At 66.4% G+C, this 53,662-nt stretch carries 64 protein-coding genes, 1 tRNA gene, 1 pseudogene and 1 riboswitch (1 of these 67 cut by a window edge); of the genes and pseudogenes, 32 read left to right on the forward strand and 34 right to left on the reverse strand.

The window, feature by feature from the left end:
• The 4 genes from QM624_RS11565 to nrdH all read right to left on the reverse strand — a co-directional run.
• On the reverse strand, positions 1-640 hold a 640-nt coding region (locus QM624_RS11565), incomplete at its 3' end, for a ribonucleotide-diphosphate reductase subunit beta (RefSeq protein WP_415091924.1).
• Between the two features lie 79 nt (positions 641-719).
• On the reverse strand, positions 720-2,876 hold the full coding sequence (nrdE, locus tag QM624_RS11570; RefSeq protein ID WP_415091926.1) for a class 1b ribonucleoside-diphosphate reductase subunit alpha: 2,157 nt from the start codon (positions 2,874-2,876) through the stop codon (positions 720-722).
• Positions 2,843-3,262, reverse strand: coding sequence for a class Ib ribonucleoside-diphosphate reductase assembly flavoprotein NrdI (gene nrdI / locus QM624_RS11575; RefSeq protein WP_298131027.1), 420 nt, complete (start codon positions 3,260-3,262; stop codon positions 2,843-2,845). Before nrdI ends, nrdE begins: the two co-directional genes overlap by 34 nt.
• Positions 3,263-3,408: 146 nt before the next feature.
• A complete protein-coding gene (nrdH, locus tag QM624_RS11580; protein WP_298131025.1) occupies positions 3,409-3,648 on the reverse strand; it encodes a glutaredoxin-like protein NrdH in 240 nt (79 codons plus the stop codon).
• 460 nt (positions 3,649-4,108) lie between these two features.
• Positions 4,109-4,288, reverse strand: a riboswitch (cobalamin riboswitch).
• A gap of 244 nt (positions 4,289-4,532) precedes the next feature.
• Between nrdH and QM624_RS11585 the strand changes: the two genes are divergently transcribed.
• Both QM624_RS11585 and QM624_RS11590 read left to right on the forward strand, forming a co-directional pair.
• The gene (locus tag QM624_RS11585; RefSeq protein ID WP_415091929.1) at positions 4,533-4,874 is read left to right on the forward strand and encodes a PadR family transcriptional regulator; all 342 of its coding nucleotides are present in this window, start codon (positions 4,533-4,535) and stop codon (positions 4,872-4,874) included.
• Positions 4,871-5,725, forward strand: a complete 855-nt coding sequence (locus QM624_RS11590) for a DUF1648 domain-containing protein (RefSeq protein ID WP_415091931.1) — start codon at positions 4,871-4,873, stop codon at positions 5,723-5,725. Before QM624_RS11585 ends, QM624_RS11590 begins: the two co-directional genes overlap by 4 nt.
• 61 nt (positions 5,726-5,786) lie before the next feature.
• Here the strand turns inward: QM624_RS11590 and QM624_RS11595 are convergent, their stop codons facing one another.
• On the reverse strand, positions 5,787-6,158 hold the full coding sequence (locus tag QM624_RS11595; protein WP_415091933.1) for a DUF488 domain-containing protein: 372 nt from the start codon (positions 6,156-6,158) through the stop codon (positions 5,787-5,789).
• Positions 6,159-6,226: 68 nt separating this feature from the next.
• Entirely contained in the window at positions 6,227-7,336 is a 1,110-nt protein-coding gene (locus QM624_RS11600; protein WP_415091935.1) for a ThiF family adenylyltransferase, read from the reverse strand.
• 113 nt (positions 7,337-7,449) lie between these two features.
• On the opposite strand from QM624_RS11600, the gene QM624_RS11605 reads away from it, so the two are divergent.
• The 4 genes from QM624_RS11605 (at position 7,450) to QM624_RS11620 (ending at position 10,272) form a co-directional block, all read left to right on the forward strand.
• Positions 7,450-7,725, forward strand: coding sequence for a hypothetical protein (locus QM624_RS11605; protein ID WP_415091937.1), 276 nt, complete (start codon positions 7,450-7,452; stop codon positions 7,723-7,725).
• Between the two features lie 65 nt (positions 7,726-7,790).
• Positions 7,791-8,504 (forward strand): GntR family transcriptional regulator, encoded by a 714-nt coding sequence (locus tag QM624_RS11610; protein ID WP_415091939.1) that lies wholly within the window; start codon positions 7,791-7,793, stop codon positions 8,502-8,504.
• A 77-nt stretch (positions 8,505-8,581) separates the two neighbouring features.
• Complete coding sequence (locus QM624_RS11615; protein ID WP_415091941.1) at positions 8,582-9,268, forward strand: response regulator transcription factor; 687 nt, start codon at positions 8,582-8,584, stop codon at positions 9,266-9,268.
• The gene (locus QM624_RS11620; RefSeq protein WP_415091943.1) at positions 9,265-10,272 is read left to right on the forward strand and encodes a sensor histidine kinase; all 1,008 of its coding nucleotides are present in this window, start codon (positions 9,265-9,267) and stop codon (positions 10,270-10,272) included. The genes QM624_RS11615 and QM624_RS11620 overlap by 4 nt, the downstream gene beginning before the upstream one ends.
• 84 nt (positions 10,273-10,356) lie before the next feature.
• On the opposite strand, the gene QM624_RS11625 is transcribed toward QM624_RS11620, so the two are convergent.
• From QM624_RS11625 to QM624_RS11640, 4 genes are all read right to left on the reverse strand, one after another.
• On the reverse strand, positions 10,357-11,538 hold the full coding sequence (locus QM624_RS11625) for a lactonase family protein (protein WP_415091945.1): 1,182 nt from the start codon (positions 11,536-11,538) through the stop codon (positions 10,357-10,359).
• Between the two features lie 173 nt (positions 11,539-11,711).
• Positions 11,712-12,164, reverse strand: a complete 453-nt coding sequence (locus tag QM624_RS11630; protein ID WP_415091947.1) for a hypothetical protein — start codon at positions 12,162-12,164, stop codon at positions 11,712-11,714.
• Positions 12,165-12,211: 47 nt separating this feature from the next.
• Positions 12,212-12,634, reverse strand: coding sequence for a TrmH family RNA methyltransferase (locus QM624_RS11635; protein WP_415091949.1), 423 nt, complete (start codon positions 12,632-12,634; stop codon positions 12,212-12,214).
• A gap of 303 nt (positions 12,635-12,937) precedes the next feature.
• Complete coding sequence (locus QM624_RS11640; RefSeq protein ID WP_415091951.1) at positions 12,938-13,753, reverse strand: hypothetical protein; 816 nt, start codon at positions 13,751-13,753, stop codon at positions 12,938-12,940.
• A 124-nt stretch (positions 13,754-13,877) separates the two neighbouring features.
• Between QM624_RS11640 and QM624_RS11645 the strand changes: the two genes are divergently transcribed.
• A complete protein-coding gene (locus QM624_RS11645; RefSeq protein ID WP_415091953.1) occupies positions 13,878-14,120 on the forward strand; it encodes a type II toxin-antitoxin system Phd/YefM family antitoxin in 243 nt (80 codons plus the stop codon).
• Positions 14,117-14,383 carry a Txe/YoeB family addiction module toxin gene (locus QM624_RS11650; RefSeq protein WP_415091955.1) on the forward strand — a complete coding sequence of 89 codons (267 nt, stop codon included), beginning with the start codon at positions 14,117-14,119 and terminating at the stop codon, positions 14,381-14,383. Before QM624_RS11645 ends, QM624_RS11650 begins: the two co-directional genes overlap by 4 nt.
• Before the next feature lie 54 nt (positions 14,384-14,437).
• Here the strand turns inward: QM624_RS11650 and arr are convergent, their stop codons facing one another.
• Together arr and QM624_RS11660 are read right to left on the reverse strand one after the other, a co-directional pair.
• Entirely contained in the window at positions 14,438-14,860 is a 423-nt protein-coding gene (gene arr, locus QM624_RS11655; protein WP_415091957.1) for an NAD(+)--rifampin ADP-ribosyltransferase, read from the reverse strand.
• Between the two features lie 89 nt (positions 14,861-14,949).
• Positions 14,950-15,552, reverse strand: coding sequence for a TetR/AcrR family transcriptional regulator (locus QM624_RS11660; RefSeq protein WP_415091959.1), 603 nt, complete (start codon positions 15,550-15,552; stop codon positions 14,950-14,952).
• A gap of 72 nt (positions 15,553-15,624) precedes the next feature.
• Between QM624_RS11660 and QM624_RS11665 the strand changes: the two genes are divergently transcribed.
• Positions 15,625-16,176: a DUF1992 domain-containing protein gene (locus tag QM624_RS11665; protein ID WP_415091961.1), complete on the forward strand. Its 552-nt coding sequence runs from the start codon at positions 15,625-15,627 to the stop codon at positions 16,174-16,176.
• A gap of 675 nt (positions 16,177-16,851) precedes the next feature.
• Here QM624_RS11665 and QM624_RS11670 read toward each other — a convergent pair.
• Positions 16,852-18,468: a hypothetical protein gene (locus tag QM624_RS11670; protein WP_415091963.1), complete on the reverse strand. Its 1,617-nt coding sequence runs from the start codon at positions 18,466-18,468 to the stop codon at positions 16,852-16,854.
• A 299-nt stretch (positions 18,469-18,767) separates the two neighbouring features.
• Here QM624_RS11670 and QM624_RS11675 point away from each other — a divergent pair, with 299 nt between their 5' ends.
• Positions 18,768-20,291: a gamma-glutamyltransferase gene (locus QM624_RS11675; RefSeq protein WP_415091965.1), complete on the forward strand. Its 1,524-nt coding sequence runs from the start codon at positions 18,768-18,770 to the stop codon at positions 20,289-20,291.
• A 300-nt stretch (positions 20,292-20,591) separates the two neighbouring features.
• Here QM624_RS11675 and QM624_RS11680 read toward each other — a convergent pair whose 3' ends face one another.
• Positions 20,592-20,810: a hypothetical protein gene (locus QM624_RS11680; protein WP_415091967.1), complete on the reverse strand. Its 219-nt coding sequence runs from the start codon at positions 20,808-20,810 to the stop codon at positions 20,592-20,594.
• A gap of 136 nt (positions 20,811-20,946) precedes the next feature.
• Between QM624_RS11680 and QM624_RS11685 the strand changes: the two genes are divergently transcribed.
• Positions 20,947-21,318 (forward strand): hypothetical protein, encoded by a 372-nt coding sequence (locus QM624_RS11685; protein ID WP_415091969.1) that lies wholly within the window; start codon positions 20,947-20,949, stop codon positions 21,316-21,318.
• A gap of 184 nt (positions 21,319-21,502) precedes the next feature.
• Here QM624_RS11685 and QM624_RS11690 read toward each other — a convergent pair whose 3' ends face one another.
• Positions 21,503-21,979: a phosphoribosyltransferase family protein gene (locus QM624_RS11690; RefSeq protein ID WP_415091971.1), complete on the reverse strand. Its 477-nt coding sequence runs from the start codon at positions 21,977-21,979 to the stop codon at positions 21,503-21,505.
• A gap of 323 nt (positions 21,980-22,302) precedes the next feature.
• Here QM624_RS11690 and QM624_RS11695 point away from each other — a divergent pair, with 323 nt between their 5' ends.
• The 5 genes and pseudogenes from QM624_RS11695 to QM624_RS11715 form a co-directional block, all read left to right on the forward strand.
• A complete protein-coding gene (locus QM624_RS11695; RefSeq protein ID WP_415091973.1) occupies positions 22,303-22,533 on the forward strand; it encodes a hypothetical protein in 231 nt (76 codons plus the stop codon).
• A complete protein-coding gene (locus QM624_RS11700; RefSeq protein WP_415091975.1) occupies positions 22,530-22,940 on the forward strand; it encodes a type II toxin-antitoxin system VapC family toxin in 411 nt (136 codons plus the stop codon). The genes QM624_RS11695 and QM624_RS11700 overlap by 4 nt, the downstream gene beginning before the upstream one ends.
• Positions 22,941-23,250: 310 nt before the next feature.
• Complete coding sequence (locus tag QM624_RS11705) at positions 23,251-23,466, forward strand: helix-turn-helix transcriptional regulator (RefSeq protein ID WP_415091977.1); 216 nt, start codon at positions 23,251-23,253, stop codon at positions 23,464-23,466.
• A gap of 64 nt (positions 23,467-23,530) precedes the next feature.
• Positions 23,531-23,809 carry a helix-turn-helix domain-containing protein gene (locus QM624_RS11710; RefSeq protein WP_415091979.1) on the forward strand — a complete coding sequence of 93 codons (279 nt, stop codon included), beginning with the start codon at positions 23,531-23,533 and terminating at the stop codon, positions 23,807-23,809.
• 14 nt (positions 23,810-23,823) lie between these two features.
• A pseudogene (locus tag QM624_RS11715) lies at positions 23,824-24,060 on the forward strand (Bro-N domain-containing protein); the annotation flags it as partial.
• A gap of 27 nt (positions 24,061-24,087) precedes the next feature.
• Here QM624_RS11715 and QM624_RS11720 read toward each other — a convergent pair.
• Positions 24,088-24,276, reverse strand: coding sequence for a helix-turn-helix transcriptional regulator (locus QM624_RS11720; RefSeq protein ID WP_415092091.1), 189 nt, complete (start codon positions 24,274-24,276; stop codon positions 24,088-24,090).
• 146 nt (positions 24,277-24,422) lie between these two features.
• Here QM624_RS11720 and QM624_RS11725 point away from each other — a divergent pair, with 146 nt between their 5' ends.
• From QM624_RS11725 to QM624_RS11745, 5 genes are all read left to right on the forward strand, one after another.
• Entirely contained in the window at positions 24,423-24,689 is a 267-nt protein-coding gene (locus QM624_RS11725; RefSeq protein ID WP_415091981.1) for a hypothetical protein, read from the forward strand.
• Positions 24,686-25,144: a hypothetical protein gene (locus QM624_RS11730; RefSeq protein WP_415091983.1), complete on the forward strand. Its 459-nt coding sequence runs from the start codon at positions 24,686-24,688 to the stop codon at positions 25,142-25,144. The genes QM624_RS11725 and QM624_RS11730 overlap by 4 nt, the downstream gene beginning before the upstream one ends.
• A complete protein-coding gene (locus QM624_RS11735; RefSeq protein WP_415091985.1) occupies positions 25,141-25,653 on the forward strand; it encodes a hypothetical protein in 513 nt (170 codons plus the stop codon). The genes QM624_RS11730 and QM624_RS11735 overlap by 4 nt, the downstream gene beginning before the upstream one ends.
• Positions 25,650-26,072, forward strand: coding sequence for a DUF6907 domain-containing protein (locus QM624_RS11740; RefSeq protein WP_415091987.1), 423 nt, complete (start codon positions 25,650-25,652; stop codon positions 26,070-26,072). Before QM624_RS11735 ends, QM624_RS11740 begins: the two co-directional genes overlap by 4 nt.
• 139 nt (positions 26,073-26,211) lie before the next feature.
• Positions 26,212-26,391 carry a hypothetical protein gene (locus QM624_RS11745; protein WP_415091989.1) on the forward strand — a complete coding sequence of 60 codons (180 nt, stop codon included), beginning with the start codon at positions 26,212-26,214 and terminating at the stop codon, positions 26,389-26,391.
• A 46-nt stretch (positions 26,392-26,437) separates the two neighbouring features.
• On the opposite strand, the gene QM624_RS11750 is transcribed toward QM624_RS11745, so the two are convergent.
• The 14 genes from QM624_RS11750 to QM624_RS11815 form a co-directional block, all read right to left on the reverse strand.
• A complete protein-coding gene (locus tag QM624_RS11750) occupies positions 26,438-26,812 on the reverse strand; it encodes a hypothetical protein (protein WP_415091991.1) in 375 nt (124 codons plus the stop codon).
• 87 nt (positions 26,813-26,899) lie between these two features.
• On the reverse strand, positions 26,900-27,262 hold the full coding sequence (locus tag QM624_RS11755; protein ID WP_415091993.1) for a type II toxin-antitoxin system death-on-curing family toxin: 363 nt from the start codon (positions 27,260-27,262) through the stop codon (positions 26,900-26,902).
• Between the two features lie 32 nt (positions 27,263-27,294).
• Positions 27,295-27,825 (reverse strand): Panacea domain-containing protein, encoded by a 531-nt coding sequence (locus QM624_RS11760; protein WP_415091995.1) that lies wholly within the window; start codon positions 27,823-27,825, stop codon positions 27,295-27,297.
• 419 nt (positions 27,826-28,244) lie between these two features.
• Entirely contained in the window at positions 28,245-28,640 is a 396-nt protein-coding gene (locus QM624_RS11765; RefSeq protein WP_415091996.1) for a DUF2190 family protein, read from the reverse strand.
• Between the two features lie 69 nt (positions 28,641-28,709).
• Positions 28,710-29,624 (reverse strand): hypothetical protein, encoded by a 915-nt coding sequence (locus tag QM624_RS11770; RefSeq protein ID WP_415091998.1) that lies wholly within the window; start codon positions 29,622-29,624, stop codon positions 28,710-28,712.
• Between the two features lie 37 nt (positions 29,625-29,661).
• Entirely contained in the window at positions 29,662-30,096 is a 435-nt protein-coding gene (locus QM624_RS11775) for a hypothetical protein (RefSeq protein WP_415092000.1), read from the reverse strand.
• A 95-nt stretch (positions 30,097-30,191) separates the two neighbouring features.
• Positions 30,192-33,401, reverse strand: a complete 3,210-nt coding sequence (locus QM624_RS11780) for a phage tail tape measure protein (protein ID WP_415092002.1) — start codon at positions 33,399-33,401, stop codon at positions 30,192-30,194.
• Positions 33,402-34,026: 625 nt separating this feature from the next.
• A complete protein-coding gene (locus tag QM624_RS11785; protein ID WP_415092004.1) occupies positions 34,027-35,367 on the reverse strand; it encodes an AAA family ATPase in 1,341 nt (446 codons plus the stop codon).
• Positions 35,367-35,717, reverse strand: coding sequence for a hypothetical protein (locus QM624_RS11790; RefSeq protein WP_415092006.1), 351 nt, complete (start codon positions 35,715-35,717; stop codon positions 35,367-35,369). The genes QM624_RS11785 and QM624_RS11790 overlap by 1 nt, the downstream gene beginning before the upstream one ends.
• Complete coding sequence (locus QM624_RS11795) at positions 35,714-36,043, reverse strand: hypothetical protein (RefSeq protein ID WP_415092008.1); 330 nt, start codon at positions 36,041-36,043, stop codon at positions 35,714-35,716. The genes QM624_RS11790 and QM624_RS11795 overlap by 4 nt, the downstream gene beginning before the upstream one ends.
• Positions 36,040-36,843, reverse strand: a complete 804-nt coding sequence (locus QM624_RS11800) for a hypothetical protein (RefSeq protein WP_415092010.1) — start codon at positions 36,841-36,843, stop codon at positions 36,040-36,042. Before QM624_RS11800 ends, QM624_RS11795 begins: the two co-directional genes overlap by 4 nt.
• Positions 36,840-37,166, reverse strand: a complete 327-nt coding sequence (locus tag QM624_RS11805; protein WP_415092012.1) for a hypothetical protein — start codon at positions 37,164-37,166, stop codon at positions 36,840-36,842. Before QM624_RS11805 ends, QM624_RS11800 begins: the two co-directional genes overlap by 4 nt.
• A 32-nt stretch (positions 37,167-37,198) precedes the next feature.
• Complete coding sequence (locus QM624_RS11810) at positions 37,199-37,447, reverse strand: hypothetical protein (RefSeq protein WP_415092013.1); 249 nt, start codon at positions 37,445-37,447, stop codon at positions 37,199-37,201.
• Complete coding sequence (locus QM624_RS11815; protein WP_415092015.1) at positions 37,444-37,719, reverse strand: helix-turn-helix domain-containing protein; 276 nt, start codon at positions 37,717-37,719, stop codon at positions 37,444-37,446. The genes QM624_RS11810 and QM624_RS11815 overlap by 4 nt, the downstream gene beginning before the upstream one ends.
• A 129-nt stretch (positions 37,720-37,848) precedes the next feature.
• Here QM624_RS11815 and QM624_RS11820 point away from each other — a divergent pair, with 129 nt between their 5' ends.
• The gene (locus QM624_RS11820) at positions 37,849-38,616 is read left to right on the forward strand and encodes a hypothetical protein (protein ID WP_415092017.1); all 768 of its coding nucleotides are present in this window, start codon (positions 37,849-37,851) and stop codon (positions 38,614-38,616) included.
• On the forward strand, positions 38,613-39,815 hold the full coding sequence (locus QM624_RS11825; protein WP_415092019.1) for a tyrosine-type recombinase/integrase: 1,203 nt from the start codon (positions 38,613-38,615) through the stop codon (positions 39,813-39,815). The genes QM624_RS11820 and QM624_RS11825 overlap by 4 nt, the downstream gene beginning before the upstream one ends.
• A 92-nt stretch (positions 39,816-39,907) precedes the next feature.
• On the opposite strand, the gene QM624_RS11830 is transcribed toward QM624_RS11825, so the two are convergent.
• Positions 39,908-39,993, reverse strand: a tRNA-Leu gene (locus QM624_RS11830).
• Between the two features lie 149 nt (positions 39,994-40,142).
• On the opposite strand from QM624_RS11830, the gene QM624_RS11835 reads away from it, so the two are divergent.
• Together QM624_RS11835 and QM624_RS11840 are read left to right on the forward strand one after the other, a co-directional pair.
• Positions 40,143-41,459 carry a M20/M25/M40 family metallo-hydrolase gene (locus QM624_RS11835; RefSeq protein WP_298134360.1) on the forward strand — a complete coding sequence of 439 codons (1,317 nt, stop codon included), beginning with the start codon at positions 40,143-40,145 and terminating at the stop codon, positions 41,457-41,459.
• A 108-nt stretch (positions 41,460-41,567) separates the two neighbouring features.
• Complete coding sequence (locus QM624_RS11840; RefSeq protein ID WP_415092021.1) at positions 41,568-42,533, forward strand: aldo/keto reductase; 966 nt, start codon at positions 41,568-41,570, stop codon at positions 42,531-42,533.
• A gap of 95 nt (positions 42,534-42,628) precedes the next feature.
• Here QM624_RS11840 and pepE read toward each other — a convergent pair whose 3' ends face one another.
• Entirely contained in the window at positions 42,629-43,330 is a 702-nt protein-coding gene (gene pepE, locus QM624_RS11845) for a dipeptidase PepE (RefSeq protein ID WP_415092023.1), read from the reverse strand.
• Positions 43,331-43,392: 62 nt separating this feature from the next.
• Between pepE and QM624_RS11850 the strand changes: the two genes are divergently transcribed.
• From QM624_RS11850 to QM624_RS11875, 6 genes are all read left to right on the forward strand, one after another.
• Positions 43,393-44,352 (forward strand): DUF1177 domain-containing protein, encoded by a 960-nt coding sequence (locus tag QM624_RS11850; RefSeq protein ID WP_415092025.1) that lies wholly within the window; start codon positions 43,393-43,395, stop codon positions 44,350-44,352.
• Positions 44,353-44,520: 168 nt separating this feature from the next.
• Positions 44,521-45,324 (forward strand): IclR family transcriptional regulator, encoded by an 804-nt coding sequence (locus tag QM624_RS11855; protein WP_415092027.1) that lies wholly within the window; start codon positions 44,521-44,523, stop codon positions 45,322-45,324.
• The gene (locus QM624_RS11860) at positions 45,321-47,033 is read left to right on the forward strand and encodes an OPT/YSL family transporter (RefSeq protein WP_415092029.1); all 1,713 of its coding nucleotides are present in this window, start codon (positions 45,321-45,323) and stop codon (positions 47,031-47,033) included. Before QM624_RS11855 ends, QM624_RS11860 begins: the two co-directional genes overlap by 4 nt.
• Positions 47,034-47,099: 66 nt before the next feature.
• Positions 47,100-48,167, forward strand: coding sequence for a hypothetical protein (locus QM624_RS11865; protein ID WP_415092031.1), 1,068 nt, complete (start codon positions 47,100-47,102; stop codon positions 48,165-48,167).
• The gene (locus QM624_RS11870) at positions 48,167-49,456 is read left to right on the forward strand and encodes an alpha/beta fold hydrolase (protein ID WP_415092033.1); all 1,290 of its coding nucleotides are present in this window, start codon (positions 48,167-48,169) and stop codon (positions 49,454-49,456) included. The genes QM624_RS11865 and QM624_RS11870 overlap by 1 nt, the downstream gene beginning before the upstream one ends.
• Positions 49,453-50,151: an AroM family protein gene (locus tag QM624_RS11875; RefSeq protein ID WP_415092035.1), complete on the forward strand. Its 699-nt coding sequence runs from the start codon at positions 49,453-49,455 to the stop codon at positions 50,149-50,151. The genes QM624_RS11870 and QM624_RS11875 overlap by 4 nt, the downstream gene beginning before the upstream one ends.
• 6 nt (positions 50,152-50,157) lie before the next feature.
• Here the strand turns inward: QM624_RS11875 and QM624_RS11880 are convergent, their stop codons facing one another.
• On the reverse strand, positions 50,158-50,991 hold the full coding sequence (locus QM624_RS11880; RefSeq protein ID WP_415092081.1) for an undecaprenyl-diphosphate phosphatase: 834 nt from the start codon (positions 50,989-50,991) through the stop codon (positions 50,158-50,160).
• 246 nt (positions 50,992-51,237) lie between these two features.
• Here QM624_RS11880 and mshC point away from each other — a divergent pair, with 246 nt between their 5' ends.
• The gene (gene mshC / locus QM624_RS11885) at positions 51,238-52,464 is read left to right on the forward strand and encodes a cysteine--1-D-myo-inosityl 2-amino-2-deoxy-alpha-D-glucopyranoside ligase (protein WP_415092037.1); all 1,227 of its coding nucleotides are present in this window, start codon (positions 51,238-51,240) and stop codon (positions 52,462-52,464) included.
• 181 nt (positions 52,465-52,645) lie between these two features.
• On the opposite strand, the gene menC is transcribed toward mshC, so the two are convergent.
• Positions 52,646-53,662, reverse strand: partial view of an o-succinylbenzoate synthase gene (menC, locus tag QM624_RS11890; protein WP_415092039.1) — the 3' portion only. The gene runs 105 nt beyond the window's last position; only the last 1,017 of its 1,122 coding nucleotides appear in the window; its start codon lies off the right edge, out of view — the gene reads right to left on this strand; the stop codon is at positions 52,646-52,648.

The raw sequence follows: 53,662 nt of genomic DNA on the forward strand, positions 1-53,662 counted from the left end.
CTTTGAGGGCCTGCTGGTACTTGTAGCCGATGTAGTAGCCGTGCACCGCCTCGTCACGGATGATCAGCCGGATCAGGTCGGCGGTGTTGGTCAGCTTGGCGTGGCTCGACCAGTACATCGGGGCGTAGAAGCCGGAGTAGAACAGGAACGACTCCAGCATGGTCGAGGCGACCTTGCGCTTCTCGGGGTCGTCGCCGTAATAGAAGTCGAGCACGATCTGCGCCTTGCGCTGCAGGTGTTCGTTCTCTTCGCTCCAGCGGAACGCGTCGTCGATCTCGGCGGTGGAGATCAGCGTGGAGAAGATGGACGAGTAGCTCTTGGCGTGCACCGACTCCATGAACGCGATGTTGGTGTAGACGGCCTCTTCGTGCGGCGTCCGGGCGTCCGGGATCAGCGAGACAGCGCCGACCGTGCCCTGAATGGTGTCCAGCATGGTCAGCCCGGTGAACACCCGGGTGGTCATCAGCTGCTCATGCGGCTTCAGCGTGCGCCACGAGGGGATGTCGTTGCTCAGCGGCACCTTCTCGGGCAGCCAGAAGTTGCCGGTCAGCCGGTCCCAGACCTCAAGGTCCTTGTCGTCCTCGATGCGGTTCCAGTTGATCGCCTGGACGCCGCGCAGCAGGGTCAGTTTCTGAGTCATCGGTGATTTCCTCGGTGTCCTTGAACTACTCAGTTGGTGCGGTGGTGAGATCCAGGATCTCTGATGGGCTGATCGGTGGTCACAGCGCGCAGCTGACGCAGCCCTCGACCTCGGTGCCCTCCAGGGCGAGCTGCCGCAGCCGGATGTAGTACAGCGTCTTGATGCCCTTCTTCCAGGCGTAGATCTGGGCCCGGTTGAGGTCACGGGTGGTGACGTTGTCGGGGAAGAACAGGGTCAGCGACAGCCCCTGATCGACATGCTTGGTCGCCTCGGCGTAGGTGTCGATGATCGCCTCGGGGCCGATCTCGTAGGCGTCCCGGTAGTACTCCAGGTTGTCGTTGGTCAGGTACGGCGCGGGGTAGTAGACGCGTCCGATCTTGCCCTCTTTGCGGATCTCGACCTTGGCCACGATCGGGTGGATCGACGACGTCGAGTGGTTGATGTAGCTGATCGAACCGGTCGGCGGAATGGCCTGCAGGTTCTGGTTGTACATGCCGTATTCGGCGACCTCGGCGGCCAGCGCACGCCAGTCGTCCGGGGTGGGCAGGGCGATTCCAGCATCGGCGAACAGCCCGGCCACCTTCTCGGTGCGCGGCGTCCAGTCGCCCTCGATGTAGCGGACGAAGTACTCACCCGAGGCGTACTTCGAACGCTCGAAGCCGTCGAAGGTCTCGCCACGCTCCCGGGCGATCCGGCAGGACGCGGCGATCGCGTGGAAGGTCACCGTGTAGAAGTACATGTTGGTGAAGTCCAGGCCCTCGTCCGAGCCGTAGTGGATGGACTCACGGGCCAGGTAGCCGTGCAGGTTCATCGCACCCAGGCCGATGGCGTGGCTCATCGCGTTGCCCCGCTCGATGCTCGGCGCGCAGGCGATGTTGGACTGGTCCGACACCGCGGTCAGCGCCCGGATCGCGGTCTCCACCGTGACGCCGAAGTGCGGCGAGTCCATCGCCTTGGCGATGTTCAGTGAACCCAGGTTGCAGGAGATGTCCTTGCCGACGTCTGCGAACGACAGATCTTCGTTGTAGGTGGATTCGGTCGACACCTGCAGGATCTCTGAGCACAGATTGCTCATGGTGATCCGGCCGTCGATCGGGTTCGCCCGGTTCACCGTGTCCTCGAAAACGATGTACGGGTAGCCCGACTCGAACTGGATCTCGGCCAGGGTCTGGAAGAACTTCCGGGCGTTCATCTTCGACTTGGTGATCCGCCGGTCGTTGACCAGTTCGTGATACCGATCGGTGATCGAGATCTCGGTGAACGGCACCCCGTAGACCCGTTCGATGTCGTACGGGCTGAACAGATACATGTCCTCGTTGTCGCGGGCCAGTTGGAAGGTGATGTCGGGAATCACCACACCCAGCGACAGCGTCTTGATCCGGATCTTCTCGTCGGCGTTCTCACGCTTGGTGTCGAGGAACCGCATGATGTCGGGGTGGTGCGCGTGCAGATACACCGCGCCCGCACCCTGCCGAGCACCCAACTGGTTCGCGTACGAGAACGAATCCTCGAGTAGCTTCATCACCGGGATCACCCCGGACGACTGGTTCTTGATCTTCTTGATCGGCGCCCCGGCCTCACGAATGTTGGTCAGCGACAGCGCCACCCCGCCGCCCCGCTTGGAAAGCTGCAGCGAGGAGTTGATGGCCCGGGCGATCGACTCCATGTTGTCCTCGACCCGCAGCAGGAAGCAGGAGACCAGCTCGCCGCGCTGCGCCTTGCCGGCGTTCAGGAAGGTCGGGGTGGCCGGCTGGAAACGTCCGGCCATGATCTCGTCGGTCAGGCTCTCGGCCATCCGGTGGTCGCCGGCGGCCAGGGTGAGCGCCACCATGCAGACCCGGTCCTCGAAGCGCTCCAGGTAGCGCGAACCGTCGAACGTCTTCAGCGTGTACGAGGTGTAGTACTTGAACGCGCCCATGAAGGTCGGAAAGCGGAACTTCACCGCGTAGGCACGCTTGAACAGCGTCTTGATGAATTCGAAGTCGTAGAGGTCGAGCACCTGCTGCTCGTAATAGCCCTGCTCGACCAGGTAATCGAGCTTCTCCTTCAGCGAATGGAAGAACACCGTATTGGTGTTGACGTGCTGCAAGAAGTACTGGTGCGCAGCCTGACGATCCGCCTCGAACTGGATCCTGCCGTCCGCGTCGTACAGATTCAGCAGAGCGTTCAGCGCGTGGTAATCGACCTCGGACGAAACGGCCTCTAGGCCGGTGTCGGTGAGCACAGTGGTTGCCATAGTGAAATGAGTCCTTCGCGGACGGCCTCGACGTCGTCGGGCGTCCCCATGAGTTCGAACTGGTACAGGTGGGGCACCGCGCATTTGCGGGCGATGATGTGGCCGGCCAGGCAATACGCCGAGCCGAAGTTGGTGTTGCCGGCCGAGATGACGCCGAGCAGCTGGGCCCGGTTGCCCGGGTCGTTGAGGAAGTGGATGACCTGCTTCGGGACGGCCCCTTGGCCGTTGCCGCCGCCGTAGGTGGGGGTGATCAGGACGAACGGGCGGTCGAGGCTCAGGTGCGGGTCGCTCGCCCGCAGTCCGATCCGCTCGGCTTCGAAGCCGAGCTTGGCGACGAAGCGGTGGGTGTTCTCCGAGATCGAGGAGAAGTACACGATGTGCACCATGTGGCTCTCCTCGCTGTGAGGTGTTGGTCAGCTTGTCGCTGGCCCGGATTCGTCGGGAGCTTTCGTCGGCCGAACTTGTCGAGACCCGGAATGCGGTCTCGACAAGCTCGACCAGCGGTGCTCGTCAGCCTAGCCAGTGGCCGCGGTCAGGCCGCCTGGACGCGGGCCGCGGTGGCCTTGATGCGGTCGGGGCGGAAGCCGGCCCAGTGCTCATCGTCGGCGAACACGACCGGCGCCTGCTGGTAGCCGAGTTCCATCACCTGGGCAAGGGCCCGTTCGTCGGCGGACAGGTCGACCACGTCGTAGGAAAGACCGGCCCGATCGAGTGCACGGTAGGTGGCGGTGCACTGCACGCAGGAGGGCTTGCTGTAGACGGTGATCGTCATTGCTCCGGGTCCTTTCCCTGGGGACGGGGTTACATCGGTGTAGTTCCATCGGTGTCAGTCACGGACACTACACATATGGGCGCCGGCTCGCAAGGACCACTAGATGTTGTGTCTCGTGTCGTCGAGCGGGTAGCTGGGGGCAGGCCGAAGTGCACCCGGTCCGATGGGGTTCAGCGAGCGTTTGTGCTTCTCAGTGCGGTGCTGAAGCTCACCGGTGGGTGGCGGCGAAGTGGGGAAGGATCTGCCGCGGGAGGGCTAGGTCGAGGACGAAGCCTCCGCGGCATGTGTCACCGTCGAACGCCCGAGGCGGCCCGACTGGCGGAAGTTGGTCACGCAACTCTCCTTCGCGAGTTGTGCTCGTCCGCCGGTGACGGCTTGCCCTGAGGCCTGGTCGATCCCGAGCCAGGAGAGGCCGTGCCGGCGGTCTGTCTGCCGGCCCGTGGGGTTCCCGGGCCGGGCGCTGGCAGGTCTTCGGACTCTCGGGCTCGGATCGCTCGATCCACCTACTGTCCGTCGCTTCCCAGGCCGTGGCCCAGTGCTTGATGACGAAGGTCGTTCCCGAATACCGCTGCGGGGCAGTCCCGGATTCTCACCGGGTTCCCTCTTGCCTCTCCTCCGTCCGGGGCCGGCGGAGAACCAGTCGCGGGCCCGACTCTACGACAGCCGGCGGGCTGAACCCATCTTGTCGGCGTGTCGTGTCGTTGACCCGGTGTGGTCCCGCGGTGGAGGGGTGGGGCGTGGCTCCAGTCGTCGTGGGATGGCTTTCGCGGGTCGCGAATCTGGAACGAAAAGAACCGTCCCTTCGTGCCAGAAGCGGAACGAAAAGAACCGTCCCTTCGTACCGGTAGCTTGTTAAGCAAGCTACATGGTTATACCGTTAACTCATGTCTGAGGGGTCGGGTTCCTGGGGGTCGCAGCTGCGCAAGGGGGTGCTCGAACTCGCGGTGCTCGGCCTGCTCGCCGGGGAGCCCCGGTACGGCTCGAGCCTGGTCGACGACCTGGCCGGACGCCCGGGGCTGGCGATCACCGCGGGCACCGTCTATCCGCTGCTGGCGCGGCTCGCCAAGGCGGGGTCGGTGACCACGACCTGGCGGGAGTCGCCGGTGGGCCCGCCGCGCAAGTACTACGCGCTCACCGACAGCGGTCGTCGCCGGCTGGACGTGATGAGCCAGGAGTTCGACACCGTCGCCGCCGCGCTGGCCGGCATTCTGAAAGGGGAGTCATGATCGCCTCGATTGATGAATTACGACCGGACGCCAGGGCTGCGGCGCAGCGGTTCCTCGATGCCTCCGTCGCCGACGTCGAGCGTGGCTTGCGCGACGACGTCCGCGCCGAACTGACCGCCGACCTGTGCGAGCGGCTGGCGGCGACGGCCACGCCTGCCGATGTGGCCGCGATCGCGGACGGGCTGGCCCCCGAAAGTGGGCCCGGGTGTCGCCGTCCGGGTGATCGGTGGGTCGCGGGTCTGCGTCTGCGCGGCATGCTCACCCGCATCGCGCAGACCTGGTGGCAGCCCGCCGATCAGCGGCTCTTCCTGCCACGCGCCGTCGGTCTCGGCTGGGACGTCAACCTCGGCGCGGTGGCCGTCCGGCTGAACCTGATCGAACCGGACGCCGAGGCTGTCCCGTTCACCTCGACCCCGGATGCGGCTTTCCGCGCGGCTGTCGCACTCCCGGCGCTACTGGTTGGCGCGACCGCCTTGCACTACCTGGTGCGCGGCCGGACGTTGCCGCAGCGGCTGCCTTCACATTGGGGGCTAGCTGGACGGCCGGATCGGTGGGTGTCCAAGGAGCGTGCCGCGGCCACCGACATCGCACTCACCGCAGGTGCGGTGGCGCTGGCCGCCTGGAGCGCGGGTAGCGATCGTCCCGGACCGACGCGTGCCGGAGCCACGGCAGCGGCGACCGCCGCGGCCACGCTCGGCACCTGCATGACGGTGATCCGGCCGACCCGCGGCGGCGCCTGGGTGCCGGTGGCACTACTCGGTGCGCTCGGCGCCGGAGTGGGTGGCGTGCTGCTCGGCCTGGCCCGAGCGGGTCGGCAGGCCGAGATCGATCGCGACCTCGGCGATCGCTGATGACCGGGTTCGCGGCTGATCGGGAATCGCTGGGACGGCGAGGGTTCGCGGACCGTTCCGGTCACCCGGCCAGGTAACTCTGCAGCACCACGGCCTGATTGAGCCGCGGATCGCGCGCGCCGTAGAGCAGGGTGACCGGTGCATGCTCGCGTCCGATCTCACGCAACTCATCCACGGCGGGGTTCGCGTCCAGTTCGGCACGATAGCGGGTGGTGAATTCATCGAGCCGGTCAGGGTCGTGATTCCACCACTTCCGCAACGCGGCGGACGGCGCCACGTCCGGCAGCCACTGATCGAGTGCGGCGGCGTCCTTGGAGAGGCCGCGTGGCCAGAGTCGGTCGATCAGGACGCGGTACCCGTCGGTGGGCTCGGCCGCCTCGTAGACCCGCTTGATGCGGAAAACCTCTGCGGTGGCGTCGGAACTCGTGCTCATCACCCCTCCTCCGGCTGTGGCTGGGGGTCACGATTCTACAAACACGTCGTGATAAAAGAGCGGAGGGATCAGGACAGATCCGCCAGGGCCAGCAGTCCGCCGGCCAGCACGCGGACGTCGCGGTAGCCGCGCGCCTCCAGGCTGGCGGCGGCGACCTCGGCTCGCTGGCCGCTGCGGCAGATGACCAGGATCGGCTCCCCGTTCGGGACGCCGTCCAGCGCACCTTCCAAGAGGGCCGGGAGGGGAATGTTCACCGAACCGGGCACCCGTTGCGCGGCGAACTCGTCCGGACCGCGGACATCCAGCAGGAACATCGTGCCGGCCTCGGGCAGGTCGAACTCCTCGGTGGCGCTCGAGGTCGGCCCGCAGGCCGGGGCGGCCGTGGCCGGAGCGGAGGTTGTCGGGCGGCTGCTCGACCTGCGGACCTCCGCCTGGTCCCAGCGCCCGGCCAGGGCGTCGATCACCAGTACCCGGCCCAGCAGAGGCCGGCCGATTCCGGTGATCAGCTTGATCGCCTCCATCGCCATCACCGATCCGGCTTGTGCACACAATGCGCCGACCACCCCCGCCTCGGCGCACGAGGGAACGGTGCCGGCAGCCGGGGGCTCGGGAAACACGTCGCGCAACTGGACGCCCTCGCCGCCCGGCGCGGCGTCCCAGAAGACCGCCACCTGTGCCGCGAAGCCCAGCACCGATCCCCACACCAGCGGCTTTCCGGCGCTGACGCAGGCGTCGTTGACCAGGTAGCGGGTGGGAAAGTTGTCCGCGCCGTCGAGCACCAGGTCGTAGTCGGCCAGCAGTTCATCGATGGTGTCCGAGGTCAGCCGGAGGTCATGCCGGCGAACGGTGACCGTCGGGTTGAGCGCGGCGACGGCGTCCGCCGCCGAATCGACCTTGGGCCGTCCGACGTCGCCGTCGGAATGGATCACCTGCCGATGCAGATTGGACTTCTCCACCCGGTCGAAATCGACGACGCCGATCGTGCCCACGCCGGCAGCGGCCAGGTAGAGCAGCACCGGCGAGCCAAGGCCGCCCGCACCGATCACCAACACCCGGGCTGCTGCCAGGCTGCGCTGCCCGGTGACGCCGACCTCACCCAGGATCAACTGGCGCGAGTAGCGCGCCAGGCCATCGGCGTCCAACTCGCCCACGGGCGGTACCAGCGGTGGCAACGTCATGGCACAACCCTAAAACGTGAACTTCGAGAACATCATGTATTGATGTTGTATCCAACGCGACTAGAGTTGATCAGATCAGCTGATCGCTCTGCGACCGAGGAAAGGGGACTGCGATGCAGACTCACGATGGTCCGTCGACGGCGGAACGGAAGGCGCGCTACGCAATTCTGATCAGGTGGTGGAACGGCGGTGCGCTGGTCATGCTGGTGGTGCTCGCCTTCGCACTGTTCGGCCTGATCTCGGGTCAGGGCCTAGGAGCCCTCAGACCGATCTACTGCGGGTTCCTGGCCGCGATGATGGCGCTGGGCGGCATGGTGCTCGCCTTGTGGCGCGGCTTCATCGTGTCCAACCAGCAGGTGCTCGATGACGAAACCGGAAGCCGTCGCTAAGACGCGACCGGTGACCAGTGGCATGATGCCGGGCGTGAACGATGGACGCCCGGCGCGGAGGCCCGATGTCGACGGCTGACTACGGGCTCCCCGGGGCCAGCGCCGCCGATCGGGTCTACCAGGCGCTTCGCGATGCGATCGTGGAGGGCCGGTACAGAGCCGGCACGATGCTCGGCGAAGCAGCGCTGGCGGCCCAGTTCACCGTCAGCCGGACGCCGGTCCGGTCGGCGCTGCTCCGGCTGCAGAGCGAGGGGTGGATCATCATCTACCCCAAGCGCGGTGCGCTGGTGCAGGGCATCAGCGAGCGGGCCAGAGCCGATCTGGCCGATGCCCGGCTGGTCCTCGAGTCGAGTTCGATAGGGCAGGCGTCCGCGGATGTGCTCGACCGGCTGGTCGTGGAGTTGGAGCGGTCGATCGAGCAGCAACGGGACGCACTCGCCGCGGGTGACGTCCGGCGCTACATCGACCTGACCATCGCCTTCCATCGGCACTTCGTCGAGGCCGGCCACAACGACGTCCTGCTCGAACTCAACGATCGCCTCGCCGACCGTCAGCGGTCCGTGCTGTTCGCCGCCGGCGAGCGGCTCCTTGCCGAACGCGAGCAGATGCTCGCCGAACATCAACAACTCATCGACCTGATCCGGATCGGCGACATTCCCGGATTCACCGCGGCCCTGCACGACCACATCGCGCATACCTATGCGGCCTCGGTGCCGCCGGTGATGTTCTCCCGCCCGGTGGGCGAGGGTGCTTACCGGAGTATTTCGGTCGGCCGCTGAGCGTGGCGGACGGCCGTCGTCCGGACTAGCGTCAAGTCGGGCGGCTGTGGCCGCAGCCCGGGCAAGGAGCGTGCACCGTGACGAGCGTGCTGGTCATCGAGGACGACCCGACCACGCGTGAGGTGCTGCGCCGCTACCTCACCCGTGCCACCCTCGAGGTCACCGAAGCCGGAACCGGCACCGAGGGCCTGGCGGCCTTCCTCAGCGCCCCACCCGATCTCGTCATCCTCGACCTGATGCTGCCCGGCATCGACGGCCTGGACGTGTGCGAACGGATCCGCCGCAGCAGCGAGGTGCCGATCATGATCCTGACCGCACTCGGCAGCGAGTCCGACCGCGTCGTCGGGCTGGAGCAGGGCGCCGACGACTACGTGGTCAAACCCTTCTCACCGCGCGAAGTGACCCTGCGAGCGCAACGGCTGCTGCGGCGCACCGCGCCCGAGCGGGCTCCCTCCACGGTGTCCGACGGCGACCTGGAGCTTGACCTGTCCGCGCGCCGGGCAACTCGTGCGGGGGTTGAACTGGCCATGACGGCCCGCGAGTTCGATCTGCTCGCCTTCCTGATCTCCCACCCCGACCAGGCGTTCCGACGCTCGGAGCTGCTGCGGCAGGTGTGGGACTGGGATTTCGGTGACGACTCCACCGTGACCGTCCACGTCCGGCGACTCCGCGAGAAGGTGGAGGCCGACCCTTCGCGGCCGCGGCGCCTGCAGACCGTCTGGGGCGTCGGTTACCGCTACCAGCCGCTGGGAGCCGACGGGTGAGCGAGCCGCTGCTGCACATCGCGCCGTGGGCGGTGCTCACCTGCGTCGTCACGATTGTGCTGTTGTGGTTGGTGCTGCGCAGGCTCGGTACCCGGCCCAGCACGTCGCTGGCCGTGGTGGTGTCGGTCCCGCTGGTCGTGGCGCTGCTCTTCGTGGTCGCGATCAGCGGTTTCATGTTCACCGAGCAGCTCGGTTGGACGGTGGCCACCTGCCTGCTGGTGGGTGTGATGCTCGTGCCCGGATCGGTGATCCTGGGCCAGCAGTTCACCCGCCGCGCCCTCGCGCTGGAGGCGCGGCGGGCTCAGGAGCGGGCCGGCGAGGCCGCCCGCCGCGATCTGATCGCCTGGATCAGTCACGATCTGCGCACCCCGCTGGCAGGCATCAAGGCGATGGCCGAGGCGCTCGAGGACCAGGTCGTCGACGAGCCCGACGACGTCCGCGGCTACGGCGCCCGGATCGGACGCGAAGCGTCCCGGCTGGGTTCGATGGTCGAGGACCTGTTCGAACTGTCCCGGATCAGCAGTGGCGCCGTCGACCTGCGGCTGGAGCCGATCGGTCTGGACATGCTGGTGGGCGAGTTGGCCAACGGGCTGCGCCCGATCGCCTCGTCGATGGGTGTGGGGATGGATGTCGAGCTGCCGGCGCTGACTGCAACCGGGGCGGGGCGGGAGCTGGAACGAGTGGTCGCCAACCTGCTGGTGAACGCCGTCCGGCACACCCGTCCGGGCGCCTCGGTGCAGGTACGCGGCGGGGGAGAGGCGTCGCGGGTGTGGCTCAGTGTTGCCGACGGCTGCGGTGGGATCCCCGAGGGTGATCTCGGGCAGGTCTTCGACCTGGGTTTCCGCGGGACGGCGGCGCGCTCGCCCGAGGCGTCCGAACTGAGCCCGGGTGCCGGCCTGGGACTCGCCATCGTGAAGGACCTGGTCGAAGCCCAGGGCGGCGAGGTGGCCGTCCGGAATATCGCCGGCGGCTGCCGGTTCACCGTGACACTTCCCGCCGGATAGACCCCTGCCGCACGCAGCGGAACGGCGTCCGGGGATTTCCCCGGACGCCGTTTCTCCCGTTCGGTCGAGCCTGTCGAGCTCGCGTCAGCTGGCCGCGATGCCCTCCAGTGGACGACCGTTGGTGGCCCCCAGGCCGGTCTGTGTGGTGTCGATGCGGGTCAGCGCGCCGTGGCGTCCGACCCGGAACGTGTCGACGCTGCCGTCGGCACCGTTCAGCTGATACAGGTACTGACCGCCCCGCGAAGCGGCCAGGTCGACCGGGCCGCCGCCGGAGGTGCTGGCTGCGGTCGCGTCGGTCAGGGCGACCTTGCCGGCACGGACGCGGAACGACGAGATGCTGTTCGAGCCGGCGTTCGCCGCGTACAGGGTGCCGTGCACGACCACGCTCCAGCAGGCCGCCTGCTGCCCGGTCGGACCGGCCTGCGACAGCTGGGTCAGTCGGCCCTTGGTGCCGACCCGGTAGGAGCTCGCGAGTCCGGTGGCGTCGATGACGAGCAGGCGTCCGGCACGATCGAACGACAGGGCGAACGGAACCATGCCGGACGTGGTCGTCGTCGGGGACGCCGACGGCATGCCGTGCCGCAGCGGGTAGGTGAGCAGGGTGCCGTGCGTCTTGGTGGAGACCACGACCGTGCTGCGATCCGGCGTGATCGCCACCTGCGCGGGCGACTGCAGGAACTCGGGGTTGGCGTTCGGCATCAGGTGGAGCTGCCGGGTGCTGCCGGCCAGCGGTCGCACCGTGCGGCCGTCGATCCGGTAGCCGCTGATCGAGCCGCCGTCGCGGGCGTTGAGCACGTAGACCAGGTCGCCGGTGACGCTGACCGAAACCGGAAGATCGCCGTGGCTGGGCAGGATCTGCCGCCGAACGAGCCGGCTGCCGTCCACACCGAAGACGGTGATGGTGTCGCTACCGCCGTTGACGGCGAACAGCAACCGGTGTCGCCGGTCCAGGGTGAGCGAGCCCTGCGAGGCCAGCGGGTCGACCACCGCATCGGTGACCACCGCGCCCTTGCCGCCGGTGTAGTAGCTGGCGGTGCGGCGCAGCCGTCCGTCGGCACCGCGGTCGAAAGCGATCACCGAGTTGGCGGTCAGGTCATTGCTCTGGACGAAGACCGCTCCGGCCGGTTGCGATCGGTGATGCGTGGGCTGCGCGTGCGCCGGTTGAGCAGCGGGAGCCGGCGCGGCCTGTGCTGCGGGCGCCGGGAGCGCTCCCAGCGTGAGTGCTGCGGCGGTCGCCACAAGGATGGAAATGCGTCGATGGGTCACGATGCCCTCCTGTTGGTTGGGTGCTTCTGGCATCGAAGTCAACGCCGGACGCACCCGGCACTCCATGACCGTCGGGTTACCGGACCTTACGAGAATCTGACGGGGGTGTGCGCCTTCCGGTGCGAGGACGACCCGTTGCTTGTGGTCGGGTGCGGGTCAGTGCCGGTGGTCGTTCAATGCGTGGCAGGTGCGCGGCGCGTGCGACTGCGCATCGGTCGATGCCGAAGAGTGACGCCCGTGGTGAATCCGGTTGCTGCGCACGCGATGAGCGTGGTCAGCCGGATCCAATAGTCGGTGGTGGAGGCGGGTGCGGCCGGGCCGTGCCAGATTGCCGCGAGCAATAGCACGTGTGTGGCGAACGCTGCCCAGCCCAGTGGCGGCAGGGTCTGTCGGCGTGCGATGAGGGGGACCGCGGTGATCAGCACCAGCAGCGAGGTGAGCAACAGGCCGAGTGCCAGCGGCATGGAAGCGAACGCCATGGTGCCGCTGTCGTACTCGCCCTGCCAATCCGCGTCCGGCGCGCCGAGCAGGTCGTGGACCGCGTGCAACTCGAGCAGGGTCGTGGCCGCGAGTACGCAATTGCCGAAGACCAGCGCGATGCCGAACGGGTTCGGTTCCTGGCGCACGTGCGCACTGTAGTCAGGCAGCCAAAGTTGTCATGCCGGGAGTGGGGTCAACTCATTCCCGCGAGCCGATAGAGCACCAGGCTGCCTGCAACGGCGACGTTCAAACTGGAGCCGACGCCGCACATCGGAATCTCGACGCACTGGTCGGCGAGGTCCACGATGTCGGCCGGCACGCCGTTGTGTTCGTGCCCGAGCAGAACCACGGTGGGCTGCCGAGCCGGCTGCAATCGTGGTAAGGAGATTGCGCCCTCGGCCAACTCGATGGCCACCACTTGCCACCCCTGATTCCGCATCCGCTCGACCCAGGCGTTCTTCCCTCCACGGACGCGGTGAACGCAGGGCTGGTGACGTCCCAGCGTGTTTCCGGTCGCGAGCGCGCTCCGGTAGTGCGGAGTGTCCGGCACCGCGAGGCATGCGCCCACCGCGTCACAGGTGCGTTGCAGCGTGCCGAGGTTGGCCTGATAGGCCACCCACAAAGGAGCGACGATCAACTGGCCCCAACAACCGTGCTGGGTGCGCCTGCGTCGGCGGCGGATGTCGGACGGCGTCGAGGCGCGCCGAGTCATAGCTTCGTGCAGGGTCCGATCGGCTGGTTCGCGTAATCGCTCATCTGTGGACGCCATTCAGCGGCGGCGCCGGTCCATCGACGGGAAAGTGAGGATGCCCATCGTACGGCCAGACAGGGCGATGGCCAGCGCTGAAGGTGACTGCTCTGCCCACCATTGGTGTTTCCCCGACGGCCCTCGAGTCGGCGGAGTCGGTGGAGATCATCTCTACGGTCGACGTCCTTCGGTTGGTCGCCAAATGGTCCGAGTCGGAATCCAGGCGAGCGTGTCCGCTTGGGCTGGATCGGGGAGTGCTACCACGGACTCGTCGTAGAGATGCCACTCATCGCGCGAGTAGGCCTCGGCCGCGATGAGCAGGGTCGAGGCGGTGTCGCCATGAAGCAGCACCTCGGTCACGAGACCAGGAGCGAGGCAACCCTCGACCGTGATGTCGTAGACGACTTCGACCTGATTGATTCGCCCTCGGGTGAGGGGGACATCACGGCGTGACCGCAGCGATCCAGTGTCGGACGGCGGTAGCAGCGGACACCAATCTGAGTTCGTGAACGAGAGGCCGAAGACGGCGTCGTCCTGGTACACGGTGATCAGGGAATCCCGGTCGGCCTGTCGTGCTCGCAGCCAGGCGAAAGGGATGCGCGGCTCATCGTTCGTGGCCCACGCAGCGGCTTGGTCGTCGGAACTCGACTCAAGGGCCCACTCCTCGCCTTCCCACGACTCGACCTCGATAGAGGCAAGCAGCAGTGCCGCCGTGATGTTCGAGGTAATCCAGCCAACGGGATCCTCAAGGCCGACACCGGCGAGGAGATCGGACGTCGCCGTAGATGTCATCTCTTCGAGTTGCCCCCGGGCGGGCAAAGTGCCCGGGCCGCGAGCGGCGGACAGCACTGGAAAGGCTCCGCCGTCCTCACGAAACACAGCCCAGACGCCTTCCCCTTCGGCATCGGTGAACTCCCAGCCGAGGCCGTCGCGCGCGCTCACGTCGGACGCCACGACGACCGCATATTGACTTGTCCAGTCGGTCACGGGGTGCTGTCCATGCTTCGTCACGCTACTCATATTGCACGCCGTGTCCGGACGCTCGGATACTGGCAGGCCGCCGCTTGGGTTTGCGTACGTTATGGCGTACGTTGGTTGCGGAGGTGCCACTATGACTTCGGTAAGCGCAACGTCGGCGAGAGCGAATCTGTACCGTCTGATCGATCAGGTCAACGAAGAGTCCGAGCCGTTGACGATCACCGGGCAGCGGGGCAATGCGGTCCTAGTCGGCGAGGATGACTGGCGCTCGATCCAGGAGACTCTGTACCTCGAGTCCGTCCCGGGCTACACGGAGTCGATTCGGCAGGCTCGTGCTGAGGGTGCGGGGGCCGGCTCCGAAGAGCTCGACTGGTGACGACCTGGCGGCTGGTGTATTCGCGACAGGCCCAGAAGGACGCAAAGAAGTTGTCGTCCTCGGGGCTGAAGCGCAAAGCGCAAGAGTTGCTGGCTCTGATTGCTGAGGATCCCTTCGCGTCGCCGCCACGGTACGAAAAGCTCGTCGGCGACTTGGCTGGCTGCTATTCCCGGCGGATCAATATTCAACATCGCCTCGTTTACGAGGTCCTCGGCGAGGAGCGCGTGGTGCATGTTCTGCGGATGTGGACGCGCTACGAGTGATCCGTCGAAAGGCAACTGGCGGCGCGGTCACTTTGTTGTACGAGTTGCTCGCCGCTAGTTGAGGATCTCGCCCCGTTCCTCTGGTGCCTTGGAGATCAGCCGGTCGCGCCAGACCTGCAGGGCCTCGGGTGTGAGCCTCGTCCAGTCGGTGACCTCGCGCACCACGCGGAGTGGCTCGGTGGCCCGGAAGGACCGCGTCGGATTGCCCGGGAACTTTTTGTCGGTGACGTTCGGGTCGTTCTCGAAGGCACCGGTGGGTGTGACCTCATAGACATGGGGACCGCCGCTGCCGCCGAGCAGCTCGACAGCGAGTTCGGCCGCCATTCCGGCTCCGTCGCGAAGCGCAGTGAAGTACACATGGTTCATCAACACGTCCGGCCGGTAGTTCGAACGGAAGCCGGGGGTGAGCAGGTCACCAGGTCGCAGAGTTGCGGCGGTGCCGTGGAAGAACGGTCCGTCGTCGAGGGCGTCACTCACGCCGCAATGCTAATTCGGGACGTCGGCGCGCGGGTTCCTTGTTGTGTTCAGGCTCGGTCCGCTGTGTCTGCTCGTCCCGCGGCGCGGCTTCATGACGCAGGTTCGAAGAGTCGATCCAGATGCTTGTCGATGGCCGCGAGGGCCGCGCGGGGTTCGATGACGTCGAGCTCGAGAAGTGGGGCGAGGCCGGTCAGGGCAAGGATGAGGTCCGTTTCGATGATCGGATCGCAGTCCGGACGGATCTGCCCGCTGCTCATCGCCTGCCTGATGAGAAGTTCGACCTGCGCGCGCCCCTCGCGGAGTCCAACGCCAACCCGCTCCCGCAGCGAGGGGTCGTGCATGGCTTCGAGGACGTAAGCCGCGTTCATGCGACTGGTGGCACGAGAGTCGGGTCGGAGAGGCAGCAACTCTGTGATCGCCAGTCGCAGCACGTCGCGAGCATGCGGCGGGTGACCGAGTGACGTCAGGCCTTGCTCGACTCGATGGGATGTCTGCTCCGAGGCGAACTCCATCGCGAACGCGAGCATCTCGGCTCGTGACGAGAAGTAGTGCTGCAGCTGTCCCAATGAGACTCCCGCCTCGCGGGCGACTTCGCGCATGGTCGCCTTCGCCCAGCCCTGCTGGTCGACGACCCGCCACAGCGCGTGAGCGATCGATTCGCGTCGCTCGTGATGATCCACCTGCTTCGGCACCTGGACTCCTCAGTTTCCAATACGCGTGACATAATACAGATGACTTGAGAAGTGCTGTGAACTGGAGTGCCGATGGCTGAACACGAGTTGCCGCTCAGGTTCTACAACCCGTCCGCCTTCGCGTTCGACACCGACGTGGTGATCGCACTGCTCGCCGATAGGCAGATCAGGAACGCCATCGAACGGGGCGAGTTCGACAACCTGCCTGGAGCAGGAAAGCCGCTCGACCTGCCGGACCATCACGACCCCGACTGGTGGCTCAAGAACCTGATGAAACGTGAGGGGCTCGTGACGCTGCCGCCGTCCGTCCAACTCCGCAAGGACGACGCCGCGCTGGACGAGCAACTCGACCGGCTCTCGGATGAGGCGGCGGTGCGCCGCGAGGTCGAGGAGTTCAACGAGCGGGTGATCTGGGCCCGCTATCAACTCCCGGCCGGGCCGCCTCTGATCACCATGCCGCGCGACATCGAGGCCACCGTGTCCGCGTGGGCCGATCGCAGAGCGGCCCGAGCCGAGGAGTCCCGTCGCAAGACGGCCGAAGAGGTTCGGGCGCGCGAGGAGGCGAGGATGAGCGGCCGCAAACGCAGAAGGCTCTTCGGCGAGCGCATCCGTCGACGGTCATGATCGTGACGTCTCGCCGACGATCGGATACCCCGGGTGAGCGGCCAGATGCATCTCTCCACCCGACGGCGATTGCATTGCGACTTGCGTGACTCTGTCCCAACTAGCCTTGCTCCTTTTAGATACAAGTGAAGCGATCTACGGTTATATGTGAAGGCTCTCGAAGTCTGAGTGCCAGCTGGATGGAGGTCGTGATGACTGCAACTGAGGCAGGTGCGAGTCGGATGATGGCGAGCCCCCGTGAGCTGCGTCTTGCCCGTGATGTCCTTATAGAACTGGAGGGTCGTCAAGGCGTGCTCGGGATGCGATGTGCAAATGCGCCGAAAGTCCCGACCCTGGATAGAAACCCTAGTCACGAGGCTCTCCGGAGTGTCCGAGAGAGGACGCTAACCTCTGAGTCGACGGCGGCGGGTGGCATCTGCCAAGGTCGTGCCGTCCTCGCTAGGCCTACGAGAGATGTATGCCGATGATCGAGTTCATCGAGACCGGTCTTCGCTCTCCGATCCTGGTACTGAGCGGCGCTGTCCGTCTGCGCGGTCGTCAACTGGAATGCTCGATGGAACGGGTTGCCGCAGTACACGGCTCCGTGGGTCGCACGCCGTCAACCCTGCACCTTCAGACGAAGCCTGCGGGCACCTCCTTGCCGGGCACACTCAGCGTCGACGGTAGGTCGAGTCATTAAGTACGCTCTAGGCCCAAGCTGGTGAGGATCGCGGGTAGATCAAGGACTGCGCGCCGGATGGCCCGATAGTCGTCTTCCGGTACCTCAACAGTTGCCATTACTGCCCCGAAGGCTGAATCGTCGTCTGTGTCGTCGGTCAAGAACCGCTGCGGGGCCGCGGATGTGCCGAGCAGGTGGACATAGCAGCCGTAGTCGATTTGAAGGACGTCGTAGCGTTCGCCGGGGTTGTCTTTACTTGAGTATCCGCGCTTGATGATGTGGAGAATCCGGTCATCTACTAGCTGCTGAATGAGGGGATGAACGGTGTCTTCCTGGGCGAGCAGGAAGGCGCGCGCTTTCCTCCCTGATATCACGTCACTCACAATCCGGTCGAGGAGCGCGCGGGCAAGAGGAACGCCGTTCAACTGCGCGGCCTTGGTCGTCGTGTAAAGCTGAGCGGCGGACTCCCGCACATGAGCGACGGCAATCTTCGATCCTCCCGCCCGCAGGCCAGCCCTTCCCACGATGTTGAGGGCATCGCGAGGCACTCCCTCTGCCGCTCTGATGACCTCTTGGAGCGATGTGATCTGGGTGAAAAGTGAAGCGATTAGCTCGGAATCAGAGTCAGGAGGTGTCAGACCCATCCCGACTAGGGCGGTCGAGAGATGTCGAAACAGCAGTGAGCGGAAGAAGCCGAGCGAACGTTCTGCCTGCTCTTCGCGGTTACGTGCAGGAAAGACCACGAACTCATCGAGGTCTAGCAAGGGGAAGATCTCGGCGCCCACTTCGGCGCCGATGTAGTCGCCCCGCTCGCCGGGAATACGCCACTCGGACCGATGGGGGATCGCGCCGATTCGCACTGTCACCTTCGGGATGCCAAAGAACAGCTTGCGGAGCATCTCTGCGAGGTATGGCTGTAGATCGAGTGGCACTCCGCTCCACTCATCGAGCAAGAGCCAGACACGAGAGGCTGAATCTGCCTGTATCGCTTGCTTCATAGACCTAGTGACACCACCGAAATGAACGCGGTGACGTACTGGCCCGGACGCTGTCACGCGTTGGCTCGCGGCAGTTGTGAGTGTCTGATCCGAACTCACGGAGATGCCCGCCGATAAGCCCGATGATGTGATTCCTAGTCGTGCGTCACCGCGCGTCCCTTGGGCGTCCCGCTCACTGGCCCGAACTTCGGTCTCAATCTCGCGAGTGATCAAGACTTCAGTGAAGTGATCCAACATGCGGTCCAGCACGTCGACCTGAACATCGATGTGCCCGGCGAACGCCGCTTCGAGCAGTTCGGTGTGAACAATGCTCAACACGTCAACGACGAGACGAGTTGCGCGTTCGCTGATGCTTAGGGAAGCGTCTGAGTAGCGGCCCTCAGTTGAGCCGAGATCCTGCTCCATGTCAATGTAGATGACGCGGTTGCCCTTGCTGCGTTCGATCTCGGCCAAGTACTTCAGTGCGTGGGTTTTTCCTGTGCCGCGGCGGCCGTATACGATGCCGTTGTCTCGAGAACCGAGTGCGTTTACCAGAGAATCAACCCCAACGTACGTGGCGATGACGTCTGTCTCGTTGACCCGCTCTGCGCGCTTCTCAACCTCCTGCAGCGCCGCAAGCAGAACCTGAGTTTCCATCAACTCTCCCGTGTCATGGTGATGCGTTTCGGAAAGACTAGCCGCTCAACGTCAGCCGTTGGTTTCCCGCTTCTGCCGATGACAGAGCTGTGCGCGTGAGATGTGCCACCCATCGACAGGGGATACCAGGTGGCGATGGACGCGAAGTAGACGTCGGCGTGCCTCGTTTGGTTTGCACGCTCATGACAAGTGGCTGATTTGCAGGGGACGAACCTGCTGAGGCGACCGGTTTCTCTGGCGTGGTGGGACAGTGGACCCCTTATCGGGTCATCGTCGTGCGACTACGTCAAGATAGCGCTGTGACCAGGCTCACCATCGCTGTCGCCGCCACGGGCGCTCAGGCCCTCGAAGCCGGCCTCTTGGTCGGCCGGAACGGCGGCAACGCCGTGGACGCCGCACTCGCTGCCGCCCTGGTGGCCATGGCCACCGAGCCGGGCATGGTCAGCTTGGGCGGGGGTTGCTACGTCGCGGTCTGGCCGGCCGGCGGTGATCCTGAAGTGATCGACGGCAATGTCGAAATGCCTGGTCGGGAGGGTGACCCGGGACGCCGCGGTCACGGCTTGCGGCGGGTGGTCACCTCCTATGGCGGAGGGCTGACCATGTACGCCGGCCACGGCTCAGTGGCGACCCCCGGCATCGTGCCCGCCTTCGGCATGGCGCACACTCGCTTCGCCCGGTTGCCCTGGGCGGACCTGGTCGCACCCGCCGCCGGTGCCGCTCGTCGGTACCCGATCGGGGCGGCGGCGGCCCGTTACCTTGCCTACACCGCGGACAGCCTGTTCGCCACCGATGCCGAGGCTCATGCGCTGGTCACCAGGCCTGATGGCAGTCTGCTCGGCCCGGGGGAGTTGACCAGCAATCCGCAGTTGGCGGCAGTGCTCGATCAGCTTGCCGTTGAGGGTCCGGAGTTGTTCACCACCGGAGCCGTGGGGCAGGCGCTGGCTTCGGAAATGGCTGCCCGGGACGGGCTGATCACCGGGTCCGACCTGGCCCGCTACCGTCCGGTGAGCCGCCCGGCGCACGTCTCGAAGGTGGGTCACTGGCGGATCGGTATGAATCCGCCGCCGGCGGTGGGCGGGCCGATGCTGGCTGTCATGTTGGGTGAGCTTGCTCGGATCGGCGACTGGGCCTGGCGCGACGCCATCGAGATTCAGCGGGCGGTGTTGTCGCATCGGCTCACCACCCACGACCTGTCACGCGACCTCGAGGCGGACGGCGTCCGCTTGCTGGATTCGGTGGGGCGCTACGGGCTCTCCGCGCTGAGGGGATCGTCCTCCACGGCGCACATCTCCGCGGTCGACGCCGACGGCAACGCCTGCGCCGTCACCATGAGCAGCGGATACTGCGCCGGGTTCTGCATTCCCGGCACTGGGGTGCTGCTGAACAACGCACTGGGCGAGGTGGAACTCAACCGGCTCGGGCTCCACGCGACGCCGCCGGGGACGCGGTTGGCGTCCAACATGGCGCCCACCGTGGGTCGCAGCGACGATGGCCAGGTGATGGCCATCGGGTCACCCGGTGCGGACCGAATCACCACCGCCCTGATGCTCGTGCTGGGCCAGAGTTGCCTGCACGGCAAGGAACTTGCCGAAGCCATCGCCAATCCCCGGTTGCATGTGCGGCACACCGACCACGGACTGGTGGTCGAGCATGAACCCGACCCGGGAATCGCGGCAGCCATCAGCGAACTCGGCCTTGATGGTCACGAATACGGTGAGCCGCACATGTACTTCGGTGGGGTGGGTGCCGCACTGCGCCACCAGGACGGCACCCTGCAGGCGGCCGGCGACACCCGTCGCGAGGCGCACGTCGGCGTCGCCTGAGCCCGGCATCCCCGTTCGGAGGAGGTTTGGCACGCTCGCGTCGTGAGGCGGTAGGGGCAACGCATTGGGTGGGTTCGTTTGGCTTCCTTTGCGCAGCATGGCTGTTCAGAAAAGGTTGCACGCCGACTTAGATCGGTGCGAAAGCGGTCGGGACTTGAGCGAAGCGTACTTCGAAGGCGTCGACGATCGTTTGATCGGTTGGGATCGCCAGTGCGTAGTCGTCGTCGGCGCTGGCTTCTAGTTCGTCCGCCCGGCGCTCATCATCAAGCGCGCCTGCCTCGATTTCCCGTCGAACCGTGGCTACAACCCCTGCCGCTGCTTCCAGGCGGAGCCAACGAAAACCTGCGTCGGCTGCCGCAGGTTGCTGATGAGAGAGTCTTCGACTGCGTCCAGGAGGCCGCCGTTCATCGCCAAATTGTGCACGGCCAGCACGGCTGCGATCGCTAAGTCGCCCTCGCCGGGGTCCAATCCGCCACCGGCCATGGTCGCGCGATCCCATACCTCATCACTCGGCTTCATGTCTCGATCGTTCCATCACACTGGGGGTGCGGACGCCCGCTTCTGCCCCAAGATCGACGAACCCTCGCCAGCACATGCACCGTCGCGACACACTGTCAGGATGAACAGGCCAGCAGGGCGCGCATGGCCACGGCCGGTGATCGGCTGGCTGGCACTGATCGCCGGAGTCTGCATGGCCTGCCGCCTCCTGTTGCCCCCGCGGCTCTCGGTCGTGCTGCCCTTGGTGGCGGCGGTGCTGATCCTTGTGGCGGGCATCTTCCTTCTGATCGAGCGGCGCAACCTCGTGCTCGACCGATGGGGGCGTGCCATCTGCTCGGCAGGTGTCGCCATCTACTTGATCTTCCCGCTGGCCACGATCGCAGGTGGCGATATCGAAGGCGGTATTCCGGTTGGTGCGCAAGTGGTCTGGCAAACGGTCGCGATTGGCGCCGTGATTGCAGCCACTCCACTGTTGATCGTTGGGGGAGCTCTCCTGCTGCTGCGAGGCCCACAAGTGAAGTCCCGATAGTGATGTAGCGCGGGTCGTGCGATGGTGGCCTGGCATGTCGTCGGGACGTGAGCGCGGCCCGCGCGTGACCCTTCGAGTGAACCTCTTCACAGCACTTTCGAAAGGAACCATCACGATGACCGCTCCTCATGCTGTCGACCCTGCCCGGTTGTTGTCCCAAGTCGTGGGGATGGGTCGCCGGACTCTAGAGGTGTCGGATATGGAGAAGCGCGCGCACTTTCAACTCGTGGCGTAGGCGTGGCTCGGACAGCGCGTCGACAACTACAGCGGCCCCGCACCAGTGGGCTCGTGCGCTTGCCGCGACGGTGTGAGCGGCCTGGAGTTGACCGCCGGTATCGACCCAGTCGTCCACAAACAGGACGCGCGTGCCCGGGTCGAGGAGGCTCGCGCGGGCGCTGAGGGTCAGGTTGCGGTCGCGGTAGTCCGGTGGGGTTCGAGCGGTGATCCACGCGTCGCTGTCGGCCAGGACGCCGGGTTCCTTCCGAAGTTCGACCAAACCGATGTTGAGATCGGCCGCGACGAGTGCGCCGAGGAGGGTGCCGCGGGATTGGGGGGCGAGGACGACCTCCGGGCGTTCGTCTTCGACGAGGCGGGCCAGCGTTGGTCCGAGTCCTGCAAGGACAGCAGGATCGCGCCACCAGCCGGTGACGTCGGCGCCCAAGCTATGTACGTCGGGATCGTGGACCCATCGAAACGTCGTCCGGAGCCGCTTGAGGAACTCGGCCTCCTCGTTGGGTTTTGGGTCGGGGTCCGCGGCCTTTCATCGTCACCGGCCCAGCATTCCATCTGTCAATCGGGCCGCGGCCCGAGAAGGCCCGTCCGCACGCGGAGCGACCTCCGACGCGAGTCGCATCGCCCGTCTGAACCTTGGGCGACATCGGGTCAAACCGCAGGCCAGAAACCTGGATCGCGTCACTCGGCAGTCGCGGCCTACCCAGGCGTGCAAGCATCAGTCCCGTTTCCTACTTCTAGTAGGATACTGTCATGACCTCAGCTCAGGGAGTGGAGAAGCACTCTGTGTCTATGCCGGCGGCGACGTCGGAGTCGGTGCGCTCGCGGGTGGGCGCGCGTGGGTTCTCTGGATATGTGGCTGCGGCGGTGGCGCGTCAACTGGAGCGGGACGCCTTGGATGACGCCTTGGCCCGGATGGAGGCCGAGCATGGTGCTGTCGATGAGGATGAGGTGGCGGCCATCTTCGCCCGGCTCGCGGAATGATCGTCCGACCGCACTCGGTGCTGCTTGATGCGGAGGCGCTGTCGGCGCTGGCCCGTGACGCCCGCACCGTGCAGGCCTGGGCGACATTCGCCAAGCGCAGCGACTCGGTCCTTTACGCATCCTGCCTCACGCTGGCCGAGGTCACCGATGGAACCGCTCTCGATGTTGCTGTCCGGCGGGCCGTCGAGGCGGTGCGGTTGGTCGAGGTCAGCCCGGAGATCGGGTTTCGCGCGGGCGAGTTGCGAGCAGCTGTGGGGGCGACGCGACGCAATCGCGATCTGACGGTCGACGCCGTGGTGGCCGCCACCGCGCTCACCCTGCCAACGCCCGTGGTTGTGCTCACCTCGGATCCCGAGGACCTGGGCTTGCTGCTTGCCGGCCACGACATCCGGGTCGAAGCCATCTGAAACGGCACCAGACATGCCAGATCCCCTAGTCAATCTTGCTCTGACTAGGGGATCTATGGGTGTCCGAGAGAGGACTTGAACTCCTAATCGCCGGCCGACATGTCGGCACATCGGCGGCATCCTGAGGCGTTTCGGGCGGGAGGTTGATGCATCCAGACGGCGCCGGATGTATCCAGAGACATCTGGATACATCCTCGGCGGTATCGCGATCGGTATCACGGGCATGTCGGGGTGACCGATACCATCCCCAGCGCAACCAGAAAGGAGCCGATCAGATGGCGACTGTGGCAACGAAGGCAGAGGTGCCGGCATGACGGCCCCGACGTCGCGTGACGAGATCCTCACCACCGGTGACGTGTCTGCGATCACGAAGGTCCCGATCAAGACGCTCGCCGGCTGGCGGCATGTCGGTGGTGTCGGGCCCCGCTCGTTCAAGCTCGGCGGCCTCGTCCGCTACCTGCGTGCCGATGTGGATGCGTGGCTCGCCGAAGCCTACGCGGCAACCGAACGCCGCAAACCGGAGTGACCAGTTCATTCGGCTCCGTCGCTATGAAGCCCATTGCGGTCCTGGAGATTCGGGTGGTGGCGCCATGACCACCACCCCGTTCGACGGTGATTACACGCTGCCTGAGGTTGCCGCGATCCTGCGCCGGTCCGTGGATCGGGTGCGGAAGATGGCGAACCGCGGCGACCTGGCCGACGCCGGCGCGTACCAGTTGGGTGCCCGCTGCAGGTGGAGGTTCCGCCGCTACGACTTCGACCGGTGGCATGCGGCGCTATCTGCGCCACGACCGGCGGCACCAACGGGGTGGCTTGAGCCGCCGTCGCGCCGGTCCCTCGCCCACAGGAAACGCAAACCCGCGGGCTGAAGACAGGCCGTGCCGTGCGCACTCTGTCGGTCGACGGCGAGCCCTGGTTCGTCCTCGCCGACCTGTGCGCTGTGCTCGCGATCGGGAACCCGTCGATGGTCGCCCAGCGTCTTGACGTTCTGAACCTCAGCCAGGCTGAGGTTCAGAACTCCCGCGGCCAGATGCGCCAGACCGTAATCGTGTCTGAGGCGGGCATGTACGAGGTCGTAATCCGGTCCGACAAGCCGGAGGCAGTCGCCTTTCGGCGTTGGATCACCAGCGAGCAGGACGCTCGCCCGTCAGGTGTGCATTCTCCGGTCGGAGGCCTTCGCCCAGTCGATGATGTCGGCGGTGCGCCACACCTTGCCCATGGCCAGGGTTGCTACGGGCGCCGGAAATGTAGTGCGTGAGGTCAACTGGAACACGCGCTGGCGGGAGACGCCAAGTATCTTGGCAATCTCGGCTGCGCCAACGAGTTGTTCATCCACGGCGACCACTCTATAGGCATTTGCCTACTTGACACATGCCTAGCACTGGGGTTGACTGTTGACTACTCCCAAACAAGGAGCGACCCCCGGAGGTGCTCGAACACCACCCGAGGGCCTAGGAACCACCTGCTCGAACAGGAGATCCCATGAACAAGATTGTCGCACGCCCAGAGCCCACGCCTGAGGCAGTGCACATCCACGAGTTCCGCGCCGGCGAGGTCAACTGCGCCGTGTGCTTGGAGCACCGCCAGGACTGCGACTGCTGGCGCTGTGATCGGAACATCACCCTGGTGATGCCCGACACGCTCAGCTCGGACCAGCGCCGCGAGATCAACGCCCGGATCCGCGCCAGCTTTGACGTCCACGTCGCAGAGATGCAGCGGCGCAACAAGGCTGAGGGGGCGACCCGATGACCAGCCCAGGCACACCTCAAGCGGACGCGATCATGTTCCCGGATCCTGTCGGTGACTATCACAACGACTACGCAGCCCTGCCTACCGGATTCCGGGCGGTCTACGGCCACCATGCGCGCTACTGCAACCATGACCAGGAGTTACGCCGGCCAGGCGTCTCCGTCGCTGAGCACGGTCTGTGGTGCGAACGGCAGGTCGCCGGGGTCAACGCCAACTTCGAGAACAGCCACGACGATCAGATCTGGGTCTGCAACGTCAGGCCCTACCAACACGGTGTGTACCAGACCGGCTACTTTCCGCGTGATCTGGTGTGCCTGTTCGGACCGCGTGACGAAGACGAGCCGCCGTGGGCGACGCTCATACCGTCCGCGGCGCGGAGCCTGGTAGCAGCATTGCTGCACGCCGCAGACGAGGCCGAGTTCGGGCATCTGAGGAACGGAGGGGCAGGCCGATGACCAACGACACCATGTCGTCCACGAGCCGGTTCCTGTGCATCGTGTGCGGCGCCACTCGAACCTCCCGCTACCGGCAGTGGAGGGCCAACCTGACCTGTTCTAGGTGTGGACGTCCCCAGCGCCACGAGAAGATCCCCGACAGGGTCCGACCGGACGACTACAGAGAACTGAACAACCAAGACCGAATGGCGGAGGCTGGCCAGCTTCTTGCGGAAGCCGACTACCTCCGCGACATCACGGATCGCTTGGGCGTCGAGGTCTCGGGCTACTGGGACGAGCGTTTCGCGAAGTATCTCTACTTCGTCGTCTGTGTTGACTGGGCTGGACGCCGACGTTGGCGGGCCAGGATCAACCCAGACGCGACGCTCAAGGGTCAGCTGTTCGCGCTTGAGGGGATCATCGAGACCGTCGTGAGGCCGAAGAAGTGGCTAGGTGACGGGAACGACGATGTCCGGGCTGGGAGGAGTTCATGGTGTCGTGAACCTCGGCAGGGGGATCTGCTGCCATGACTCAGACGCAAGAGCCGGAACTGTTTCCCGGCGCCAACCTCCTCAGCGAAGCCGACCGGCGGCAGATCCTAGAGCTGTCGGTGAAGTCCGGAAACCGGGTTGTGCCCCCGGTGACCTGTCACACGTTCTGCACTGATCAGGACGGCCATCCGGGCCAGTTCCACACCTCGGATCAGACGTGCTACGGCCCCAATCATCGCGTTCCGACGGTGATGTGCCCGCCTGTGGAGGTGTCCAGAGGTCGGTACGAGCAGAACTACTTCGGTGTCTACCTGTCAGCTCCGCACGACGGTGAGCAGCCCACGATCAATGTCAGTCTTGGTGAGAAGGATCGCCTCGTGATGGCGCTGGATGAGGCATTGGCCGTGGCTCAGGCGATCGTCGCATCGATCGACGAGGCCACACAGGCCGGGCTCTAGCTCTAGATGAGCCGACGCAGCCCTCGCAATCCGGGGGCTCGTCCCTGCAAGGTCGGCCTCCCAGATCGGCTGCAAGGAAGTGTCAGTACCAGCTTCTAGATTCGTACCCCCAACCAGGGGGCGGACGGAGGTGAATGACATGAGCCTGTGGAACGAGGCATACGACACGATGAACACGATCGAGAGCCGCTATGAGGTCGACTCGCTGCCGCTGGATCAGCAGCTGAAGCTCGCTGAGATCAAGGCGCTCCTGGCCATCGGTCAAGAGCTCTCTCAGATCCATCACGAAGGCATCAACCCAGACTACAGCCGCGGCTAAGCGAGAATGAGAGGCGCGCTTCCCAAGTTGGGAAGCGCGCCTATCGTTAGGCGCAGGTCTTCGCCCCACCCAGTCGCTTCTGTGCATCCTCCACTGCGTATTGGGTGCCTGTTACCGTCCAGTTTCCGCCGTCGATGCGACATTCGCCGGCTTCGAGGGCATTCCAAGGTTGGGCGTGCGACTCCTGCCGCTTGGCGTCTGACGCCCAGATGATCACCGCACCCCCACTGCAAGGCTCGCTAAGAAACCCGTACTGGCCGATCATTTCGCGGGTCTTGCGTTCATCCGACGTGCTGCAGGAGTTCCAGCCGCTCGCTCGTGCCAACTCGTCGGTGCTCACGAAATGGTGCTCCGCGTAGTTGATGCTGGAACAGCCAGCGACCAGTAACAGTGCGCTCGAGGCGAGAGTCAGGCGCTTCATGGAAGCATTGTGCCGGGCCTGTGGCGACGCCCAAGACGCGCGCCGTGCGTACTCAGTCGAGCTGTCAATGCCACACCGGCAAGTTCTTCACAGCGAGAACTGAGGCATCTCGACGTCAGGGAGTGCGCAGCATGCGAACCACTCGGTCAACTGTTCGAGAGTAGCCATGCGTGACCCCACGGCCCGGATCATGTGGGCTGCTTCCGTCTGATCCACATCGAGTTGGACGCCGTTGCTTTCAAGAAAGACGACGGCGGTCATCCAGGCGAGGCGCTTGTTCCCATCCTGGAAAGCTTGGGCCTCGGATATGCCGTACGCGAGCCGTGCAGCTTTCTGGATGAGGGTGGGGTAGAACTCCTGGTCTCCGATGCCGGCGAAGGCGGCTTCTACCGCCGACTCGAGCCTGCCAAAGTCGATCAGCGGGCCAGCGGCAATCTCCGCCTCGAACATCGCAATACAGTCCGAGACGGAGATCCGTTGGTTCACTCGGCCAACAGCGCCAGCGTTTTCCGCCAACGCCTACTGGCCACGCTCGCACGGGACAGAATGTCGCCCGTGACTGCCGCTGGGCTCTCAACAGCACGCCGATGGGGGCCCTGTCCCCGAAGGCTCTGCAACGTGTACTCGCGTCGCATCAGGTCGTGCGGGATTGGATCGCTGCAGGCGTCATCCCGCGGCCTGTCGCCCCAAACCGTCAACCAAGGCGACTCGGTGTGGGTGAGGACTCCCAACTCTGCCCCCGACTTCTTCCCGTAGTGCTCGATGACGGCAGCTATGTTCTGCTTCTGCTGGTCGGTCAACGGGACGTTTGGGTCGGCGGCGGGGTTCGCGTAGCGGATGCTTCGAACGACTGGGCCGTTCTGCCATGCCTCGATCTCGTCATCGAAGAGTGGCGCACCGTCCCAAGCGAGAGTCCACGCCTGCGCGTAGTAGAGCAGCTTGTGAGCTTGGGTTTCGCCAAAAAGGCGATGGTGTGCCTTGATGTACTTCAACACGTCGTACGCAGTAGTCATTCTGGACGCACCCCCTCTACACCCTGCATCAACCAGAAGTCAACTCTTCACATTCCTAGCCCAAGGCTACACGTTGTCACCCTCATGTAGGGGAGGCGGAACCGCTTGACGCTGATGGGCTCGTCGTGACTGAGACGGAGGCCGAAGCGGCCGATCATCCTCCGCCTCCAGCAACTCCAGTAGCCACGGGTGCACTAGTTGAGCGACCACCATGCGATGGTCGCAGTCGGGCAGCTCGCAGGCGCAACGCCAGCCTGGGCCGTTACCGGTGCAGGTCACCCGGTAGCCGTCCACGTAGGCCGACAGGTACGCCGGCCGCCATGAGCCCTTCCCACGGGTGTACTTCCAGTGCCCGGTGAGTAGCCGCGTGAAGCGGACCTGCATCGTGTCGTCGCCGCTGTCCGTACTCATCTCGCGGACTAGTTCTTGAGGCGCACTGTCAGCCGTCCCGCGCCGGCCGGCTTGGTCGTGAGGGCGTGCCCGTACAGGTGATTGTCCGGGACCTCGTCAGACAGTGCCGTGCCGTCGGCGAGGATGTACACCGGGTCGCCGATGTTCGCGACGGCGAATGCGACGGTGAAGTCGTGGGCGCCTTCGAGCCACACGGTGGCGTTCCCGTCGGGATTCCCGCCGCCGTAGTTGTAGGCCGGGTTGGTGGTGCCGTCGGTGTTGACCGGGGACACGGTGACCGCGGCCCGGTCGGTCTGCAGGACGCCGTTGAGGCCGCCGATGCGGACCGGGTCACCGGACTTCTTCCCGGCGGGGACGGGCAGGGACAGACGGTTCGCCTGCCGGTACGTTTCGTTGACAGCCATCTCAGGCCTCCTTGATGTCGCGACCCCGCAGGGTCAGGTTGGTTGTGATCTCCGTAGTGGCGGCCGTCATCACGCTGCCTCGTCTGGGCCGGTGGGCGGCATCGGCACGTAGTACGTCGCCCCCGGTTGCCCTTCCCGCGGGGTCGCGTCCATCCACCGAACCAGCGCCCTGAAGGACCATGAACCCAGGCAGCCGCCAGCGACGGTCAGCACCTGCTGTCGCCACTCGCGGTCAACACCCTCGCGCTGATCGAAGCCGGCCGACCTGAGCGCCGCTTCAACAAATCCGGGGTCGGTGAGGTGGTAGTCAAACTCGGCCACGTCGAACGAGTCGCCGTCAAGATCGGCCATGACGCCGTGCGCTTCCAGATCAGCGACGAGCTCGTTGAACGTGACACGCCGCTCGGCGACCATCTGGTCGTAGGCAGCCTGCTCCGCTTCCCGAGCAGCAGTCTCGGCCGCGGCCGCGTCGAGGGCGGCAAGGTCGATCTCGCCGGACGCGATCGCCCGCAAACCGTCGATCTCCTGCTGCCTCTCGGTGATCTGGTGCCGCATCCGGTCAGCCATCGTCGCCGGCCGGACATAGCTGCCGTCAGTGCCGCTGCGGGCGTACGGCTGCCAGGTGGTGCCAGTCAGGTCCTTCAGCTGCTGCACGATGGCGTCGACGGCCGCCTCATGCTCGACGAGGGCCCTCTGCCGGTCCTCGACGTCACGCTGCAGCATGTCCGCCTCCGCGCCGTGAAGGGCTCGCCTGGCCGCCATGTGCCGCTCCTGCGCCTCGGTGGACGCCTGGCGGCACAGAACGATCCGCTGCTCCAACGCGGCCTTCTGGGAGGCCGTCTCGCCGAGCGTGGACGGATTGTCCAGGATCGCGGCACCGACCTCGGCGAACGAGTCGAGGCGGGCCTGAGCTTCGCGGGTCTCATCGAGCCACTGCTGGACGACAGCGGCGGCGTCTGCGACGGCCTGCTGGGCGTCGGTCAAGGGGTCAGTCTTCGTTCTGGGCATGTTGTTCGTTCTCCTAGCTGCCGACGACGCGGCGGGCGGTGGGACTTGCGGGTCGTGTCCGGCGACGGTGCTCATCGAGTACCTGCGCGGCGGAACGGATGGGCGGCTTGGCTGCCTCCTGGGCCTGCTTTCGCAGGCTCTCGGCACGCCATCCGATGTTGAGAGCGGCCAGCACATCGTTGTGGGTGCGGTGCTGCTCAGCTGCGAACTCCCGGGCATAGCGCTCGGCCTGGTCGGGCGCGTCGCCGAGCGTGACGCGGGACTCGACGATCGAGGCCAGGTTCTTCCGTTCGGCTTCGGCGCGTACGGCCGCGGCCGCGGCGGACTCCTGCTGTTCGCGAGTGAGCGGACGGCCCCAAGCGTTGGTGCGTGGCGCCGTGGAGCTGTCGGCGGGAATCGGACGGCCCCAGGCATCTGTCGTTCGGGCTCGTCGTGCGTTGCTGGTCATGGTGTTCTCCTTCGTGGGCAAGGGATTGGTCGCCCCTTGATGGGGGTATCTCGGCTTGTCGGAGGGGTGCTTGCCAACGCTCTGCTACCTCCCGTTCACCTCCCGCTCGTCTGTCGGCCGAAGCTGCGCTGGAAGCGCTGCTCGGCTTGCGTTTCGCCGCGGACGACGTCGACGGTGTGTGCCCGGACTTGTTCCCCGGTCCACGGGTTCTGCACAATCACCGTCACCTCAGGCGTTGCTGATGCGGCTGCAGCGGGTGCGGCGATCAGCAACTGCCGGGTGTCCGCGACCTGGCGCGGATCAACCTGGCCACCGTCAGCGAGCCCGATCGCCGAAAAGAACTGGCGCGGGATCAGCTGCCGCCGGAGCGCTTCCATCACGTTCACGCCGTAGTAGTCGACGGCCGCAACGGGGTGCACGAACTCGCGGGCGGTGAGCATCGCGGGAATGTTGTCCGCCTTGTCGTGCGGGGACCAACCCGACACCTGCCCGCCCGCAGCGAGACGTGTTGCAGGCTGCCAACCAACGTTCGGCAGCGGCTCGATCAGGCCACCCTCAGCGGCAAACTTCATCGCCTTGTACCGGGTGGTGACAGTGACCGTCTTGTCATGCACCCCGGCGACGGCGTTCTTCGCAGCGTTCGCGCCGGACAGGTCAGCTTTGGTGCCGACCTTGACGTCCTTGCCCTTGAGCTTGTTCAGGGCGTCACGGGCGGCGTTCACACCGCCGAGCTCGGCGATGGTGCGGAGGATCGCCTTCTTCTCGGCCGGTACACCTTTGAGGGAGCCGATGAACGTGTCGACTTCCTTCTTCGACGGGCGGGCACCGATCGCCAAAATCTTGGTCTCAGCCAGCTCCGGGACAGCCAACACGGCTGCGGTGATGAGGTCCGCCTCCTCCTTGACGAGCGTGCCTCCATGCGACGAGAACGTCGGTGCCACCTCGCCGGGGATCGCCACCAACGCCGCAGCGTACGCCCTGGCCTCTTCCTTACCCTTCCCCATGGCTTCGGCGGCCTTCGCCAGCCCGGCCCGCATCCTCTCAGCGCTCGCAGCAATCGTTTCCGGCCCGGCACCGACATCAGCCATGTCCTGCAGCTGCTTGGTAGCGATGCTGCCGATCTGGAGGAGTGCGGTCTGGTTAGCGCGACCCTTCTCCGTGTTGAGATCGAGGCCCTTGCCGTGCTCCTTCAAACCCTTGTTCGCCGCGTCCAGCGCGGCTTTGAACCCGATCTCGCCACCGATCAGTTGCGCCGTCATCGACGAGTACTGCTGCATGGCCTGCACCGCACCAGCAGCCGCACCGGCGACACCAGCCATGGCCTTCTGCTGGTCGGACAGGTTCGCAACGAGCGGGCCACCATGCGCAGTGGCCGTCTCCACAGCCTGCGGCACCTCACCCCGCATCCACTGGGCGTACTCGTGGGCGCTGAGGTTCGTGACCCCAAGCACTGCAGCGGTCTGTTCGAGTTGACCTCTGAGCTTGGGGAAGTACTGCGCGGCGAACTCGATCGACTCGCCACCAAGGTCGTCCGTGAGGCGACGGAACGCCAGCTGCGCCTGATCCAGATGTCCGCCCTGCGTCAACCCGACCAGAGCTTCATCCATCTTGTGGAACTCGTCCACAGCCTTCCCAGTGCTCGACTTCAGGTGGAGCACGCCGCCAACGGTGGCGTCCATGGTCCGGTTGAAGCCGGTCAGCCCATTCCGGGCTTCGTTCCCGAGTGCAACGAACGCGGTCTTGATCGAGTTGATCGACGCGTCGCCCTTGGTTACCCACGAATCGGACTTCATCGCGTCGCTGATCTGCAGGTTGAGTGCGTCGATGCCGGTGTCGGCCTTGGCGAGATTCCTGATCGAGTCGGCGACCCGGTCGGTTGCATGCGAGTAGTCGGTGCTGGCGTCAGCCAGACCACGGATTGTGATGGCGGCGATCGCACCGATGCTGAGCGCTTTGCTGAGCGAAGCACCGAAGCTTCGTGCGCGGTCGCTGACCTTGCCCATGTTGACGCCGAGCCCGGTCAGGTTGTCCTTCAGGTCACGGACCATGCCGATCGCCTTCATGCCGCCACCGACGAGCAGCATCAGCCCAGCGACCGACGCGGCGGCGCCGACGGCGAATCGTTGCTGGTCGGGCGACATTGACCCGAACGCCTGCGACAGCTGCGCGAGACCATCCGCAGCCTGCTGCACCACGGGCAGCATCACCGAACCGGCGTCGATCGCCGAGTCCTTGATGTTGTTCCAGGCGACCTGCACCTTCGACTCGGTCGTGGCGGCCCGGGCGGCGTACTCGTTGAGGATCGCGGACTGGGACTGGATCGACGACTTCGCCAGGTCGAGTGACGAGGCGAGGTTCGTGCCGGACGATGCGAGACGGCGGATGGCGTCGGCTTCGCGGACCCCGGTGATGCCGAGGGAGCGGAGGATGCCGGTGACGTCCCCACCAGCTGCCTGTACCTTCCCGAGGCCCTCAATGAACTTCTGGGTGGCGCCGGCGGCGTCGTCCTCGAACGCCTTCCGGAAATCGGTACCGGCCACCTTCGACACCGTCTCGAGAGCTGTTCCGCCGCGGCGCGAGATCTGCTCGAGCTTGAGGAACGTCATCGACATGGCGGTACCGCCAGCCTCGATTTCGACACCGACGTTGGCGAGGGCGGACGCGTAGCCCATCACCTGATCCTCAGACAGGCCGATCTGCCGACCAGCCGATGCGATGCGTTGTGTCAGGCCGAGGATTTCGGACTCGGTGGAGGCGCCGGCGTTGCCGAGGGCGACGAGGGTGGATGCCAGGTTGCCGACCTTGTCGGGGGCGGTTTGCATCACGTTCATCATCTGAGCGAGGCTGGTTGCAGCCTCGTCCGAGGTGAGGTTCGTTGTCTCGCCGAGCATGATCATCGTCCGGGTGAACCCAGCGATCGCCGGGGTCGCGACACCCAACTGGCCGGCAGCCTCAGCGACGGCAGCGATTTCCTCGTGGGAGGCGGCCATGGTGCGGGCCATGCCGCGCAGCGAACCTTCAAGCTGGTCGATCTGTTGCGGGGTGCCGTCGACGGTCTTCTTCACGCCGGCGAACTGGGATTCCCAGTCCATTGCGGCCTTCGTTGCGAAGCCGAGACCGGCAGCAATGAGTGCGCCGCCCTTGAGCATGCCGGCGCCGACCCGGTCCCACTCGGCGGACGAGTTACTGGCGGCGTCACTGATCGACTTCCCAGCCGCGATCGCGGTCTGCGCCGCCTTCTGGATCGGGCCGACGAAGCCGGCGATTGTGGCTTTCAGAACGGTCATCACGGTACGAGTGGTCATGCTGCGCCTCCTCGGCGATCAGGGGTGAGCCGGACGCGAGACGCGTCCGAAGAAGTAGGGGCCGGAGCCGATCTGGTGGGGGAGAGAGGACGTCTGATCACACCGCTGGAAGTTGCGTCACCCCTGATCAACAGGCGATCCGGAACCGTGACAAGCGGTCGTGATCCCGGTCGTGATACTTGAGCGGCCATCCCAGGTATCCCGGTACGGTCACGACCACCCCAGACACGGAAGCTCTCGCCCACCTCATCGGCGGCGTCCGAGCACTCTGCGAGCACCGGGCAGCCAGTGCGGAGGCGTAAATCTGCCCCCGATCTGCTGCGCCGATGCGGTCGCTCCATGAGGTCGACGTTCCGGGACGTCGTCCATGAGGTCGTGGGTGCAGCCCCTTCATGGGTTGAGCCGACCTCGCCACCCCTGATGGGTTCGGCGCAGGCTCGGTGGCCACCATGGGTCCGGCCGCGGACGCCGCCACGATGGGTAGCTCGCTTGCGATTCGTGTAGCGCTGTCGTGCGCCGGGGTGGATGGGTCGTGCCTCGGAGACCTGGTGCATGGGTCCGAGCTGATCCGGAGGGTTGATGGGTCCTGCTTTGGAGACCGCGTTCATGGGTCTGGTTGTTGTGTTCACGCCCGCCCGCCTTGTGCGATGGCTGCGCAGGTGCTGCAGACGTCCGGGCGTGGGTGGGTGTCGTGGCCCTTGACGCTGCAGCGGCGACGCTGAGCGGTGGGGTCGCAGTTGGCGTGGGTGGTGGCGCCGGCCTCGGTGAGTGCCTGGTGGCAGATGGTGCAGCTCGGTGTCGCTGTGGCGTCCTCGGCCAGCCCTGGAAGGGGTGTTACCTCAGTTACGTTGTTACGTTCGTCACTTTCCTTACTCACACCCCTAACAGGGGGAGTCGGGTGGTTGTTGGTAACAGGTGACGACGTAACAGAGGTGACAGCCATGTAGCGGCCTCGTTCGGGCTTCGTGAGCCGTCCTTGCGCGGTCAGGCGCCCGAGGTAGACGCGTACGTTCTGACCGTCCAGATTGAGCGCTGCTGCGATCGTGGAAGGCCCCACGTTCGGGTTGGCTGTGACGTACTCGACGATGCGAGCGCTGTCCTCGCCCAGACCAATCGTGGCCGCGGTCTGGCGGGCTGCCTGTGCGGCTTCAGTGAGCGACTCGCCCGCGATGGCCCAGTGGCCGCCGTCAGCTGTGGCGGCGTACTCGCCCTCGTTCACGTCACGACCGGTGACTCTGATGATGGCTTCGGTTTCGCCGCGGGCTCGTTCGATGAGGATGGTGAAATCAGCGGACCCGTTGAGGCCGTTCGTGCCGCTGGTGGCGTCCATCCAGTCGGCCGCACCGCCCTTCTTCTTGTGGTGAACGACGAGGATGGTGCTGCCGGGATGCTTGTCAGTGATGCGTTTGAGCACGCCACCGATCCGGTAGTCACGCTGGTAGACCCCCTCGCCGGGAAGGGCTCGGGGCATGACTTTGCCGAGCGTGTCGAGCATGACGAGGCCGTCCGGGTGCTGGTCGAGCCAGGTCTCGATGATCGGTAGAAGCTCGTCCGGGGTGGCTTGCGTGAAGTACTCGAACGGCTTCGGTAGTGCCTTGCCGTGCATGAGGTGTCGGCTGCGGTCCTGCATGCGGCGGTCGCCGTCTTCGAGCGCCGCGTACAGGACGGGTCGCTGCTCAACCTGGATGTGTCCGAGCGCCTTACCTCCTACGGCGGCTGCGAGGCCGACGCCGAGAACGAACCATGACTTGCCGATCTTCGGTGGGCCGATGAGCAGGCCGAATCCTTCCGGGATCAGTCCTGGGATCGTCCACTGCAGGGCGGCGAAGCGCTGCTCGTCCAGCCATGCACCGTTGCGGATCCGGCTGAGCAACTTGCGCGTCGCCTCGAGTCCGTCGGCCTCGGGGCTGACGTCGTCGGGTTCGTCAACGTCGGTGCGGGGGGTCAACGCGATTGCGATTCCCATCAGGCGGCCCTCGTCTCGGTGAGGACGTCCGCGATCTCGTCATGGATGTGCGGGGGCAGTCCGTCGGTTCGGAGTAGTTGCGCGTGCCGGCGGCACTGCAACGCGGTGCTAGTGAGCCGCTGGAAGCGTTCGGCTAGTTCGCTCGGGGTGGCCTTGCCGACGAAGTCGCCAGGGCGTGGTCGGGCGTCCTCGATGGTGGCTGCGCGGCGTTCCCAGAATCTGGCCATGCCTTCGGCCATCGCGTCGGCGAGGATGTCGGGGACGATGCCGCCGAGCATGTCAGCGCATCGTCGGCCGACTTCGACCGAGAAGTCAGCCTGACCTAGTGAGCGTTGCGAGGTGGCGGTCATGCTGTCGCCTCACGGTCTGCCAGGTCGCAACCCGCCCGGTGCTGGGTTAGTGCTGTCCCGGGTGTGGTGATTGTGGCTGTGGCGCCGCAGGTGGGGCAGGCGCCGAGCAGGTTGGCGAGTACTCGTCGCTCGAGCCTGCGTCGTTCGCGTCGGCTGGTCGTGGCGGGGATGGTGGGTGTGATGACCATGACGCCGCCGAGGACCCAGCAGGTGGTGTGTGGGCCGACGTAGACGATGACCTGATGGCAGGCGGCCCGGGCGGCTACGGCGTCGCTGGTGCCGCGAGCGTGGGCGCTCTTGACGTCGGGGAGTGTCGTGCAGATCACAGGCCCTCCTGGATGGCGCAACCTGGGCAGAGTTCGACCGAGAGCAGGACCGTCGGCATTGCCCGATAGGAGAATCCCGTCAGGCGGGCGGCTGGCTCGGGGACGTCTCCGCACCGGTCACAGGCGGCGGTGTCGCGGCCATGCATCGCGTAGTTGTCGACATAGCAGGGCCAGCAGCGGAGCCGGTCTGGGTCGTGGAGCGACACGAGTCGTGGTGCGGAGTGGGTGGCCGGGCATTGAGTCAGAGTGCCGTCGACAAGGCGTCCCGCGAGCTCTCTGACGACAGAGGCCAGCCAGTCAGATGGCGTGTGGTCGGGGCGGGTCACGATGGCGCCCTCGGTTTCGCTGCGACGGACAAACGCCAGCGAACTCGGTGATGATGTCGGTATGGTCGACTCCCGTACCGGCAGTGGTGGCAGGCCTTCGAGTTCGGCGCATTGCTCGCACAGGACTGTTTCGACGACGATCCGGTCAGTTGCGAACACGCCGAGACCGATCAACTCTCGGGCGGGCCGCTGGTTGCAGCGATCGCACTCCCCGTAGGCATGGGAACGGGCTTCTTCGGCAGGGACGGCGCACGCGCTGCAGCGGAGCTTGTCTGGTGCCCAGAGTGCGACCATGCGATGGCCAGGGTGGGGACAGCTGCGGAGGCTGCCGTTCGTGAACCGTCGAAGGATCAGGTTCATCTGCTCTCGGAGCCACGGTGACGGGAGATGCTCCGGGCGGACGGTGAAGCCGCCGTCCAGGCCGTGCTGGACGAGGCCGGTGCCGCGGAGCGGTTCTGCTGAGTTTCCGGTCACGCTGCCTTGTCCTTCCGGACGCCGCGCCAGGTACGGAGGACGCCGCCGTTGCGGCTCGGCCTGGTCGACGGAATGTAGCCGACGGGCTCGATCAGCCCTGTTCGGTAAGCCCGTCGGAACAGGCCACCAACACGGTTGGGGTGGTCGGGGTCTGGGACTCCGAGGGCTCGGAGGTCGTCAGCGGTGAACGGCTGGCCGGTCTCGGCCCACCAGCCGAGTGCTCGTTCGGCGCAGTCGAGCCACCGGTCGTCGGCGTTGCGACAGGCCTGTTCGGGCCCTTCGGGTAATGTGGGCTGCAGAGCCGGGAAAGCTTGAGCCGCCATCGTGGTACCGCCCACGGGGCGGCTTTCTCGCATCATGCGGCCCTGCCCTGGTCAGATACGACACGGAGGCCTGTACCGCGGCGCTGCTCATCAAGCTTGAGCGACCGTCGGAGGGTGCGGGGGTCAACGCTCAAGAGGTTCGCGGCCTCGGTGACGGTGAGGAACAGCCGGTCACGTAGCTCAGCCGGCAACGATTCCCGCGTCAGCTGTGTGTCGGACAGGAACGGATCCGTTGGGATGCGCCAGACCTTGCCGACCTGGACGCAGGGCACGCCGTTCATGCCGCTGCTCGCTGGATCACTACGTGCTGGATGTCTCGGAGTGTGCTCAGCACGGCGACGTACTTGCGGAGATGCTCACCTCGAGGCTTGCGCACTCCACGCTCCCACTTGCTGACCGTCTGTCGCGTGACACCGACCGGAGTCGCGACTGCGGTGGTCGAAAGCCCGGCGGATACGCGCAGAGCGCGGCACATGGCCGGGGAAGGCAGTGACTGCTGAAGTCGCAACAGGTCTTGGAGCCCGGCGAGTTCCTCACTTAGGGGTTCATCCATGGCACCACAGTGGCGCGCTTCATGGGGTTTTATCTACGGTTGGGCCGGGAGCGGTGATTTTCCGTCAGGTAAAACAACTGTCATGCGCAACAGTTGACGAAATGGCACCATCGCGGCGACAATGCTCGCGTGGATGACGAAGAGGACCTACAAAGCGTTCTGGACTACCCCTGGATCACACCCACTGAAGATGAATGCCACACTCCCGACGCACGCGCCGCCCAGGCGCGGGAGACTCGGCAGGCCATAACGTGGGACAAGGAGTTCAGGGAGAGGCTGTGGCGAGGGCTCGAACGTCGCTCGTTGACGCCGGAGCATCACCGCAACGACGCGGTGGCAGCGCTGGACGACGACTCACTGCCAGGATGGCGAGTTCGGTGGGTCTTCACTGAGCAGGACGGGAAGCTAGTCGTGCGGAGCCTGCTTGTAGAGGCAGAGGACGCTGCAACTCCCGCCGGCGGAATTGACGCCAACCTCCTGCGTCGATTGTCGCCGGCTTCGGCAGCGACAACCGTCGCAGGGCTCCGACAGAACGTGCCTGATCGGAGCGCGCAGCGCTTGTTCCTGAAATGGGGAAAGCGCGAGGCGGCCACCTCTAGCGAACCGCGCCGACGTGGGCGCCCCGAACTCGCAGATGACTTCCTGGCCGAGGTAGCGCTGGCCTACCTACGAGAGTTGCCACATGGTCGGGGAATCCTGCGGCGTGTGGGACTCGCTGTAGCGCCGGAGCCCTACAGCGAGGCGAACCCGGTGCCGATCGAAACGGTGCGCGACTGGGTGCACAAAGCTCGAGTGCGTGAGTTCTTGAGTGCGGCGCCCAAACCGGGGGCTAGCGGTGGGGAGCCAGGCCGGAGGTTGCTCGCGATTCTCGAGTCGGGCGGATGGGAAGGAAAATGACCAAGACGAAGCGCCGTGCACGCGGCGAGGGCAGCGTCAGCCAGTACCAGACCAAAGCCGGCGGCCGCTGGCTCATCAAGTACCACGACGCCGAAGGTGTCGTCAGGCTCAAGCGCGGATATCTGACGAAGAAGGCAGCAGCGGACGCCCTGGGCGACATCAACGCCGACATCCGGAACGGCCGCTATGTCGCGCCGACCAAGACGACCCTCGGCGACTGGCTCGACGAGTGGGTCGACGGGCTGCGGCTCGCGCCATCCTCGATGGCCAGCTATCGACGCAACATCGAACACCACGTGAAGCCCTACCTCGGCAACGTGCCGTTGCAGCAACTCACCGGCCCCCGCCTCACGAAGCTCTACCGCGAACTCGAGACCAGCGGCAAGGTGAACCACAAGAAGGGCACAGGCCTCTCGCCGCGCTCCGTTCGCTACGTGCACACGATCGTCAAGGCCGCGATGAAGTCGGCCGTCGACCACGGCAAGATCGCCAAGAACCCCGCCACCCTGGCCGTGCCGCCGTCCGCTCGTGATGCGAAGTCCCCCGAGATCCACCCGTGGACCGGTGAGCAACTGAGTCTGTTCCTCGCGTGGGCGAAGGAGCGCCGCACCGACATCTTCCCGGCCTGGCACCTGCTCGCCTACACCGGCATGCGCCGCGGCGAACTCCTTGCGCTGCGGTGGCGCGATGTCGATCTGAACGACGGCAGGATCAGCATCCGGCGGTCGCTCACGCCCGTTCGCACCAAAGGGCAGGGTCTGTCGTTGATCGAGGGTCTGACGAAGGGCAAGGCGTCCCGTGTCGTGGACATCGACCCGACGACAGTCGCGGTGCTGAAGACCCACAGGCTGGCTCGTGGCGCGCTGGCGATGCCGCTGATCCGCGACACTGCGCTCGTGTTTGCCAACCAAGAGGGCGACCGGCTGCACCCTGATGCGTTCACACGCCGGTTCACCGAGTCGGTGGCCAGCTGCGCTCGCAAGCCCGGCGAAGATGCCCTGCCAGCCGTCCGCCTGCATGACCTCAGGCACACGCACGCCACCCTGCTGCTGAAGGCCGGCATCAACGTGAAGATCGTCTCCGAACGGCTCGGGCATGCGAGCGTCGGGATCACCTGGGACACCTACCAGCACGTGATGCCCGGCATGCAACGCGAGGCAGCAGTGCAGTTTGCGGCCCTGATGGGCGGCGCGGGGTGACGTAAGTATCAGATGGGTATCACGGAGCGGATTCCAGCCGGAAACGAAATGGCTCCGAGTCCCCCACTAGGGGAAACACGGAGCCTTGCTTGTGTCCGAGAGAGGACTTGAACCTCCACGCCCTATAACGGGCACTAGCACCTCAAGCTAGCGCGTCTACCTATTCCGCCACCCGGACAGGGTGTGCACCCGGCGGACCGGGCAACCACGTCAGCATATCCGGCTGGGCCGGGCACGCTCAACTCGACCGAATCCCAGTCCACGAGGAGCCATCGCCCAGTGATCCGGACGCCGTCCCGGCCCGAGAGGTACGGCAAGATGGGCGGCATGAGCGTGCAGAGTGCCCCCGAGTCCGAAGTCGTCCAACTGTGCAGTGAACTGATCCGGATCGACACCTCTAATTTCGGGCCGGACGGCTCGAAGGGCGAGCGTGGCGCCGCCGAGTACGTTGCCGAGAAGTTGGCCGACGTGGGCATCGACTCGCAGCTGTACGAACCCGAGGCGAACCGCACCAGCCTGATCGCGCACTGGGAGCCGGAGGGCTGCGATTCGTCGCTGCCGCCGCTGCTGATCCATGGTCATACCGACGTGGTGCCGGCGCAGGCGTCCGACTGGCAGGTCGACCCGTTCGCCGGCGAGGTCAAGGACGGCTGCGTGTGGGGCCGCGGCGCGGTCGACATGAAGGACTTCGACGCCATGGTGCTGTCGGTGGTCCGTGACCGGGTCCGCACCGGACGCGCGCCGCGGCGTCCGATCAGGTTCGCGTTCACCGCCGATGAGGAGGCCGGCAGCGGCCTGGGCGCGCATTGGCTGGTCGAGAAGCACCCTGAGCTGATCGCGGACTGCCCGGAGGCGATCGGCGAGGTGGGCGGCTTCTCGCTCACCGTCCGCGACGACCTGCGGCTCTACCTGATCCAGACCGCCGAGAAGGGTCTGGCCTGGCTCAATCTGATCGCGGACGGCACCGCCGGCCACGGCTCGATGCGCAACTCCGACAACGCCGTCACCGCGCTGGCCGGGGCGGTCGCCCGGATCGGTACCCACGAGTGGCCGCACCGCATCCATCCCGCCCAGCAGGCGTTCCTGGACGCGGTCGAGGACGCCCTCGGCGTCGAGATCAACGCCGATTCGGTGGAGGAATCGCTGGCGCGGCTGGGCACCATCGCGCGGATGGTGGGCGCCACGATGGCCAATACCGCCAACCCGACGATGTTGAACGCCGGCTACAAGGTGAACGTGATTCCCGGCAAGGCCACCGCCGGTGTCGATGGCCGATTCATTCCCGGCTACTCCGACGAGTTCTTCGCCACCCTCACCGAACTGCTCGGTGACAAGGTCCGTTATGAGATCGGCAGTCACTATGACGCGGTCGAGACCGAGTTCTCCGGCGCGCTGGTCGAGGCGATGCAGTCCTGCCTGGAGGCCGAGGATCCGCAGGGCAAGGCGGTGCCCTACCTGATGAGTGGCGGCACCGACGCCAAGGCCTGGTCGAAGCTCGGCGTCCGCTGCTTCGGGTTCGCTCCGCTGCAACTGCCGCCCGACCTCGACTTCGTGGCGATGTTCCACGGCGTCGATGAGCGGGTGCCGACGGCGTCCCTGGAGTTCGGCGCGCGGGTGCTGGACCGGTTCCTCGACCAGGCCTGATCGTCGCGGGACCTTTGCACCCGAGGGTGCTGATGTCGTGGGCGAGCGCGGTTCCGGCGCGGCGAGCGGCGTGGGGTGAGCGGCCTCGGACCCCCTAGGGTGGCCGCCATGGATCGTCGTGCCGTCGGAGACAGCGGCCTGCAGGTGTCGCGTCTCGGCCTCGGCTCGCTGACCTGGGGCCGTGACGTCCCGCCCAGCCAGGCGCGCGCCCTGCTCAACAGGTTCGTCGAAGCCGGCGGCACCTTGGTCGACACGGCCGCCGCCTACGGCAACGGCGACGCCGAACGGATCATCGGCCGGGCCATCCACACCGACCTCACCCGCGACGACCTGGTGATCGCCACCAAGGGCGGCTTCGGCGTCCGGGGTGGGCGCCGGGTGGTCGACACCTCCCGGACGGCGTTGCTGGACGATCTGGCCGGTTCGCTGCGGCGGCTGCACACCGACCACGTCGACCTGTGGCAGCTGCACGCCTGGGGTGCGGCACCGCTGGAGGAGTCGCTGGCCGCCATCGACCACGCGGTGTCCACCGGCATGGTGCGCTACGCCGGGGTGTCGAACTTCGTCGGCTGGCAGACCGCGCAGGCAGCGACCTGGCAGTCCGCCTTCCCCGGACGGGCTCCGATGGTCAGCACCCAGGTCGAGTACTCACTGCTGGCCCGCCGCGCCGAGGTCGAGGTGATTCCGGCCGTCCGTGCCTTCGGCCTGGGCCTGCTGGCCTGGTCACCGCTGGGCCGCGGCGTGCTCGCCGGACGCTACCGGACGGGCATTCCGCGCGACTCCCGGGGTGGGCAGACCCACTTCTCCTGGTTCGTCGAGCCCTATCTCGAGCCCCGCTCACGCTCAGTGGTGGACGCCGTGGCGACCGCCGCGGACGGCCTCGACCTGTCCTGCGCGCAGGTCGCGCTGCTGTGGACCAGGGACGCCCCCGGAGTGACCGCGCCGCTGATCGGTCCGCGTACCGTCGAACAACTCGACCATCTGCTGGAAACCGAAGAACTCGAGTTGCCCGCCGAGATCACCGCCGCCCTGGACGACGTCAGCGGCGGTCCGAACGCCGGGCGTTCTGCCTAGTACGCGCCCCTTCACAACCGCTCGCCCAACTATTTGGGGCTCGCCGAATTCAGCGAGCGCTATGGAGTTCGACGAGCGGTCGGAGGGCTGGGACGTTAGCCGGCCAGCAGCCCCGACAGGTCGGACGGCGTCCCGATCTCGACTACCCCCGAGCCTCGGCGATAGAGCCGGCCTCCAGCCAGAGAACCCTCGAAGCTGAGCGTGTGGCGGTCGCGGCGCAGCCAGGTTCCCTCGCGCATCGCCAGCACCGGAGTGTCGTTGTCCTCCAGGTACTGGCGCAGCCGTTCGTCCCGCGTCTCGCCCTGATGTGTTGAGGTCGGATCGGGGTCCAGGTAGTGCGGGTTGATCTGGAATGGCACCAGGTCCAGAGTGGCGAACGACGGCGGTTCGACGATCGGCATGTCATTGGTAGTGCGCAGCGAGGGCGTGGCGACATTGGTGCCGGCCGACGACCCCAGGTAGGGCATGCCGGCACGCACCAGCGCGGGCACGGTTTCGATCAGACCGGTGCGGTAGAGCGCGTCCACCAGCCGGAATGTGTTGCCGCCGCCGATGAATACCGCGTCCGCCTGCTCGACGATTCGCGTTGCGGGCCCGGTGTGCGCGCCGACGACGCGGACGCCGAACCTCGCTAGAGCCGACGCCACGGTTGCCGTGTAGCCGTCATGATCGGCCAGTGCGAACGGTACAAAGGCCACCTCGTGGGCGCCGGTGAATAGTTCGCCGAGCGCCTCCGTGGCGTGTTCCAGGTAGCCGCGACCGGGCGCGGTGCTGTTCGATAGCAAGAGCAGACGCATGGCGCTCATCCTGCCAAGATCGCGGACGGCGCATCATCAACCCTTGTCAGGAGGAAACCGGAATGCTCAGCCAGGTACTCGCAGTGCACGATCTGCTGGACGATCCCACTGTCGACGGGCAGCGGGCCATCGACCACCTGCGGGCCATCGCGCCCGACCTCGACATCCGTTACGACCTCGAGCGGGTCACCGGACCCCGGGGTCACACCGACTTCGTCCGGGTCGTGATTCCGGGCACGACCGGACGTCTCGCCGGGGGAGAGTCTCGCACGCTCGGTGTGGTCGGGCGCCTCGGCGGCATCGGTGCTCGTCCGGAGCGGATCGGCTACGTCTCCGATGGCGACGGAGCTTGCACCGCGCTCGCGGTGGCGGCCAAGCTGATCGACATGGCGCGGCGCGGCGACCGGCTGCCGGGCGACGTCATCTGCTCGACGCACGTCTGCCCGAGCGCACCCACTCGGCCGCATGATCCGGTGCCGTTCATGGACTCGCCGATCTCGATGGACACCGCGAACGACCATGAGGTGCTTCCCGCGATGGAGGTGATCCTGTCGGTGGACACCACCAAGGGCAACAAGGTGATCAACCATCGCGGAATGGCCATCTCGAACACCGCGCGGCAGGGCTACCTGCTGCCGGTCGCACCCGATTTGGTGGCCATGTACGAGACGGTCTGCGGAATCCCCGCCCAGGTCTTCCCGCTCTCCACCCAGGACATCACTCCGTATTCCAACGGTCTGTACCACCTGAACTCGATCCTGCAGCCCACCTGTGCGACCGAGGCGCCGGTCGTCGGTGTCGCGTTGGTGGCGCAGACTGCGGTGGCCGGGTCGGCAACCGGGGCGTCCCGCGAGACCGACATCGAAGAGGCCGGACGCTTCTGCATCGAGGTCGCCAAGGCCTACGGCGAGGGCTGGCTGCAGTTCTTCGACGCCGCTGAGTGGGACGAACTGCAGCGCCGCTACGGCTCGCTGGCCTTCCTGCAGACACCCGGCGAAGGTGGGCCGGTCGAGGAGGGCTGACCTTGCGACCATCGCGTCGATCGCCGCGCCAGCACTGAAGGATGCGGCCCGTTACATCCTGAAGACAGCCTGCCCGAGGGTCTTGTCAGCGACCCTGTTTCGGGTTCATGATCGTTCCCAACTTCACACAGTGAGAAACATTTCTCACTATTTGCGAAAGCGGTCGAGATGAGCGAGGGTCTACGGACGACGCAACCCGCCAGACAGGGGCTGGGCACAGTCGGTGGCGCGATCGAGGTGCTGCTGGCGTTCACCGACGCGGCCCCCGAACGCGGGGTCACCGATCTCGCCGAAGAACTGGGCATGGACAAGTCCCGGGTGCACCGGCTGCTCAGTTCGCTGGCCGCCGGCGGGCTGTTGATGCCCACCCCCCGGTCGCGACGCTACGTGCTCGGGCCCACCCTGGTGTTGCTGGGCGAGCGGGCCGCCCGCCAGGGTGCGCTGCCCCGGACTGCCCAGCCGATCATTGACGAGCTGGCCCGCGCCGCCCGCGAGTCGGTCGTGCTCTGTGTGATGGACCGGCTCGGCTACCGCACCGTGGCCTCCGCGGACGGGCCCAGCGACCTGCGCTTCGCCACCGAGCTGGGCCGCTGGTTCCCGGGCGCCGGCGGGGCCAGCGGGCATGTGCTGTTCGCCCACCATCCCGATCCGGACATCGCCGGACGGCTGCTCGCCGATCACACCGAGGCCACCGATCTGGATGTCGCGACGCTGAGCGCCCGGCACGCCGCTGCACGCCAGGACGGCTACTCGATCTCGCGCGGGGAATACGACCTCCGCGTCATGGCCATCTCAGCGCCCGTCGTCCTGGACGGTGCCGTGATCGCCTCGTTGGGCGTGGTGGGACCGCCACCCGAACTCGATGGCCAGGCCGACCATCTGCTCGACCTGGTACGCCGTGCCGCTGCCGACCTCAATGCCGCGCTCGACCGCCAGACTTCCCAATCCCTCAACCCGATCGGACGTCCATGACTCAGGACCAGAAAGCTCCCATCGCACCGCAACTGAACCACCCGCGCGCCTTCGAACCGCTCACCCTGGTGGTGACTCTGGTGCTCTCGGTGGTCGGTGCCTTCATCGGCATGCGGCTGATCACCACCCTCGGCATCAGCGCCAACACCTCGGTGATCGGCGCACTGGTCGCCATGGCGCTCGGCCGGGTCGCCATCTTCGGACTGAGCAAGTTCCGCGACAAGAACCGGCAGAACCTCGCTCAGACCGCCATCTCATCGGCCACCTTCGGCGCTGCCAACGCACTGCTCACCCCGATCGCGGTGGCCTGGGCGTTCAACCGGGTAGACCTGATCTGGCCGATCTTCGCTGGTGCGGTGATCGGCCTGCTGGTGGACGCCTGGGTGCTCTACCGCTGCTTCGGCTCACAGTTCCTGCCCGCCACGAACCCTTGGCCGCCCGGCGTCGCCGCCGCCGAAACCATCAAGGCGGGCGATGAGGGCGGCCGCAGTGCCGTCATCCTGTTCGGCTCGACGATCGTCGCCGGCCTCGGGACCTTCTTCTTCGCGCTGCCGTTCTCGGCCGCCGGCGTTGCCCTGATCGGCAACATCTGGGCGCTGCTGATGTGGGGTGTCGGCCTGATGAGCCGCCAGTACGTGAACCTCGTTCCTGGTCTGCAGGGTCTCGACATCAACGCCGAGTTCATCCCGCACGGCGTGATGGTGGGCGCCGGCATCGTGTCGCTGATCCAGGCGTTCTTCTTGTTCACCGATCGCAAGGCGAAGAAGAAGGTGGAAGCCGACGCCAAGCTGGCCGAGGCGCGGCTCGCGGCGGCCAAGACGAGTACCACCGTCGACGACCACGGGCACATCGATCACAGTGCCGACCACGCCTACGCCACCACGGTTGACGCCGCCACTCTGCGTCGAAGCCTGATCATCGGCTACAGCCTGTTCCTCGGGGCAGCGGTCCTGCTGGCAGTGACCACGGGACTGATCTACGAGATGAGCATCGGCATGCTGATCCTTTGGGTGGTCTTCGCAGCAGTTGCAGCCTTTGTCCACGAGATCATCGTGGGGCTCGCGGCCATGCACTCCGGCTGGTTCCCGGCCTTTGCGGTCACCCTGATCTTCCTGGTGATCGGCCTGCTGATCGGGTTTCCCGACGTGCCGATGGTGGTCCTGGTGGCCTACTGCTCGGCCACCGGACCGGCCTTCGCCGACATGGGCTACGACCTGAAGGCCGGCTGGTTGCTGCGCAAGGATGCCTCCTTCCAGCCCGACTACGCCCGCTACGACCTCGCCGGCAAGCGGGAACAGTTCAAGAGCAGCCTGGTCGGCTTCCTGGTCGCGGCGGTGTGCGTGATGCTGCTGTGGAAGACCTACTTCGAGAGCGGGCAGATTCCGCCGGTCTCCAAGGTGTACGCCGACACCATCTCCGCCGGCCTGACCAACCCGCACACGTTGCAGAACATGATCATCTGGGCAATTCCCGGCGCCCTCATCCAGGCCATCGGCGGACCCAAGCGGCAGATGGGCGTGATGCTGGCCACCGGCCTGCTGATCAGTGCGCCGAACGCCTGCTGGGCGATCTTCATCGCGCTACTGGTGCGGGTCGCCGTCCGGAAGTGGAAGGGTGAAGAGGCCGAGGAGCAACTGTCGCTGGTCGGCGCCGGATTCATCGCCGGCGACGCGCTGGCCTCGGCCGCCAACCTGTTCAAGGCGAAGTGACGCCGCGGCGTCCGCAGCCGACCGCCGTCCAGAACCGAACCGAATCGAAGAGAAGCAGAAGAGGAAATGGAAGTCACCAACCGCGTCGAATCCCGTAACGAGTACCTGGCCTTCGAGGCGTTCAATGCCGCCCGCAAACTGATCGAGGAGATCATGTGCGTGAAGGCCGGCGAGGACGTGCTGATCACCGCCGACACCTCCTCGGACATGCGGGTGGCCGAGTTGCTGGCCGGGGCCGCGCTGGGCGTGGGGGCGCATCCGGTGATCGTCCGTTACGAGACCCGGTACGCCTCGGCCATCGAACCGCCCAAGCCGGTGGCCGGCGCGGCGCTGGGCGCCGACGTGTGGATCGAACTGCAACTCGGCTACATCATGCACAGCAACGCCTTCCGGGCGGCGATGGAGCGGGGCACCCGCTACACCTGCCTGACCGGGCTCGATGTGCAGATGCTGGTAGACACGGTCGGTCGGGTCGATTACGCGGGGGTCACCCGGTTGGGCAACCGCCTGGTCGAACTGCTGGAGTCGGCCAGCGTGATCCGGATGACCTCGGCCAACGGCATGGACATCTCCGCCCAGCGCGGTGACCGGCCGATCCACCTGCGGGGCATTCCGGCCGACAAGCCGGGCATGTCGGTGATGCTGGCCGGGCAGATCTCATTCAATCCCCTGGAAGAGACCCAGAACGGCACCATCGTCTTCGACGGTGCCGCCTGGCCGCCCGACGAGAACGGCCTGATCGCCAACCCGATCACCCTCACCGTCGAGTCCGGCGTGGTCACCGACATCTCCGGGCAGGGCTCGGACGCCGCCATCTACCGCAACTGGATGGCCAGCCACGGCGACCCGAATATGTACCGGGTGGCGCACTGGTCGCTCGGCTTCAACCCCGGGGTGACCCGGTCGACCGGCCGGATCGTCGAGGACGAGCGGGTCTTCGGCTGCGTCGAGTTCGGCATCGGCACCAAGGGTGCCTGGATCGGCGGCGAGCCGTGGGTGGCCGCGGCTCACACCGACGGCTCCAACGTGCTGCCCTCGATCTACTGCGACGGCGTCGCGATCGAAGAGAACGGCAAGTACGTGCACCCCGACCTGGTCGCGATCTGCCACGACCTGGGTGTCAGCGGGTACTGATGATCGCGTTCGGAGGAGTCGAGTACCGCGAACACCTCGTCGAGGTGCCACTGGTCTGGGGTGCCGACGATCCGCGCCGGATCACCGTGTTCGCCCGCGAACTGGTCCGTGAGGGACGCCGGGACGCGCCGTACCTGGTCTGGTTCCAGGGCGGCCCGGGCAACCGGGCCCAGCGGCCCGAGTCGATCTCCGGCTGGCTGGACGCCGCCCTGAACGACCACCGGGTGGTGCTGCTCGACCAGCGCGGCACCGGGCGATCGACACCGGCCGATGCCCAGAGCCTGGCCGGGTTGAGCTCGGCCGAGCAGGCCGAGTACCTGCGGCATTTCCGGGCCGACTCGATCGTTTCCGACGCCGAGGCCGTGCGCGACGCGCTTGAGGTGGACACCTGGTGGGCGCTGGGCCAGTCCTTCGGCGGCTTCATCCTGACCCGCTATCTGAGTGCGGCACCGTCCTCGCTGGCCGGGGTGATGATTGCAGCCGGACTGCCGCCGTTTGTCACCGCCGACGGCGGCGTCGCGTCCGCCGACGACGTCTATGCCGAGACCTATCCGCTGACGGCGCGGCGCAACGACGAGTTCTTCACTCGCTATCCCGGCGACCGGGAGCTGTGCGGACGGGTGGCGCGGCACCTGGCCGACGTCGAGGAACTGCTGCCCACCGGCGAGCGGCTGACCCCCGAACGGTTCCAGAAGCTCGGCATCGGGTTGGGGACGGCGTCCGACTTCGATGCGCTGCACTACGCGCTGGAGGATCCGTTCACCGTTGTCAGTGGCGCTCGGCGGTTGAAGTCGCACAGCCTGGCCCAGTGGGGCGTCCGGCTCAGCATGGCGCAGAATCCGCTCTACGCCGTGCTGCACGAATCCATCTACGGACGCCCTGGGCTGGCGCCGACCGCCTGGGCTGCGCACCGCGTCCGGAACCGGTTCGAGGTGTTCGCCACTCCGCCGGAAGAGCTGGGGGAGCGGTTCTGCTTCGTCGGCGAGCACATGTTCCCCTGGCAGTTCGAGCAAGACCCGGCGCTGGCTCCGCTGCGCGGTTCCGCCGAGCTGCTGGCCGAAGTGGACGACTGGGGGGAGTTGTACGACCTGGACGCGTTGGCGGCCAACCAGGTACCGGTGGCGGCCGCGATGTACACACCCGACATGTTCGTGCCGTTCGCGTCGCAACAGCGGACGGCGGCGCTGATCGCCGGGCTGCGGCCGGTGATCAGCGCCGAGTACCAGCATGACGGCATCCGTGCCGACGGCGCGACACTGTACGGACGATTGAAGGAGGCGTTGGCATGAGCACGTTGTCGGTGGTCACCATCGGACAGGCACCCCGGATCGACGTCACGCCGGAACTCGCCGAGATCCTCGGCGCCGGTGTGCGGATCGTGGAACACGGAGCGCTGGACAAGCTGACACCCGAGCAGATCGCCGACCTCGCGCCGAGTCCCGGTGCGGTCGGTGTGCTCACCTCCCGGCTGCGGGACGGCGGACATGCCGTCTTCACCCATGCGGCCGTCGAGCCACTGCTGGCCCAGGCCATCGCCCGCGGTGAATCCGAGGGCGCGGACGCCACACTGCTGATCTGCTCCTCACACTTTCCGGAGTTCCCGCACACCAGGCCGGTGTTCGCCCTCGAGCCGCTGGCGCACGCGGCCGTCCGAGGCCTGCTCAGCGGCTTCGACGCGCCCCGGCTCGGCGTGGTCAACCCGCTGGCCGATCAACTCGACGAGGGCGTCGCCCGCTGGCAGCGCAGCGTCGGTGCGGTGATCGGGGGAGCGGCGGCGGCATCGCCCTATGCGGACTCCGTCGATGACATCGCCCGGGCCGCCGCTTCGATCGCCGGCTCGTCCGACCTGATCGTGCTGGACTGCATCGGCTACGGACGCGAGGCGGAACGCGCGGCGCGCGCGGCCTGTGCCGAGGCCGGGCATCCTGTGCCGGTGGTCACCGTCCGCTCGCTCGGAGCCCGGTTGCTGGCCGCGATGCTCTGAGCGGGCTCAGGTGGCGCTGATCGTCTGGGTGAGCAGCAGCACGATGATGACGGCGGCCAGCGCGAGCCGGTACACGATGAACCAGGTGAAGTTGTTCTTCGAGACGTACCGCAGCAGCCAGGCGATGGAGACGTAGGCGACCACACCGGAGACCACCGTGCCGACCATGGTGGAGGCCCAGCCGACGCCGTCCGCGATGTGCTTGGCCTCCTTGACCGCCTGGTACAGCCCGGACGCCACCAGCGTCGGGATGCCGAGGAAGAAGCTCATCCGGGTCGCCGAGACCCGGTCGAGGCCGAGCAGCAGGCCGGTGGTGATGGTGGCACCCGAGCGGGAGACGCCGGGCACCAGTGCCAGCGACTGCAGAGCGCCGAGGATGAGGCCGTCCTTGACCGTGATGGAGTCCTCACCGCGGGTCTGCTTGCCGACCCGGTCACCGACGAACATCACGATCGACCAGCCCACCAGGCCGATGACGACCGCCCACAGGCTGCGCAGCGGCCCGGTGATCAGCGGCTCGCCCAGTAGTGCGATGACCGCCGTCACGGCGAAGCCGGCGATGATCGCCCAGCCCATCCGGTAGTCGGAGTTCCGCTTCGAGACGTCCCGCAGTCCGCTGAACCAAGCGCCGCCGAACCGAACGATGTCGGACCAGAAGTAGATGATCGAGGCGATCATCGCGCCCACCTGAATGATCGCGGTGTACGCGGTGATACTCGGGTCGTCGATCGCGACACCCATCAGTTTCTCGACCACGGTGAGATGCCCGGTGGACGAGATGGGCAGGAACTCGGTGATGCCCTCGACGATGCCGAGCACGATCGATTGCCACCAGTTGATCATGGGTTTCCTTCCGGCGAGATGGCCGCCGGACAGCTTAGCTGGCCCTTTCGGCCGCTTTCGCGCCGCGTTGTGGCGCGAGCGGCGCGGCGTCATCAAATATTCAGGAATGCCGCGATGACCGCGGAGGTTGAGGACGCAGCGACCTCGTAGACCACGGGAGCCCACCCGGGCCGTGCCGGCTCGGTGCCGTCGCGACGATACGCTGGCGTCCGGCCCTGAGGTGGCGCCAAAGAGGAGGAATCGGTGAAAGCCTGGACCGCGCCGGATGTACCCACCCTGGACGGCGCAGCCGGCCGGCTACGGATTCACGACACCGCACTCGACGAACTCGTCGACGTCGTGCCGGACAATGACGAGGCACGCTTCTACGTCTGCGGCATCACCCCCTACGACGCGACGCATCTGGGCCACGCCAACACCTATGTCGCCTACGACCTGATGTACCGGACGCTGCTCGACTGCGGACATCGGGTGATCTACACCCAGAACGTCACCGATGTGGACGATCCGCTGCTGGAGCGGGCCGAACAGACCGGGGTGGCCTGGGAGGACCTCGCCGAGGACCAGGTGAACCTGTTCCGCGAGGACATGACCGCGTTGCGGGTGCTGCCGCCGCAGCATTACATCGGCGCCGTCGAGGCGATTCCCGCTGTGGTCGATCTGATCGAGTCGCTCAAGCTGACCGGGGCGATCTATCAGGTGGACGACGCCGAGCATCCGGACTGGTACTTCGAGGTCCGCCGCGCACCCGGCTTCGGACGGCTCTCCAAGCTCACCGACGACGAGGCGGTGGCGCTGTTCGCCGAGCGCGGTGGCGACCCGGACCGTCCGGGCAAGAAGGATCCGCTGGACTGTCTGGTCTGGCGACTGGAGCGACCCGGTGAGCCGTCCTGGGAATCGCGACTGGGACGCGGACGGCCGGGCTGGCACATCGAATGCACCGCGATCGCGCTGCAATACCTGGGCGCCTCGTTCGACATTCAGGGTGGCGGCTCCGACCTGATCTTCCCGCATCACGAGATGTGCGCCGCCGAGGGTGCGATGGCGACCCGGCAGCCGTTCGCGAAGGCCTATGTGCATTCCGGAATGGTCGGCTTGCACGGCGAGAAGATGAGCAAATCCCGGGGCAACCTGGTGCTGGTCAGCCGGTTGCGTGCCTCCGGCGCCGACCCGATGGCGATCCGGCTCGGGCTGCTCGCCCATCACTACCGCACCGACTGGGAATGGACGGCGAACGCGCTGACCGAGGCCCAGCAGCGCCTGACCCGCTGGCGGGAGGCGGTGGCCCGTCCCGCAGCCCCGTCCGCCGAGCCGCTGATCGCCGCCCTCCGCGACGCCCTGCGCAACGACCTGGATTCCCCGGCCGCCCTGGCCGCGATGGACGCCTGGGCCTCGGAATCCGGCGACGACCCGTCCGCCGCCGCGACGGTGACCGAAGCGCTGGACGCCCTGCTCGGCGTTCGCCTCTGATCGAACTTCCGGGGACGGTTCTCCGGTGTGCGAAATCCGCACGTCCGGGGACGGTTCTTGGTCCTCCGAATTTCGCACATCGGGGGGACGGTTCTTACTCGTGCGAATTTCGAACGTTGAAGAACCGTCCCCGAAGATGCGAAAGCCGAACGTCGAAGAACCGTCCCCGCGTGTGCGAGGTTCAGAGGGTGAGGGTGGTGGACTCCACGGTGAACTCCTCGACAGCGTCCAGATCGACCTCGATGCCGACGCCGGGGCCGGACGGCGCGGTCAGGCAGCCGTCGGCGTCCAGCTCGAATGAGGGGCCGATGTCGGCGGCGTAGTACCGGGATGTGGCGGAGATGTCGCCGGGCAGAGTAAAGCCGGGCAATGTGGCCAGGGCCAGGTTGGCGGCCCGTCCGATCGCGGTTTCCAGAGTGCCGCCGCAAAACACTGGAACGCCGTTGGCCAGGCAGACGTCGTGGATCTGTCGCGAGGTGAGGTAGCCGCCGACCCGGCTGGGTTTGATGTTGATCACGTCGGCGCCGCCCAGCCGGATCGCCGTCATCGCGTCGTCGAGGGACAGCACCGACTCGTCCAGGCACACCGGGGTGCCGCGGCGGGCCGCGAGCTTCGCGTGCCCGAGCAACTCGTGCCGGGCGAACGGCTGCTCGATCAACACCAGTCCGAACTCGTCCAGCCTGCTCAACAACGGAATGTCGGCCGGCGTGTAGGCCTGGTTGGCATCCACCTGCAACGGCAGGTCGTCACCGAACGCCTCCCGGACGGCGCGCACCGGCGCCAGATCCCAGCCTGGCTGGATCTTCAGCTTCACCCGGCGGTAGCCGTCCTCGAGATAGCCGCCGACCCAGGACAGCAGCGTGTCCAGGTCGCCGGGGATGCCCACCGACACCCCGACCCGGATCGGACGCCGCGTCGAGCACAGGAAGTCGACCAGCGGCATCCGGTGACGGCGCAGTTCCGCGTCCAGCACCGCCGTCTCGAGCAGCCCGCGGGCCAGCGGATTGCCGGGCACCTCGGCGAACGCCCGGCGCACACCGCCGGCGGTCAGCGGCTCGGCGGAGTCGACACCCTCGGCCAGCAGCGGCAGCAGCACCTGCTCGATGGTCTGCCGGACACCGTCGATGTATTCGGGAAAGTAGGTCGGCTCGGCATCGGCGGCCGATTCCGCCCAGCCGGTGACGCCGTCGGAGTCTGT

This window comes from Micropruina sp., from assembly GCF_047606365.1.
Classification (GTDB): Bacteria; Actinomycetota; Actinomycetes; order Propionibacteriales; family Propionibacteriaceae; genus Micropruina.

Excerpts from the sequence above, each read along its gene's own strand:
- nrdE (WP_415091926.1), bottom strand. The coding sequence starts at position 2,876 with ATGGCAACCACTGTGCTCACCGACACCGGCCTAGAGGCCGTTTCGTCC.
- nrdI (WP_298131027.1), bottom strand. The coding sequence starts at position 3,262 with ATGGTGCACATCGTGTACTTCTCCTCGATCTCGGAGAACACCCACCGC.
- nrdH (WP_298131025.1), bottom strand. The coding sequence starts at position 3,648 with ATGACGATCACCGTCTACAGCAAGCCCTCCTGCGTGCAGTGCACCGCC.
- QM624_RS11585 (WP_415091929.1), top strand. The coding sequence starts at position 4,533 with ATGTCTGAGGGGTCGGGTTCCTGGGGGTCGCAGCTGCGCAAGGGGGTG.
- QM624_RS11590 (WP_415091931.1), top strand. The coding sequence starts at position 4,871 with ATGATCGCCTCGATTGATGAATTACGACCGGACGCCAGGGCTGCGGCG.
- QM624_RS11595 (WP_415091933.1), bottom strand. The coding sequence starts at position 6,158 with ATGAGCACGAGTTCCGACGCCACCGCAGAGGTTTTCCGCATCAAGCGG.
- QM624_RS11600 (WP_415091935.1), bottom strand. The coding sequence starts at position 7,336 with ATGACGTTGCCACCGCTGGTACCGCCCGTGGGCGAGTTGGACGCCGAT.
- QM624_RS11605 (WP_415091937.1), top strand. The coding sequence starts at position 7,450 with ATGCAGACTCACGATGGTCCGTCGACGGCGGAACGGAAGGCGCGCTAC.
- QM624_RS11610 (WP_415091939.1), top strand. The coding sequence starts at position 7,791 with ATGTCGACGGCTGACTACGGGCTCCCCGGGGCCAGCGCCGCCGATCGG.
- QM624_RS11645 (WP_415091953.1), top strand. The coding sequence starts at position 13,878 with ATGACTTCGGTAAGCGCAACGTCGGCGAGAGCGAATCTGTACCGTCTG.
- QM624_RS11665 (WP_415091961.1), top strand. The coding sequence starts at position 15,625 with ATGGCTGAACACGAGTTGCCGCTCAGGTTCTACAACCCGTCCGCCTTC.
- QM624_RS11670 (WP_415091963.1), bottom strand. The coding sequence starts at position 18,468 with ATGGAAACTCAGGTTCTGCTTGCGGCGCTGCAGGAGGTTGAGAAGCGC.
- QM624_RS11680 (WP_415091967.1), bottom strand. The coding sequence starts at position 20,810 with ATGAAGCCGAGTGATGAGGTATGGGATCGCGCGACCATGGCCGGTGGC.
- QM624_RS11695 (WP_415091973.1), top strand. The coding sequence starts at position 22,303 with ATGACCTCAGCTCAGGGAGTGGAGAAGCACTCTGTGTCTATGCCGGCG.
- QM624_RS11700 (WP_415091975.1), top strand. The coding sequence starts at position 22,530 with ATGATCGTCCGACCGCACTCGGTGCTGCTTGATGCGGAGGCGCTGTCG.
- QM624_RS11705 (WP_415091977.1), top strand. The coding sequence starts at position 23,251 with ATGACGGCCCCGACGTCGCGTGACGAGATCCTCACCACCGGTGACGTG.
- QM624_RS11710 (WP_415091979.1), top strand. The coding sequence starts at position 23,531 with ATGACCACCACCCCGTTCGACGGTGATTACACGCTGCCTGAGGTTGCC.
- QM624_RS11725 (WP_415091981.1), top strand. The coding sequence starts at position 24,423 with ATGAACAAGATTGTCGCACGCCCAGAGCCCACGCCTGAGGCAGTGCAC.
- QM624_RS11730 (WP_415091983.1), top strand. The coding sequence starts at position 24,686 with ATGACCAGCCCAGGCACACCTCAAGCGGACGCGATCATGTTCCCGGAT.
- QM624_RS11735 (WP_415091985.1), top strand. The coding sequence starts at position 25,141 with ATGACCAACGACACCATGTCGTCCACGAGCCGGTTCCTGTGCATCGTG.
- QM624_RS11740 (WP_415091987.1), top strand. The coding sequence starts at position 25,650 with ATGACTCAGACGCAAGAGCCGGAACTGTTTCCCGGCGCCAACCTCCTC.
- QM624_RS11745 (WP_415091989.1), top strand. The coding sequence starts at position 26,212 with ATGAGCCTGTGGAACGAGGCATACGACACGATGAACACGATCGAGAGC.
- QM624_RS11750 (WP_415091991.1), bottom strand. The coding sequence starts at position 26,812 with ATGAAGCGCCTGACTCTCGCCTCGAGCGCACTGTTACTGGTCGCTGGC.
- QM624_RS11755 (WP_415091993.1), bottom strand. The coding sequence starts at position 27,262 with ATGTTCGAGGCGGAGATTGCCGCTGGCCCGCTGATCGACTTTGGCAGG.
- QM624_RS11760 (WP_415091995.1), bottom strand. The coding sequence starts at position 27,825 with ATGACTACTGCGTACGACGTGTTGAAGTACATCAAGGCACACCATCGC.
- QM624_RS11765 (WP_415091996.1), bottom strand. The coding sequence starts at position 28,640 with ATGGCTGTCAACGAAACGTACCGGCAGGCGAACCGTCTGTCCCTGCCC.
- QM624_RS11775 (WP_415092000.1), bottom strand. The coding sequence starts at position 30,096 with ATGACCAGCAACGCACGACGAGCCCGAACGACAGATGCCTGGGGCCGT.
- QM624_RS11780 (WP_415092002.1), bottom strand. The coding sequence starts at position 33,401 with ATGACCACTCGTACCGTGATGACCGTTCTGAAAGCCACAATCGCCGGC.
- QM624_RS11785 (WP_415092004.1), bottom strand. The coding sequence starts at position 35,367 with ATGGGAATCGCAATCGCGTTGACCCCCCGCACCGACGTTGACGAACCC.
- QM624_RS11790 (WP_415092006.1), bottom strand. The coding sequence starts at position 35,717 with ATGACCGCCACCTCGCAACGCTCACTAGGTCAGGCTGACTTCTCGGTC.
- QM624_RS11805 (WP_415092012.1), bottom strand. The coding sequence starts at position 37,166 with ATGGCGGCTCAAGCTTTCCCGGCTCTGCAGCCCACATTACCCGAAGGG.
- QM624_RS11810 (WP_415092013.1), bottom strand. The coding sequence starts at position 37,447 with ATGAACGGCGTGCCCTGCGTCCAGGTCGGCAAGGTCTGGCGCATCCCA.
- QM624_RS11815 (WP_415092015.1), bottom strand. The coding sequence starts at position 37,719 with ATGGATGAACCCCTAAGTGAGGAACTCGCCGGGCTCCAAGACCTGTTG.
- QM624_RS11825 (WP_415092019.1), top strand. The coding sequence starts at position 38,613 with ATGACCAAGACGAAGCGCCGTGCACGCGGCGAGGGCAGCGTCAGCCAG.
- QM624_RS11835 (WP_298134360.1), top strand. The coding sequence starts at position 40,143 with ATGAGCGTGCAGAGTGCCCCCGAGTCCGAAGTCGTCCAACTGTGCAGT.
- QM624_RS11840 (WP_415092021.1), top strand. The coding sequence starts at position 41,568 with ATGGATCGTCGTGCCGTCGGAGACAGCGGCCTGCAGGTGTCGCGTCTC.
- pepE (WP_415092023.1), bottom strand. The coding sequence starts at position 43,330 with ATGCGTCTGCTCTTGCTATCGAACAGCACCGCGCCCGGTCGCGGCTAC.
- QM624_RS11850 (WP_415092025.1), top strand. The coding sequence starts at position 43,393 with ATGCTCAGCCAGGTACTCGCAGTGCACGATCTGCTGGACGATCCCACT.
- QM624_RS11855 (WP_415092027.1), top strand. The coding sequence starts at position 44,521 with ATGAGCGAGGGTCTACGGACGACGCAACCCGCCAGACAGGGGCTGGGC.
- QM624_RS11860 (WP_415092029.1), top strand. The coding sequence starts at position 45,321 with ATGACTCAGGACCAGAAAGCTCCCATCGCACCGCAACTGAACCACCCG.
- QM624_RS11865 (WP_415092031.1), top strand. The coding sequence starts at position 47,100 with ATGGAAGTCACCAACCGCGTCGAATCCCGTAACGAGTACCTGGCCTTC.
- QM624_RS11870 (WP_415092033.1), top strand. The coding sequence starts at position 48,167 with ATGATCGCGTTCGGAGGAGTCGAGTACCGCGAACACCTCGTCGAGGTG.
- QM624_RS11875 (WP_415092035.1), top strand. The coding sequence starts at position 49,453 with ATGAGCACGTTGTCGGTGGTCACCATCGGACAGGCACCCCGGATCGAC.